Below are 55735 nucleotides of genomic sequence, written 5' to 3' on the forward strand. Positions count from 1 at the left end.
CGGCGGCGTCGTCGCACAGGTGGCAGCCCACCCGGGTCAGCAGTCGTACCCGCATCTCACATCCTCGCCAGTGTCCTTCGGGCGATCTTGCCCGTCGGGGTGCGGGGCAGCTCGTCGGCGAAGGCGACGACCGCGGGCCGCTTGAACCGGGCGAGCCGGGCCGCGCAGTGCGCGGCGACCGTCTCCTCGGTGAGCTCGGCGCCCGCGACCGGCACGATCACCGCCTTGACCGCGGCGCCGGTCCGGTCGTCGGGCACCCCGACGACGGCGACCTCGGCCACCGCGTCCAGCTCGGCGACGACCTGCTCCACCTCGCGCGGGTAGACGTTGAAGCCGTTGACGATGACCAGGTCCGAGGACCGGTCGACGAGGTGCAGGTCGCCGTCGGTGTCGAGGTAGCCGACGTCGGCGGTGACGAACCAGCCGTCCTCGCCCGGGCCGCCGGAGCCGTCGGGCCAGTAGCCGGAGAACAGGTTCGGCCCGCGCACCGCGATCAGCCCGGTGTCGTCGGACGGGTCGGAGCCGTCGTCGTAGTCCAGGTCGTCCAGCGGGTCCTCACCGCGCGGCTCGGGCTCCGGCGCGGGTCTGCGCTCCATCGGCTGCCCGTCGGCATCGACCAGGCGCAGCTCGACGCCGGGCAGCACCTGTCCGACCGAGCCGGGCTTGGCCGGTCGGCCCAGGTCGTTGCTGGTGACGACGGGCCCGCCCTCGGTGAGGCCGTAGCCCTCGTGCAGGTCCAGCCCGCTCGCCGCGCGGAAGTCCGCGAGCCAGCCCGCGGGCAGCGGCGCCCCGCCGGAGGTGCACAGCCGCACCCCGGCCATCGCGGCGCGCAGCCGCTCGGGCCCGAGGTCGAGCAGCATCCGGAACATCGACGGCACCCCGGCGACGACGCTGACCCGCTCCTCGACGACCGTCTCGACCAGCCGGTCCGGGGAGAACCGGCCGGGCAGCACGACGGTCGCTCCGGTCCAGCAGACCTGCAGCAGCCCGGCGGCGAGGCCGTAGACGTGGAACAGGGGCAGCGCCAGCAGGACCCGGTCGACCCCGTTGACCGGTGCCGGGCGGAGCGCACCCGCCTGCTCGCGGTTGGCCAGCAGCGCGCGGTGCGACAGCTGCACCCCGCGCGGGCGCCCGGTGGTGCCGGAGGTGAACACGACCAGCGCGATGCGCTCGGGGTCGGCGGGAGCCCGGTCGACCGGGGCGTCCGGGACCGGGGCGGCCAGGTCCGGCGGGCCCAGCAGCGTCGCGCCGACGCCCTCGGCGCAGCCGGCCGCGACGGCGTCGTCGGGCCGGGCGACGACCGCGACCGGCCGGGCCTGGTCGAGCACGACCTCGAGCTCGCGGGTCACCGAGCCCGCGCCGAACGGTACGACGACCGCGTCGGCCCGCAGCGCGCCGAACAGCGCCACGCAGTAGTCGGCGCCGTCGGGCAGGCCGATCGCGACCCGGTCGCCGTGGCGGACGCCCGCCGCACGCAGCCGGGCGGCCTCGGCGGAGACCGCGGCGTCGAACGCCGACCAGGTCAGCGTGAGCGGCGCCGCGCCGGACAGGTCACGGACGGCGTCGTGGCCCGGACGCTCGGAGGCGTTGCGCGCCACCAGGTCGGCGAGGTGGGTGGGACGGTCGGGACGGTGGCCCGGCACGGGGTCGGAACTCGGCACGGCGGTCTCCATCCTCGGACCCGCCGGGGCGGGGTCGGCTCGTCGGCACGCGTCGCCGCCAGTGTTCCAAACCCGGCCACGACCGTCGTGTCCCGAGGGACCGCTCACCGCTGTGTACGCCACGTGTCGATTCGGACACGCTTCGCGCACGGTTCGTCCACCGCGCGTATCGGGCCGCTCGCCGGAACGGCACGCGACGAGAGGCGGCGAGTGCGTTGCGCCACTCGACAGACGTCTATGCTCCGCCGCTACATGAAGTTCAACGCGTGAACCGCCGGTTCGTCGCGCGACTCACCCGAGGGAGTGGCATGCAGCTCGACGCCAGCGCGCCACGGCGCACACCGCGCCGCGCCGCGCGGGACGCGCCGGCGGTCCCCGCCGGCCGGGTCGCCCGCCGAGCCGTACCCCGTCCGACCCCCCGGGATCCATGACCCGGCCGATGCGACCGCACCGCCTGCTCCGACAGCAGCGCTCCGAGACCATCCCCGAGACCGTCCGTCCGACCCGGGCCCCCGAACCCGGCCAGGACAGACCCGACACCGTCCGCCCCCAGCCGGACGGGGAGGTGTCCGTGACTTCAGCGACCTCTGCACCGTCCCAGCCGACGGGGCCGATCGCGTCCGCTCCCCTGGTCGACGCTCCCCCCACGTACCCCGCAGGCCCCGCCCTACACCGCCCGGACGGCCGGACCACCCGGTCGGGTCCGCCCGGCCGTACCGAGCAGGACATGCCGATGCCACGACAGGCACCGCAGATCTCGCAGGAGCTGCAGCGCCCGGAGGCCGACCCGGCCGACGAGGCCGCCCGCGCCGTCGAGGACGCGAACAGCTCCTGGGCCCTCGTCGAGGCCTGCCAGGCCGGCGACGCGGCCGCGTTCGGCGAGCTCTACGAGCGCTACCACGACGTGGTCTACCGGTACGTGCTGTTCCGGATGGGTGACCGGTCCTTCGCCGAGGACGTGACGCAGGAGACCTTCGTCCGGGCACTGCGCCGGATCTCCTCGGTCAGCTACCAGGGCCGCGACATCGGGGCCTGGTTCGTCACCATCGCCCGGAACCTGATCTTCGACTACGTCAAGTCCAGCCGGTTCCGGCTGGAGCAGACGACCTCGGAGATCGTCGAGCTGTCGCCCAGCACCGGTGGTCCCGAGCAGCAGGTGCTCGACATGGCGACCAACGACGAGCTGCTGGCCTCGATCGCCAAGCTCAACTCCGACCAGCGCGAATGCATCCAGTACCGGTTCCTCAAGGGCCTGTCGGTCGCCGAGACCGCCGAGCTGATGGACCGCAACGAGGGTGCGGTCAAGGCGCTGCAGCACCGCGCGGTGCGTCGTCTCGCGCAGCTCCTCCCGGACGGCCTGCGGTGAGCGGGTCTGCCGCCGGATCAGCCGGAACGCGAGAGGGTGTGTCGATCACTGCGCCGAACGCACTACTCGATGCGGTGAACGGTTCGAAGGCCGTAACCTCGTCCGCGGTCGGTCGTTGTACAGACCGGCGCGCACTGACGGCGCCACACGCGCCGACGAGCAGCGCGAGACTGCAGTGAGGACGGACGGCATGCCCAGGGCATGGGACGACGGGTACCCCGGCGACGACGGTTTCGACCGCGCGCCGGCGGGTGCCCCTGCATCGGAGGAGCTGGCGCACGAGATCGCGCTGGCCGCCGCGCTGGACCGTTCGCGGCGTGATCTCTCGCCCGATCCGCACGCCTCGGCCCGGATGCGGGCGCGGCTGTTCGAGGTGCTGGCCCAGGAGGGCGTCGGACAGCAGTCCGGCGGGTCCCCGTTCGGCGACCGGTTCGACCGCGTCGACCAGGCCGACCTCACCGCGCCGATCGGCCCTCCGATCGCCGACGACCTCGACTGGGACGCGGTGTCCAACCGCCGCGCCGCCGGCGAGCACGCCCCGGCCGCGGACGACCCGACCGGTCGCAGCAGCCGTCCCCGCCGCGGCCGCCACGTGCTGCCGTCGGACCACCCGGACCACCCGGAGCAGGTGGGCGCCCCGGCCGGACCGGCCCGCGACGCCGAGGCCGGCCCCGGCCGCGACGACTCCGCCCGCCCGGCGCAGTCCGGCGCCCGGATGCTGGACCGCCGCCGTCCGAGCGTGCGCAAGCGCTTCGGCGTCGTCGTCGGCGGGTTCGCCGCGCTCGCGGTGATCGCCGGCGTGACCTCGACCGCCAGCCGCGACGCCCTGCCCGGCGACGCGATGTACGGCATGAAGCGCGCCAGCGAGAGCGTCGGCGGGGTGTTCACCGTCGGCCAGCAGGCCGAGGCCGCCCGCCAGCTCGACCTGGCCCGCTCCCGGGTCGACGAGCTGGAGAGCCTGGTCGCGCGGTCCACACCGCCGTCGCCGGACGCGGTCGCGTCCGCGATGGGCGACTTCGACCGGGCCACCAGCACCGGCAGCAGGCTGATGCTGACCGGCGCCGGGACCGACGGCGCGGACACCTCCCGCCTGGCCGAGCTGCGGACCTGGGCAGCCGCCCAGTCCGGGCGCATCACCCGTCTGCAGTCCGACCTGCCCGCCGAGAGCCGCGGGGAGACCTCGGAGGCGATCCGTCTGCTGGACCGGGTGCTGTCCCGGGCCGAGGCGCTGCGGGCCGGCACCGGCTGCGCCGCGGACAGCGGCGGCACCGTCGACGACCTCGGCCCGGTGCCCGGCGAGTGCCGCACCGCGGGCGGGCCGTCCTCGGCGCAGGCCGTCGAGCAGTCCGCGCCGGTGACGCCGTCGGAGACCGCGACCGGCACGCCGTCGCCGTCGCCGACCTCCGGTCCGGCGACCTCGACCTCGCAGGCCCCGACCACCTCGGGGTCCTCGCAGCAGGGCGGCGGGCTGCCGCTGCTGAACGGTGGTGGGTCGACCACCTCCGACAGCGGGTCCGGCAGCTCGTCGGAGTCGTCGTCGGAGCAGGACCGCCTGCTGCCGCCGATCACGATCCCGCCGCTGCTGCCGGGCCTCGGCCCGGTCACCCTCGGCTGATCCGCTCCGGACACCACGGGTACGGGCCCGGTCCCCGGTGCGTCGACATGTGTCACGTACCGGAGGCCGGGCCCGCTCCCGCGTTCCGGCAGTAGGCTGGGGCCGCGCCCCGATCCCCTCGGGACGCGAGACGCCGTCGCACCAGGAAGGCCGCCGTGGTGAGTGATCCCGGGTCCGTCCCCCCTCTCGACCAGAGCGGGACCCGCGAGTCTCACCCGCCCACCCACACCGGGCTCTCCGAGGAGCCGGGGGTGCTGGAGCGGGCGACCGCCCTCGACTCCGCGCAGCGGGCCGGTCAGGCCTCCGCCGCCGCGGCCGTCGCCGCCGAGGCCGACGACCACCCCGACGGCCCGGAGGGCGGGGACGGCGCGCCGCCCGACCTCACCGCCGCCGCGTTCTTCGACTGCGACAACACGATGATGGTCGGCGCGTCGATCTTCCACTTCGCCCGCGGCCTGGCCGCGCGCAAGTTCTTCACCACCTCCGACATGGCCGGCTTCGCCTGGCAGCAGATCAAGTTCCGGGTCGGCGGCCGGGAGGACAAGGGCGGCATCGCGGGACACCGCGACACCGCGCTGTCGTTCGTCGCGGGCCGCCCGGTCGACGAGGTCGTCGCGCTCGGCGAGGAGATCTACGACGAGCTGATGTCGGACCGGATCTGGGCCGGAACCCGGGCGCTGGCCCAGATGCACCTCGACGCCGGCCAGCGGGTCTGGCTGGTCACCGCGACGCCGATCGAGCTGGCCCGCATCATCGCGCGGCGGCTCGGGCTGACCGGGGCGCTGGGCACCGTCGCGGAGTCCGTCGACGGGCTCTACACCGGACGGCTGGTCGGCGAGATCCTGCACGGCCCGGCCAAGGCGCACGCTGTCCGCGCACTGGCCGCGTCGGAGGGGTTGGACCTGCGTCGCTGCACCGCGTACTCGGACTCGGTGAACGACGTCCCGATGCTCTCGGCGGTCGGCACCGCGGTCGCGGTGAACCCGGACTCCGAGCTGCGTGACGTCGCGAAGGCCCGCAACTGGCAGATCCGCGACTTCCGGACCGGGCGCAAGGCCGCCCGGATCGGGGTGCCCTCGGTGCTCGGCGCGGGCGCCGTCGCCGGGGCGGTGGCGGCCGGCATGGCCTACCGCAAGCGCTGACCCGCCCGGCCGCTCAGGGCGGCGGGGCCCCGCGGTAGCGCTCGGCGTAGCGGCGGGCGGCCTCGGCCCGCTCGTCGGCGATGGCCTCCCGTCGCGTCGCGCGGGCGGTGCCCGCGGGGTAGCCGGCCTTCGTCACGCGGTGCTCGACGGACTCCTCCATCACGAACAGCGCGTACTGCAGCGACACCAGCCAGCCCAGCAGCAGGGCGGTGAGCCGCAGCCACAGCGGGCCGGGGACGGCGAGCGCCAGCGGCACCGACAGCAGCGTCAGCACCGCCGCCGTGCGCGCGAAGTGGCGCAGGTGCCAGGTGCGGCAGGTCGTGTCGTGCAGCACCCACCCGCGGTACCGCGCGGGCAGCCGTCCGCCGGCGGCGTACCAGAGCCACCGCAGCGGGTCCGGCCGCCGGATCATCCCAGGAACACGTTGCGCCGCTGGGACAGCAGCCGGTACAGCGTGTGCTGGATGGTCTCCCGGACCTGGTCGGTCAGGTTGAACACGAGCATCGGGTCGTCGGCGTCGGCCGGGGTGTGGTCGTCGGTGCGGATCGGCTCGCCGAACTCGATGTACCACTTCGACGGCAGCGGGATCAGCCCCGCCGGACCGAGCAGCGGGAAGGTCGGCGTGACCGGGAAGTACGGCGCCCCGAACAGCCGGGCCAGCGGCGCGAGGTCGCCGATCTTCGGGTAGATCTCCTCGGCGCCGACGATCGAGCACGGGATGATCGGGACACCGGTGCGCAGCGCGGCGGAGACGAACCCGCCGCGGCCGAACCGCTGCAGCTTGTAGCGGTCCCGGAACGGCTTGCCGATGCCCTTGAACCCCTCGGGGAACACCCCGACGAGCTCGCCGGAGGTCATGAGCCGCTCGGCGTCGGGGTTGCAGGCCAGCGTCGCGCCGGCCTTGCGGGCCAGCGAGCCGGAGACCGGCATGGTGAACATGAGGTCGGCGCCGAGCAGCCGCAGGTGCCGGTGCGACGGGTGGTCGTCGTGCACCGCGACGGTCGTCATCACCGCGTCGAGCGGCAGCGTCCCGGAGTGGTTGGCGACGATCAGCGCGCCACCGGTCTCGGGGATGTGGTGGGTGCCGATGGTCTCGACGCGGAACCAGCGCTTGTAGAGCGGGCGCAGGGCGGGCAGCACCATCGCGTCGGTGAGCTCGCGGTCGAACCCGAACTCGTCGATCGGGTAGTCGCCCGCGAGCCGGCGGCGCAGGAACTCCAGGACCTGCTCCAGCGCGGCCTCCCAGGCCGGGCCCTCGTCGTCCTCGGGCTCGGGTGCGGAGGCGACCGGCGCGGGCCGCGACGGCTCCTCCGCCCGCGCGGGCCGGGCAGGCCCCCGGTTGCCCCGGATCGGGATCACCCGCGCCTCGGCCATGCCGTCGCCCTTCGTCGTACCACCGCGGCCGTCCGGCCGTCCCTGCTCGCGTGCCCGCATGCCGCCGTCCCGACCCGTCACCGCAGCGACCGGGCCAGGCCGAGCACGCCCCGTTCGAGCGAGGCGATCCGCTCCGGGCCGAGCACCGGCGCCAGCGCCTTGCCGCGCACGAAGTCGTCGAACGCCTGGGTGGTCGTCCACCGCGGCTCGAAGCCGAAGTCGTCGATCAGCCGGGTGAGGTCCACGACCCGGCCAAAGTTGAGGAAGCGCATCTGCTCCGGGGAGAAGTCGACGACGCGCGCGCCGCGCAGCACCCGGCTGACCGGGCCGACCGCGCCGCTCGGCACCGGGACGGCGATCTTGCCCGCGCGCCGGATGGCCTGGGACAGCATCAGCACCCCGTGCGCGGCGACGTTGAACACGCCCGGCAGCTCGTGGGTGGCGGCACGCTCGAGCACGGCGAGGCCGTCCTCCTCGTGCAGCAGCTGGATGCGGGCGTCGTAGCCCAGCACGGTGGGGACGACCGGAAGCGCGAAGTAGCGCGACAGCACGGTGTCCATCCGCGGGCCGATGAAGTTGGCGAACCGCAGGACCGTCGTGGTGACGTCCGGGCGGCGACGGCTGAACCCGCGCAGGTAGCCCTCGATCTCCGCGGCGTCCTTGGCGTACCCGCCCGAGGGCAGGTCCTTGGCCCCGATGGCCTCGTCGAACACGGCGGGGTCGCGGGAGCTGGAGCCGTAGACCGCGGTCGTCGACTTGAGCACGACCCGGCGCACGCTGGTCGCCTTCTGGCACGCGGCGAGGAGCTGCATCGTGCCGATGACGTTCATCTCCTTCATCGTCGCGCGGCCGCCCGCCGAGGCGGGGCTGGCCGAGAGCGACGCGTGCACGACGGTGTCGACGTTCGCCGAGGAGATGACCTTCGCGATGAGCGGGTTGCGGATGTCGGCGCGCACGAACTCGGCGCGGCCCATCCGCTTCAGCAGGTCCCGGGGCGGGGGGACGGTGTCCACGCCCAGCACCCGGTCGATGGCCGGGTCGGCCGCCAGCCGGGCCGCGAGGTGCCCGCCGAGGAAGCCGCTGACCCCGGTGACCAGCACGACGTTCGGGGTCGGCCGGTCCATGGGAGCTCCGTTCACCGGGTGCTGACGCGAGATCGTGCCGATCGTAGTCCCGCCCCGTCACACCGGGCAGGTACGCGGACACGTGAGGTGCGCGACGCGTCCGTCCGGGGGACGGACCGCCACAACGACACCGGCCGCGCACCCGCGGGGAGGCGGGGGCGCGGCCGGTGCGCGAGTCACTTGCCGAGCTTGCGGCGCTGCACCCGGGTCTTGCGCAGCAGCTTGCGGTGCTTCTTCTTCGACATCCGCTTGCGGCGCTTCTTGATGACCGAGCCCATGTGGGTGCTCCTCCTGTGTCGACGCAGATCGTCAGCGACCGCTCCACCGGGTGACCTCGGAGTGGGCCGCCCGCACGATCCGTGCACGTGGACACGAGGCGCGGGCCGGGCGACGCCCGCCGGAGCGGGGCGACGACGCGATGCGACCGGTGGGGGTCGGCAGCCGGTTCACCAGTCTACCCGGGCGTACCGGCCTTCACCCCACCGGGGATCAGCCCGCGTCGAAGTAGGCGTTGCGCAGGTAGTCCTCGACCGCGCGCTGCGGCACGCGGAACGAACGACCGACCCGCGCGGCGGGCAGCTCGCCGGAGTGGACGAGCCGGTACACGGTCATCTTCGAGACGCGCATCATCGACGCGACCTCGGCCACCGTCAGGAACTGGACCTGGGACGGCCGTAGGGGCTCGGGACGTTCCGCCGCCATGGGGCACCGCCTTCCTCCCCCGAGACGGGTTCCCCGGTTCGCCCGGTGGTGGGGGATGCAGGTGCAGTCTACCGGGGCGGATGTGACGATCGGTCCGCCAGAGGGGGGCCCGATCGTGCTACAGCACGGCGCGTCCGTGTGACTTTGCGTCATACGATGAGCTGAACGAGGTACCGGCGGCCCGGGTCAGCCGCGACCGAGCGCCACCGAGCGGTCGTGCGCCGCGGCGACCGCGTCGGCCAGGGCCGCACGCAGCCCGTGCCGCTCCAGCTCGCGCAGGGCGGCCGCCGTCGTCCCGGCCGGCGAGGTGACGTTCTCCCGCAGCACCGCGGGGTGCTCGCCGGTCTCGCGCAGCATCCGCGCGGCACCGAGCGCGGTCTGCACGGTCAGCTCGGTCGCGTCGGGGCGGGTCAGGCCCAGCCCGACGCCCGCCTCGATCATCGCCTCGGCGACGAGGAAGAAGTACGCGGGCCCGGATCCGGACAGCGCGGTCGCGGCGTCCTGCTTCGCCTCGTCCAGGCGCAGCACCGCGCCGACGGTGGACAGCAGTGCCTCGGTCTCGTCGAGGTGCGCGGGGGTCGCGTGCGTGCCCGGGGAGATCGCGCACATCGCCGCGCCGAGCAGCATCGGGGTGTTCGGCATGACCCGCACGACCGGCGTGCCGTCGGGCAGGGCGCCCTCGAACAGCGAGGTCGGCAGGCCCGCGCACAGCGACACGACGAGCGCGCCCGGCTCCAGCGCCCCGGCGACCTCGCCGAGCAGCGTGACGACGTCCTGCGGCTTGACGGCGACGACGACCGTCCCGGCCCCGCGCACCGCCTCGTCGACCGGGGCCGCGGTGACCCCCAGCGACGCGGTCAGCTCCTGCGCCCGCGCCGGGTACCGCTCGGCGACCACCAGGTCACCGGCGTCCCGTCCGGCCGCCAGCAGCCCGCCGAGCAGCGCCTCGCCGATCCGTCCCCCGCCCAGTACCGCGATCCTCGTCATGGGGGCAGCGTAGGAACCCCTCAGCGGGCCAGCGGGGCCAGGGCGAGCTGGCGGGCCTGGCAGACGGTGCGGCCGCGCGCGTCGACGACGGTGACGTCCTCGTCGAACTGCGCGCTCGACACCCCGCCGCCGGCGGGCGGGCTCGACACCGCACGCGAGCGGGACCCGACCCGCAGCCAGCCCGGGGCGGGTCGGGCCCGCAGCAGCGCGGTGAGCTGCACCGTCGGCGCCCAGCCGAACGTCCCGCCGAGGTTGAACACGGTCGGGGGCAGGATGTCGCCGGCCATCAGCGCGAACAACACGTCCGGCTCCTCGCCGCGCGGGCGGACCCAGCCGGTCATCTCCGGCGGCCCGGTCTCGCCGCGCAGGAACGGCAGCGCGCCGCGCGGGTAGCGCAGCTCGCAGGCGGCGGCCAGGCCGCGCGCACCGCCCTCGGCCGACGCCGGGTCGAGCGCGTCCGGGTCCGGTTCGACGGCGAGCGCGGAGCCGTCGTCCAGGCGTGGGGCCTCGGTCGGCAGCACGCCGGCGGTGACGGTGGAGTGCAGCATGAGCCTGCCCTCCTGGTGCAGCCGCACGGCGACCGTGGACACCGTCCGTCCGACCTTGAGCGGGTCGGTCGTGATCTCGACCGGGCCCAGGTCGGGCGCGCGCAGGAAGTCCACGGCGACGGCCAGCGGGTCGGGCGCGGGGGCGTCGTCGGCCGCGAGGCGGGCCAGCCCGGACTTGGCCATGAGGACCATCAGCAGGCCGCCGAAGGCCTTGTCCCCGATCGCCCAGGTCCCGTCGAGCCGGGCGCGGAACCGGCCGTCCCCGAGGTGCTCGATCACGTGCGAGTCGGCGAAGGGCCGGACCGTCGTACTGCTCATGCGGGCATGTTACCCACGGGTAGGGGCGACGGCGGACATCGTCGGGGTGAGGTGCAGCCGGGCGAACAGCAGCGACTCGGCGAGCAGCGCCGTGCGCTCCTGCCGGGTCCGGCAACGCCGGGTCGACACCTCCAGGACGACGGTGCCGCCGTCCGCGGCGAACCGGGAGTCGGCCAGGCGCTGGCACACCTCGGCGCACGGCTGCGCCCCGCGGCCGGGGACCAGGTGCTCGTCGCGCGGGGCACCGGAGCCGTCGGTGAGGTGCAGGTGGGTGAGCCGGTCCCCCATCCGCCCGGCGAGGTCGAGGGCGTCGACGCCGGCCGCGGCGGTGTGCGACAGGTCCAGGGTGTAGGCGCCGAACCCGACCTCGGTCGGGTCGTGGCCGAGCGCGTAGGGCACGGTGCTGATCGCGCCGCGGGTCACCGGGAACATGTTCTCGACCGGGAGCGTGACGTCGTGGAACTCGCGGGCGCGGGCGACCTCGTCGGCGAAGACCCCGGCGTAGCGGCGCTGCCAGCGGAACGGCGGGTGCACCACCACGGTGCGTGCGCCGAGCCGGGCCGCGACCTCGACGGTCCGGCGCAGCCGGTGCACCGGGTCGGCCCCCCAGACGCGCTGGGTGACGGCCAGGCAGGGGGCGTGCACGGCGAGGATCGGCACCCCGTGGCGGTGCGCGAGGCGCTCGACCGCGCGCGGGTCCTGGCTGACCGGGTCGGTCCAGATCATGAGCTCGACGCCGTCGTAGCCCAGCTCACCGGCGATCTCGAACCCGGCGGCGACGCCCTCCGGGTAGACCGAGGCCGTGGACAACGCGACGGGCGCCGACCCGGGCAGGTCGGCGGTGGGCAGGCGCGACGGTGTCACGAATCGTGGAGTCGTCACACCGTCGCTCATCGTTACCGGTCCAACAACACCAGGATCGCCGGGGACACGGTCAGCAGCAGTCCGACGAGCACCGCGAACAGCGTGGTCCTCAGGTCGTCGTTGCGCAGCAGGGCCCGTACGCCGAGCACCAGCCCGACGGTCAGCACGACCGCGAGCGACAGCGCCACGATCGGCAGCGAGGTCCACAGGTAGCGGAACAGCACCCAGATCGCCGCACCGGCGACGGCGCCGCCGATCCACTGGGCGATGACGACCGCCCAGGCCTGGCCGGTCCCGGCCGCACCGGACGGGGTGTCGCCGTCGAGGCCCGCGGGCGGCTGCGCACCGCTGTCGGTGACGGCGCCGCGGCGTCCGAAGCGGCGACGCGGGGGCTCGTCCTCCTCGACGGCGCCGGCGGCGAGCTCGCCGTGGTCCTCGTAGTCGTCGTAGTCGTCGTCCTGCGGGCGCTCGGGGGCGAGCACGCCGGTGCGGCCACCGTCGGCGGAGCCGGGTCCGTCGTCGTACCCGGCGGGGCCGTGGCGGTCGTCGTAGCGGGGGTCGGCGTCGTAGCCCCGGTCGTCGTAGCCCCGGTCCTCGTAGCCCCGGTCGTCGTAACCCTGCCGGTCGTCGTAGTCGTCGGTGTACGGGTCGTAGGCGCCGGTCGGCGGGCCCGCGTCGGCCGGATGCGGACGGGGGCCGTCGTGCTCGTCGTCCAGCGGCGGGGCGCCGAACTGGGTGGGCGGGCCGCCGTCGTCGTCGGCGGTGGGGGCCGGGCGGCGGGCGCCGAGCCGGCTGGTGGGGATCTCGTCGGGGACGTCGTCGGCCGCGCCGGGCGGGGGGCCGTACGGACCGGCCGGGCGCGGGGCGTCGCGGGGGCCCCAGGCCTGGGTGGCGGGGCCGTCGTCGTGACCGTGGGGGCGGCCGTTCGGCGGGCCCTGCGGCTCGGGCGGGAGCGGACGGGCCTGCGGGGCCGGGCCGGGACCCGCGGACCACTGACCGGGGGGCGGGCCCTGCGGCCTGCGGGGCGGGGCACCGTTCGGGGCACCGCCGAAGGCCGTGGCCCCGTGGGGCGCAGCACCGTTCGGGCTGCCGCCGTTCGGGGCGCCGCCGTAGGGAGCACCACCGTTCGGGGCGTTGCCGTTCGGCACGAACGGCTCCGGTGCGCGCCCGGCCGGCCCCTCGGAGGGGTCGGGGCGGCGCGCGGGCGGGAACGAGGGGTGCTCGACGGGGGGCGGGCCGTCGCCGCCGCGCGGGGCGAACCCGCCCGCGCCCTCGGGCGGGCGGACACGGTCGGCGGCCGCGGGGCGTCGCGGCGGGGCCGCCACGTCGGTCCGCGCGGGTGCCGCGGGCGACGGGGTGCCGGGCCCCTCGTCGTCCTCCGCGGCGCGACGACGGCGGCGTCGTCCGGGCTGCTGGCCGCCGTTGGCGGCCAGGAGCTCCGCGACCGTCCGCTGGCGAGGCTCTCCGCTGTCCACACTCATCACGACCACCGTGCCCTGTGTGTTGTCAAGGGTCCAAGCCCGCCCGGGGATGTCTGCGCCGAGCGGTCGTCCCCGTTCGTCCCATCGAGCATGTCGAAGCGCCGGAGGATCACTCCCTCGCGCAACGCCCACGGACAGATCTCGAGTTCGGTCACGCCGAGGGCGTCCATCGCGGCCTGCGCGACGACCGCCCCGGCGACGAGCTGGTGCGCCCGGCTGGCGCTCACACCGTCGAGCTCGGCGAGGTCGGGACCCGACATCCGGGTGATGAACGCCGACAGCTGGCGCAGTCCCTGCGCGGTCAGCGTGCGGCGGGCGCCCGGCCCGGCGCTGGACGGCGCGGCACCGGCGAGCCGGGCCAGCGTCCGGAAGGTCTTGGAGGTGCCGACGGCCCGGTCCGGGCGCCCCGCGGCACGCAGCCGTCCGGCGACGGGGGCGATCTCGTCGCGGACGCGCTCGGTCAGCGCGGCGACCTCCGCCCGCGACGGCGGGTCGGAGGTGAACGCCTCGCGGGTCAGCCGGCCCGCACCCAGCGGCACCGACGCGGCGACGTCGGGGGTCTCGTCGCGCCCGACGGCCAGCTCCAGCGAGCCGCCGCCGATGTCGAGCACGAGCAGCCGCCCGGCCGACCAGCCGCACCAGCGGCGGACGGCGAGGAAGGTCCAGCGGGCCTCGTCCTCGCCGGGCAGGACCTCCAGCGCCACCCCGGTCTCGCGCTGCACCCGGGCGAGGACCTCGGCGGAGTTCGTCGCGTCGCGCAGCGCGGACGTGGCGAACGCCAGGAGGTCGTCGCAGCCGGCGGCCCGGGCGGTGTCCCGGGCCCGGTGCACGCTCTCCAGCAGCGCCTTCACGCCGTCGCGGCCCAGCGCGCCCTTGCGGTCGAGGTGCTCGGCCAGGCGCAGCTGGTCCTTCTCCGAGGACATGGGCCGCGGGTGAGCACCCCGGTGGGCGTCCACCACCAGCAGGTGAACGGTGTTGGACCCCACGTCGAGAACGGCCAGGCGCACCCGATCAGGTTACCGAGCCGTTATCGACGGTCGGGCAACCCCTGGCTCACACGTCGAACTTGTAGCCGAGCCCGCGCACCGTGACCAGGTGCTTGGGCGTCGAGGGGTCGCCCTCGACCTTGGACCGCAGCCGCTTGACGTGCACGTCGAGGGTCTTGGTGTCGCCGACGTAGTCCGCGCCCCACACCCGGTCGATCAGCTGGGCGCGGGTGAGCACCCGCCCGACGTTGCGCAGCAGGTACTCCAGCAGGTCGAACTCCTTGAGCGGGAGCGCGACCTCGTCGCCGTTGACCGACACGACGTGCCGCTCGACGTCCATCCGCACCGGCCCGGCCTCCAGCACACCGGTGCCGCCCTCGGTCTCGCCGCCGGTCTCGCCCCCGCGGCGCAGCACCGCGCGGACGCGGGCGATGAGCTCGCGCGCCGAGTAGGGCTTGGTGACGTAGTCGTCGGCGCCGAGCTCCAGCCCGACGACCTTGTCGATCTCGCTGTCGCGGGCGGTCACCATGATCACCGGCACGGCGGAGCGGGAACGCAGCGCCTTGCAGACGTCGGTACCGCTCATGCCGGGCAGCATCAGGTCCAGCAGCACGATGTCGGCGCCGTTGCGGTCGAACTCGCTCAGCGCGTCGTTGCCGTTGGCCGCGACGGCGGTGGTGAACCCCTCCTTGCGCAGCATGAACGCGAGCGGGTCGGCGAAGGACTCCTCGTCCTCGACGATCAGCACCCTGGTCATCTCATCCTCCGGTTCGGGCGGTCTGGGGGGAGCTGCCGGCGGCAGCCTCACCGTGGGGGGCGCCGCCGATGCCCATCCGGGCGGGCAGGCGCATGGTGAAGGTCGATCCGGTGCCGGGACGGCTCCACAGCCGCACCTCGCCACCGTGGTTGGCGCAGACGTGCTTGACGATCGCCAGGCCGAGACCGGTGCCGCCGGTGGCCCGCGAGCGGGCCGGGTCGACCCGGAAGAAGCGCTCGAAGACCCGCTGCTGGTGCTCGGGGGCGATGCCGATGCCGCGGTCGGTCACCGCGATCTCGATCGAGCCGTCGACCGAGCGCCGGCTCACCGACACCGACGAGTCCGCCGCGGAGTAGGCGATCGCGTTCTCCAGCAGGTTCGTCAGCGCGGTGACGAGCAGCGTGCGGTCGCCGTCGACGACCAGCCCAGAGGTCTCGTCGGCGGTGATCTCGACGGCGTGCGACTCGGCCGAGGTGCGGCTGCGGGCCAGCGCCTCGGAGACGATCTCGTCGACGTCGACGGCGGCCAGCGCGGGCAGCCGTTCGGCGCCGGTCAGCCGGGACAGCGCGATCAGCTCCGACACCAGGTTCCCCATCCGGGTCGCCTCGCGCAGCAGCTTGTCGCCGAACCGGCGGACCTCGCAGACGGCGTCGGGGTCGGGCTCGCCGCCGTCGGCGGGCTCCAGGCCGTCGAGGCTGTCGAGCAGGGCCTCGGCCAGCAGTGCGACCGCGCCGACCGGGGTCTTGAGCTCGTGCGAGACGTTGGCGACGAAGTCGCGCCGGGTCGCCTCCAGCCGGGCCACCTCGGAGGTGTCGACGGCCTCGACCAGCGCGAAGCCGTCGCCGAGGGAGCGGACCCTGGCCTGCACCGCGACCGGGCCGCGGGGCGTCCGGTCCAGCGGCGAGAGGTCGACGGTGTAGTCACCGGAGACGAGCAGCCGGTCCCTGCCCTGCACCCGCCGGCAGGCGGCGAGCGCGCGCGGGTCGAGCCGCTCACCGGTGACGGCGCCGAGCGCGGCGGCCCGCGGGTTGTGCAGGAGCACCTCACCGCCGGCCCCGACCACGGCGAGCCCGGAGCTCGACTGGCGGAACGTGCGGTGCAGCAGCTCGCCGAGGGTGGGTCCGTCGGCGGCCACGGGGTCCGCCGGGGGGCGGCCGGTGCCGGGGCTGGGTCGGCCGTGCGACGGCCGTCGCGCCAGTGCGGCCCCGGCGGTGAGACCGAGGAGCAGGGCGAGGGCCGTGATCAGCCACGCGAGCGTGGTCACGGGTGCATGGTAGGCAGCCGGGGGTACCCCCTGACCAGCGCAGGACACCGGATGGTGACGCCCGCGACCCCTTCGCGCGACACTGTTCGGTCCCCGTTCACCGCGGGTTCAGCGAACCCCTCCACCCGACCCGGGGTGCTCCCAGGGTCACTCTCGTAGCGCTCTAAGCCACGAAAGTGACCCTGGGGACATCCCCGGGGGGCAGCGGGCGGGGGCGGTGGGGTCAGCGACCCTGGTTCGCCACCCCGGCGATGGCCTCCTGCGCCGCGGCCGGGTCGAGGTAGCGCCCGCCCGGGTTCGTCGGCGTCAGGTCGTCGTCGAGGTCGTAGACCAGCGGGATGCCGGTGGGGATGTTCAGGCCGGCGATGTCGGCGTCGGAGATGCCGTCGAGGTACTTCACCAGCGCGCGCAGCGAGTTGCCGTGCGCGGCGAGCAGCACGACCTTCCCCTCGCGCAGGTCCGGCACCACGGCCTCGGTCCAGTAGGGCAGGAACCGGTCGACGACGTCGGCCAGGCACTCGGTCAGCGGGGCGTCGACGCCGGCGTAGCGCGGGTCGGCGTCCTGGGAGAACTCCGAGCCCTTCTCGATCGCGGGCGGCGGGGTGTCGTAGGAGCGGCGCCAGAGCATGAACTGCTCCTCGCCGTACTGCTCCAGGGTCTGCTTCTTGTCCTTGCCCTGCAGCGCGCCGTAGTGGCGCTCGTTGAGGCGCCAGTCGCGCTTGACCGGGATCCAGTGCCGGTCGGCGGCGTCGAGGGCGATGTTCGCGGTGGAGATGGCCCGGCGCAGCAGCGAGGTGTGCACGACGTCGGGCGCGACGCCCGCCTCGGCCAGCAGCTCGCCGCCCCGGCGGGCCTCCGCCTCGCCCTGGGAGGAGAGCGGCACGTCCACCCAGCCGGTGAACAGGTTCTTCGCGTTCCAGTCGCTCTGACCGTGACGCAGCAGTACGAGGGTCGGCATGGCGGACAGCCTGCCACCTACCCGCGGGAAAGGTCGGCGAGCACCGCCCCGAACGTGTCCACCAGCACGTCCACCTCGTCGTGGGTGACCACCAGCGGCGGGGACAGCCGCACGGTCACGCCGTGGGTCTCCTTGGCCAGCACCCCCCGCCGGGCGAGTGCGACGCACACGTCGCGGCCGGTGCCGACCCGCGGGTCGACGTCGACGCCGGACCACAGCCCCACCCCGCGCACGGCGGTGAGCCCGGGCAGCGCGCGCAGCCGCGCGTCCAGGTGCGCGCCGAGCTCACGGGCCCGCGCCTGGTACTCCCCCGTCGCCAGCAGCGCGCACACCGCGGATCCGACGGCGGCGGCGAGCGGGTTGCCGCCGAAGGTGGAGCCGTGCTCGCCGGGGCGCAGCACGCCGAGCACGTCGCGCCGCCCGACGACGGCGCTGACCGGCACGATCCCACCGCCGAGCGCCTTGCCGAGGGTGTAGAGGTCGGCGCGCACCCCCGACAGGTCGGTGCACAGCGTGGCCCCGGCCCGGCCGAGCCCGGACTGGATCTCGTCGCAGACCAGCAGCACGCCCCGCCGCTCGGTGAGCTCGCGGACCGCGCGCAGGTAGCCGGGTGGCGGCACGAGCACCCCGGCCTCGCCCTGGACCGGTTCGAGCAGCACCGCGACGGTGTCGTCGGTGAGCGCGGCGGCCAGCGCGTCGGCGTCGCCGTAGGGGACGCGGTCGAAGCCGGGGGTGAACGGGCCGAAGTCGTCGCGGGCGACCGGGTCGTCGGAGAAGGAGACCACCGTCGTCGTACGGCCGTGGAAGTTCCCCCCGGCGACGACGATCCGCGCCGCCCCCGGCCGCACGCCCTTCACCCGGTACCCCCAGGCGCGGGCGACCTTCACCGCGGACTCGACGGCCTCCGCGCCGGTGTTCATCGGCAGGACGGCCTCGGTGCCGGTCAGCGCGGCGAGGTCGCGCTGGAACGCCGGCAGCCGGTCGTTGTGGAACGCCCGCGCGGTCAGGGTGAGCGTGTCGAGCTGGGCGTGCGCGGCCGCGGTGAGCGCGGGGTGGCGGTGCCCGAAGTTGAGCGCGGAGTAGCCCGCCAGCGCGTCGAGGTAGCGGACGCCGTCGACGTCGGTGACCCAGGCGCCGTCGCCGTGGGACAGCACGACCGGCAACGGCGCGTAGTTCCGTACGCCGAACTCCTCGGCGAGGGCGATCTGCGGGTCGGTGCCCGGGACCACGGCGGTCACGACCGCAGCTCCAGCGTGGCGCACTTGATCCCGCCGCCGCCCCGGCGCAGCTCCGAGGTGTCGACGCCGACGGTGCCGAACCCGCGCTCGGCCAGGTCGGCGGCGAACTTCTCGGCCTGGGGCGCGTGGACGACGGTGCGCCCGTCGGAGAAGCAGTTCAGGCCCAGCACCGCCGCGTCGTCGTCGGAGACGACCACCGCGTCGGGGAAGCGGAACCGCAGCACCTCCTGGGAGGCGTCGTCGAACGCGCCGGGCAGGTAGGCGACCGCGCCCGGCCCGCCGGCCGGGTCGAGCACCGCGAACGCGGTGTCGAGGTGGTAGTAGCGCGGGTCGACCAGCTGCAGGGACACGACCTCGCGGCCGAACACCTCCGCGGCCTCGGCGTGCGCGCGCGGGTCGGTGCGGAACCCGGTGCCCGCGTAGACGGTGTCGCCGACGAGCAGCAGGTCGCCCTCGCCCTCGTTGACGTGGCGGGCCTCGTGCACGGCGAACCCGGCGGCCCGGAACCACGCGCCGTACGCGGGCCCCTCGGCGGCGCGCTCGGTGTGCCGGAACCGGGCGGTGAGCGCGGTCCCGTCGATCACGGTGCCGCCGTTGGCGGCGTAGACCATGTCCGGGTACCCGGGCAGCGGGTCGACGAGCCGGACGTCGAACCCGAGGTCGCGGTAGACCGCGTGCAGGGTCTCCCACTGCGCCAGTGCGAGCCGGGTGTCGGTCGCCTGCTCCGGACGCATCCAGGGGTTGATCCGGTAGCTCACCGTGAAGTGCTCGGGGCGGCACATCAGCACAGAGGTCATGGGCACAGCATGGCGCGCCCACCCCGTGCGTTTCCCGGCTTCGGGCGCACGATCTGCGCGTGCCGTCCCGGTTCGGCGCTGGTTCCGCGCGCTCCGGTCTAGCATCCGGCGTCGTGGACGGGATCGACGCGATCGACCGCAGGCTGCTGGACCTCCTCCGGGTCGACGGGCGGGCCGGCTGGGCCGAGCTGGGCGAGCGGGTGGGCCTGTCGGCGTCGGCGGTGCGACGCCGGGTGGACCGGCTGACCGCCCGCGGCGTGGTGCGGGGCTTCACCGTGCAGGTGGACCCCGACGTCGAGCAGGGGCCGGGCGTGGAGGCCTACGTCGAGCTGTTCTGCCGCGGCACGGTGGCCCCGGCCGAGCTGCAGCGGATGCTGTCGGCGGTGCCCGAGGTCGTCACGGCGGGGACGGTCACCGGGGAGGCCGACGCACTGGTCCTGCTGCGCTCGCGCGACGTGCGGTCCCTGGAGGACGCTCTGGAGCGGCTGCGGCTCGCGGCCAACGTTGACCACACCCGCTCGGCCGTGGTCCTGACCTGGCTGGTGACTCGTTGAACTCTCACGGGACACCGCGTACCGTAGTCGGTTGAGAGTTCAACCAAAGGAGCAGCCGTGCCCGTCCAGCGTCTCAACCACGCCGTCCTCTACGTCCGCGACGTCCCGCGCAGCGTCGGCTTCTACCGCGACACCCTCGGCTTCCGCCCGGTCGTCGAGCTCCCGGGCGGGCGCGGCGCGTTCCTGCAGGCCGAGGGCTCGACCAACGACCACGACCTCGCCCTGTTCGGGATCGGCGCGCAGGCCGGGGCCTCGCAGGCGGGCCGCGGGACCGTCGGGCTCTACCACCTGGCGTGGGAGGTCGACACGCTCGGCGAGCTCGCCCGGATCGGCGAGCGGCTGCAGGCGGCCGGGGCGCTGGTCGGCGCCTCCGACCACGGCACGACCAAGGCGCTCTACGCGAAGGACCCCGACGGTCTGGAGTTCGAGGTGTGCTGGCTGGTCCCGGCGGCCCTGATCGACGGCGACGACCACGACATGCGCATCGAGCCGCTCGACATCGCGGCCGAGATCGCCCGCTACGGCGCGGACACCCGCGGCGGGATCGGCGTCTCGGTCCCGGCCTGAGCCCGTCTCAGCCGGGCTCGTTGAGGTCCACCCGGTAACCCGAGCGGGACGAGAACTGGGCGGTGACCGAGAACCGGTCGCCGCGGACCAGGGTGTGCCGCCACTCCACGGGGCGCCCGGCGGACAGGCCGAGCCGCTCGATCGACAGGGCGGCGACGCCCTCGTCGATGCCGAGCAGCTCCCGCTCGCCGCGCCCGGGCAGCACGGCCCGGATGTTCTCCATGCCGCCGTCGACGCGGATCCCGCAGCGGCGCCGGTACTCGGGGTAGATGCCGGTGTGGGTGAAGTCGACGTCGAGCAGCGGCGCCGCCAGCTCCTCGGGCAGCCACACCCGGTCGACGGCGAGCGGCTCGGCGTCGGCGAGACGCAGCCGCTCCAGGTGCACCAGCGGCGTGGACTCCTCCAGCCCCATCCGGGCCGCGACCACGCCGTCGGCGCGGACCTCGAAGGTCCGCACCACGCTGCGCTGGGTGCGCCCGGCGGACTCGACCGCCACGTAGAGCGAGTACGGCTCGTCGAGCGGCTGCTCGATCTCCGAGCGCACGGTCGGGCGGGCGACCCGCCCCCGCCCGGCGACGACGGCGCCGTCCTCCCGCAGCCGGCGCAGCGCCTCGCGCACGGTGTGCCTGCTGACCCCGTAGTCGGCGGCCAGCGCGAACTCGCCGGGCAGGGCCTCGTCGAACTCGCCGTCGGACAGCCGGCGGCGCAGGTCCGCCAGCAGCTGCTGCCACAGCGGCATGGTCCCGTTGCGGACCAGTGCTCGCGCCGTCATCGCCCCACCCCCTCGCGCGTGATCACCGTAGGCGAGCGCCGTGGGGTCACCGCACGGCGGCCCGCGCGCGACGCCGGGTGAGCAGCACGCCGACACCCACGACGCCGGCCGCGATGAGCGCGGTCATGCCCAGCTCGAAGCGCGAGCCCTCGCGGGTGGCCATGTAGACGAGCACCACCGGGATCACGACGATCACCGCCCAGGTGAGCACCGGGTAGCCCCACATCCGCACCGGCATCGCGACGCCGTCGCGCTCCAGCACCCGGCGCATCCGCAGCTGGGACACCGCGATGACCAGGTAGACCAGCAGTGCGATCGCGCCGGAGGTCGCGAGCAGCGCGGCGAAGACCTCCTCCGGGAAGGCGTAGTTCGCGATCACCGCGACGAACCCGACCAGCGTCGACCCGAGCACCGCGAACCGCGGCACGCCCTGCCCGGTGGTCCGGTTGACCAGGTCCGGGGCCTGCCCGCGGCGACCGAGGGAGAACAGCATCCGCGACGCCGTGTACAGCGCCGAGTTCAGGCAGCTGGCGACGGCGACGAGCACCACGACGTCGACGATCAGCTTGGCCGACGGGACGCCCAGCGCCTCCAGGGCCGCCTGGTAGGAGCCGACCTCGGGCAGCCGCGGGTCGTTCCACGGCACGATCGCGACGACGAGCAGGATCGAGGCCAGGTAGAACACCGCGATCCGCCAGATCACCGAGCGGGTGGCCCGGCCGATCCCGCGGGCCGGGTCGCCGGACTCCGCGGCCGCGATCGTGACGATCTCGGTGCCCATGAAGCTGAACATCGTCACCAGCACCGCGGCGACCACCGCGCCCGGCCCGTTCGGCAGGAACCCGCCCTCGGACACCAGCCGGGACAGCCCCGACACCGACGAGTCGTCGCCGACGAAGCCGGGCAGCAGGCCCAGCACCGCGAGCACCCCGACGACGATGAACGCGATGATCGCGACCACCTTGAGGAGGGCGAACCAGAACTCGAACTCGCCGTAGTTGGCGACGGAGAACAGGTTGGTCACCGTCAGCAGCACGGTGACGGCCAGCGCCCAGCCCCACTGCGGCACCCCCGGCAGCCACGAGTTGAGGATGACCGCGGCCGCCGTCGCCTCCACCGGGATCACGAGGACCCAGAACCACCAGTACAGCCAGCCGACGGTGAACCCGGCCCACGGCCCGATCGCCCGGTCGGCGTAGGTGGAGAACGAGCCGGAGTCCGGCTGCGCGGCCGCCATCTCGCCGAGCATCCGCATCACCAGCACGACCAGCGTCCCGGCGAAGAGGTAGGCCAGCAGCACCGCGGGGCCCGCGGTGGCGATCGCGCTGCCGGAGCCGATGAACAACCCGGCGCCGATCACCCCGGCGATGCTGATCATCGTGACGTGCCGGTCGCGCAGCCCCGCCTTCAGCTCGCCACCGGCCTCCGGCCGGTTCACGGTCTCCGTCATGGCGCCTCCCCTCCTCGGTGCCACAGCCGGCGGTGGCCGGTGCGTTGCGCAATGGTCACCCGGGTGTCGCCCGTTGTCACACCCCGGGTCCCGTCCGGGGGCTGCGCCTAGCCTGGGCGGCATGGGATTCAGCGTGCAGCTGCGCGAGTCGACGGCCGCGACCTGGGACGCGGCGGTCGGGCACCGGTTCGTCGACGAGCTGTGGTCCGGCACCCTGGACCGCGGCGTGCTGCGGCACTACCTGGAGCAGGACCTGCAGTTCGTCGACTCGTTCCTCGCGCTGCTCGGCGCCGCCGTCGCGACGGCCGACCGGCCCGGCCCGCGGGTCCGGCTGGCCCGTCAGCTGGGGCTGGTCGCGGGCCCGGAGAACGACTACTTCGAGCGCTCGCTCGGTGAGCTGGACGGGAACCCCGAGCCGGAGCGGACCGCCCCGACCGTCGGGTTCGTCGACCTGATGGGCGAGGCCCGCGACGCCGGGTACGCCGAGGCGCTGGCCGTGCTGGTCGTCGCCGAGTGGCTGTACCTGGACTGGGCGACCCGGCCGGGCGCCACCACCCCCGGCGACCGGATCTCCCGTGAGTGGATCGAGCTGCACCGCGGCGTCGAGTTCGAGGAGTGGGTCGCGTTCCTGCGCGACGAGCTCGACCGCGCCGCCGACCGGCTCGACACCGCCCAGCGGGAGCGTGTCGCGGCGCTGTTCGTGCGCGCGGTGGATCTGGAGCTGGCGTTCTTCGACGCCGCCTACCCCGGCTGAAGGCCGACGACGGCCTTCACGACCTGGGCCCGGGCGACCACGACGCCGTCGGAGACGGCCGTCACCGCGGTGAACGCGGAGCGGCCGGTGCGCCGGTCGAGCGTTCCGCGGAACGCGACCTCCCGGCCCCGCGGGGCCTGCGCGGGCAGCGTGACCGCGGTGGACACCGACACCGCGTGCTCGGCCTCGGTGAGGTGCGGCAGGACCGCGAGCAGCGCGGCCACCTCCAGCCCGACGGCCAGCGCACCGGCGTGCGCACCGCCCGCGCCGCCGTCGGCGAGCTCGTCGACGGTGAACGCGACCCCGGCGGCCGGGTCGGCGTCGTCGAGCAGCCGGGCGCCCAGCGCGGCCTGCAGCGGGACGGCGAGGACGAGCGCGGCCCGGCGGGCCAGCGCCGGGCCGGTCAGCAGCGGTGCGGTCACGGGCCGAGTGTGCGCCCCGCGGGTGGCCGGGCGTCGACGTCCGGATGACGATCCGGGGCCGGTGGCTGCGAGGATCACCGGCATGGGAGGCAACCGGCGGGCGGTGGTGGTCGGCGCCGGGATCGCGGGCCTGAGCTGCGCGGTCCGGCTGCGGGAGCGGGGCTGGTCGGTGCGGGTGCTGGCCGACGCACCGGTGGAGGCGTCGACGTCGCACCTGGCCGCGGCCGTGTGGTTCCCGACCCGCGCCGGGCCGCGGGACAAGGTCCTCGACTGGGGCCGGCGCACCTTCACCGAGCTGGCCCGACAGGCCGCCGACGGCGTCCCCGGCGTCGTGATGCGGGAGTCGCTGACCCTCTACCGGACCGAGCCGGAGCCGCAGTGGTGGGCCGACGCCGTCGGCGAGGTCCGCCCGGCCCGGCCCGGCGAGCTGCCGCCCGGCTACGCCCACGGCCTGCGTTTCGCGGTGCCGCTGGTCGAGATGCCGGTGCACCTGCCCTGGCTGGCCGCCGAGGCCGGGCGCCTCGGGATCGTCCTGGAACGCCGCCGCGTCACCTCGCTCGACGAGGCCGGGCGGGACGCCGACCTCGTCGTGCACTGCTCCGGGATGGGCGCGCGGACCCTGGTCGGTGACACCACGGTGACCCCGGTGCGGGGACGGATCGTGCGTGTCACCAACCCCGGCCTGACGATGTCGGTCCGCGACGAGGCGCACCCCGGCGGACGCGCGTACGTGCACCCCCGCGCGCACGACTGCGTCCTCGGCGGCACCCTCGACGACGGCGTCTGGGACGCGACGCCGGACCCGGCCGCCGGCGAGGCGATCCTGCGACGCTGCCGCGACATCGTCCCCGCCCTGCGCGACGCCGAGGTCCTGGAGCACCTCGCGGGCCTGCGCCCGGCCCGCCCGGAGGTGCGGCTGGAGGCCGAGCCCGCCACCGCGACCCGGCCGCGGGTGATCCACGACTACGGGCACGGCGGTTCCGGCATCACCCTGTCCTGGGGCTGCGCCGACGACGTCGCGGACCTCGCCGACGCCCCCTGACCCGGTCAGGACATCCGCGGCTGCCCGTTCGACGCGGACAGCCCGCCGTCGACGGGCAGGTTGACCCCGGTGACGAACCGCGCGTCGGGCCCGGCGAGGAAGGCGATCACGTCGGCGACCTCGGCGGGGTCGCCGCCGCGGCCCATCGGGATGCGGTCGGCGAAGCGGGCCATCAGGTCCTCGTCGCCGGTCATGCCCTCGGTCATCTCCGTGTGGGTCAGCGACGGGCTGACCGCGTTGACCCGGATCCCCTCGCCGCCGTGGTCGAGCGCCATCGCCCGGGTGAGGTTGACGACGGCGCCCTTCGCCGAGTTGTAGGCGACGTTCGCCCAGTCCCCGCCCAGCCCGGACACCGAGGTCACGTTCACGATCGAGCCCCGGGTCGCGCGCAGGTGCGGCACCGCGGCGCGGGAGGCGAAGAAGACCCCGTCGACGTCGACGGCGTGCACGAACCGCCACTGCTCGGTCGAGGTCTGCTCCGCGGTGCCCGGCCGGGCCACCGCCGCGTTGTTGACCAGCGTGTCCAGCCGCCCGAAGCCGGACGCGACCTCGTCGACGAGGTGGGTGATCGCCTCCTCGTCGGACGAGTCGGCGACCAGCACGTGCATCCGGTCGGCGACCGCCGGGTCGGCGCCGGCCACCACGTCGTCGAGCTTCTCCTTCGTCCGCCCGGTCAGCACGACCGTGGCCCCGTCCGCCGCGAACCGCCGCGCGGTGGCGGCGCCGATGCCCGAGCCCGCTCCGGTGACGATCGCGACCGTGCCGTCCTTCGTTCCCATGATCGGCGGATACCCGCGGTGGGCTCACACGATGCAGAAGTCGTTGCCCTCCGGGTCGGCCATCCACAGGTGGTCCACATGTGGAGAACCCGGGGACAGGTGCTCCTCGACGACCCGGGCGCCGAGCGCGCACAGCCGTCGTGCCTCCGCCGCCAGGCGCTCGCCGCGCAGCTCGGCGGGCAGGTGCCGGCCGCCGGAGACCTGCAGGTCCAGGTGCAACCGGTTCTTCACCGTGCGCGGCTCGTCGACCCGCAGGAACGAGATCCGCGGGCCCGCGCCGTCCGGGTCGCTGATCGCGGCGACGTCGCCCCACTCGTCGGCGGGCACCTCGTGGTGGACCATCCACGCCTCCCAGGTCTCGAACCCGGTCGGCGGAGGGGCGGGGGCGTAGCCGAGCGCGGCACTCCAGAACTCCGCGAGCAGGCGTGCGTCGGCACAGTCGACGGTGATCGTCCAGGGGGTCGCCATGGGTGGAGGCTACGGCCGGGCCCCGACCGTTCCGCGGTGGCGCGGGTCGCGCCACCGCCCGGTCACGGGGTAACTTTCCGCATCCGATCACCCGGCGCACCGGTGGAGGGCGAGTGAACGGACAACCGCCCGGCAACGGAGTGCGACGGCTGAGCCTCCGCATGAGGTCGGCGGCCGACGTCGAACGGTTCGCCGCGGAGTTCTACGCGGGCGCGGTCATACGGCCGATGGGCGACGGCCGCGACTTCGAGGTGGGGAACGAGACCGTCGCCGCCCCGGGGTTCTCGCTGAGCGACCTGTGGGTCACCGCCGAGATGGACGCCACGGTCGACCCGGTCGAGAACGACTTCATGATCGACCTCGTGCAGGGCGGACGCATGCGCCTGGACACCGAGGCGTACGGCACCGTGCTGCTGCAGTCCGGCGACGTCGGCGTGCTCCCGCCCGAGGGCCGCTTCCGGGACCTCGCCGAGGACATCGACCTCGACGTCGTCGCCCTCGACACGGCGGCCCTGACCCGCTGGGCCGGACAGGTGCACGGTGTCGCGGTCGACCGCGTGCGGCTGTCCGCGATCACCCCGCGCAGCGGCGCGCACGCGCAGCGCTGGGCCGCGACCGTGGTGCACGTGCGCGACCGGGTGCTCGGCAACCCGATGCTGCTGGACGGGTCCGTCGCCGTCGACGAGGCGTTCGGGCTGCTGGCCTCGCGGTTCCTGGAGACGTTCCCGAACACCGTGCTCGACGAGGCGGGCCGGCGCGGGGGCGCACGCACCCCGGCCCTGCCCTCCCGTCTGGTCCGCAGCGTGACCGAGCACCTGCGCACCCACGCGCACCGGCCGTTCGACCCGGCGGAGCTGGCCCGGCTGACCGGGGGCCCGGCCCGGGCCGCCGTCGCCGGGCTGCGGCGGGCCGGGACCGACCCGGCCGCCGTGCTGTGGCGGGCCCGGCTCGACGGCGTGCGTGCCGCGCTGCGCGACGCGGGTCCGGCGGTGCCGGTGGACCTGGTCGCCGGCCGGTGGGGATTCGTCCGGCCGGCCCTGTTCCGGACGGCCTACGCCCGGGCCTTCGGCGAGACCCCGGAGGACACCGCGGCCGGCTGAGGGCACCACGCACACCGGCGGCAGCACCCTCGGCGGGGCCTACGGCTCCGCCGCCCCCTCGGACGCGGGCTCCGGTACCCCGTCCGCGGTGGCGGGATCCCGTACCCCGGACCGGGCCGAGGGGTCGGGCTCGCGTCGGGCGCCGGCCCCCCGGCCACCGGCCCACACCCCGGCCCGCCCGACGAGTCGGCCGACCGGCCCCTCCAGCGGACCGCGCCGGAACCGGCTCCGCCAGACCGTGGCGAACACGGCGTAGCAGGCGATCTCGGCGACGAAGGCCGGCACCGAGTCCGTCCGCGCGTACGGGGAGATCAGGTACAGCACGTGGGCGCAGTACAGGGTCAGCGTCATCGACCCCATGGCGGCCGGCGGCGCCGTCACCACCGCCACCACGTGCCCGGCGCGGCCCGGCAGCCCCGCCGCGAGGCACAGCACACCGACGACGGCGACGGCGATCCCGGACGACTGCACGACCTGCGGGGTGGTGCCGGTGTGCGGGCCGAGCACGGCCAGCCACCACCAGCTGTCGGTGGGAACGACCCCTCCCGCCCCCACGGACAGCAGCTCCGACACCGGGTCCTCGGTGCCCAGCGGCAGTGCGAGCAGCCGGGACAGACCCCCGAGCGGGTGCAGCAGCAGCCACGACGCCCACCAGGCGGCGGCCGCGACGGCGGTGCCAGCGGCGACGAGACGCAACGCCACCCGTCGCGACGACAGGTCCAGCCGCCCGACGACGAGTCCGACGCAGACGTAGGCGAACCACGTCGCGACCGGGTAGTTGCCGGTCAGGAACACCTCGCGCAGCGCTGTGAGCGGCTCGGTGGCGACCGACACGAACGACGGATCGGTCCCCAGCGGGGCGGGCAGGTGCGCGCGGGCCAGGTGGCTCACCACCGGCATCACGCAGGCAGAGGCGACCCCGACGGCGAGCACCACGCGGGTCGGCAGCAGTACGAGCGGCACGGCCAGGACGAACAGCACGCCGTAGAACACCAGGATGACGCCGGGGCTGCGGTCGGTGTCGAACGAGCCCAGTGCCAGGCCGATCAGGCAGACCAGCACGGCGCGGGTGCCGAGCCGGGCCGCCGCGACCCGGGCGGCGCGGGCCCCGGTGACGCGGGCGCGGCCGGTCGTGAAGGCGACGGCGGCCCCGGCGAGGACCGCGAACAGCGGCGCGGCTCGCCCGGCGAGCACGCTCTGGACCGGTGAGGCGGCGCCGTCCGGGCCGGACTCGGAGAACAGGTGCACCGCGATCATCCCGATCAGCGCGAGGCCGCGGGCGGCGTCCACCGCCACGACCCGCCCCGGCGGCGGCGCCGGGTCCGGGCCACGCCGCCGGGAGGTGGTCGTCGTCCCCATGGGCCGGGGCTCGCGCGTCACCGCGACGGCGTTAGCCGCGCCGGGGCCGGTCCCGGACACGGCGGGACGAAGGTCCCGCCGGGACCGGGCCGGAAGTCCCGGGGCCACCGGCCGGTGGCGCGCGATGGTGATCCCGCCCCGTGCGACGTCCGGCGTCCCGGGCACCGGTCCCCTCCCGGAAGGCACACGATGCCCCGACCGCTGAGTGCCCTGCTCGCCCTCGCCCTGGCCCTGCTCGCCGCCGCCGGGTGCTCCACCACCGTCGACCGCTCCGAGGTCGCCGCCCGCGCCGCCGCGGAGGCCGACGCCGCGGACGCCGACGGCCCCGCGGGGCCTGCCGGGCACGCCCCGGTGGCCGGCGGCTTCGGACGGCCGCACACCTTCCCCGGCGGCAGCGTCGTCGACGTGTCCCCGCCGCGCGGCGGGGGCCCCGGGCGCGCGGGCGTGCGCACGGCGACGGTCACCGTGACCCTGACCAACCCGACCGGGTCGCCCGCCGACCTCACCGGGCTGGACGTCGGCGCGACCGCCGACGGCGCCGAGCTGACCGCGCACGCCGAGGAGAGCACACCGGACGTGCGGCTGCCGCCGGGCGGCACCGCCCGCTTCGACCTGGTCTTCCCCCTGACCCCCGCGCCCGTGCGGGAGTTCGTCGTGACCGTCACACTCACCGCCGTCGACGCCGAGGGCGAGGACGTCGAGGGGTCGGACCACGCGGCGGGCGCGAGCGTGACCTTCGAGGCGGCGGTCTGACCGGCGGGCCCGGCCCGCACCCACAGACGACGGAACGGCGCCGCCCCCGCATCGCTGCAGGTCACGGCGCCGTCCCGGCCGGTCGTGCGGGTCAGGCCCTCTCGTTCTCCCGGGCCCGCAGGTCCTTGCGCAGGATCTTGCCCGAGGCCGACTTCGGGATCTGGTCGATGAACTCGACCACGCGCACCTTCTTGTGCGGCGCGACCTTCTCGGCGACGAAGCCCATGACGTCGTCCTCGGTCAGGTCCTCACCCGAGGCCTGCTTCACCACGAACGCCTTGGGGACCTCCTCGCCGTCGGCGTCCTTGACCCCGATGACCGCGGTGTCGGCGATCTTGTCGTGGGTCAGCAGCAGCGCCTCCAGCTCGGCGGGCGGCACCTGGTAGCCCTTGTACTTGATGAGCTCCTTGACCCGGTCGACGATCGAGTAGACGCCCTCGTCGTCGACGACGGCGATGTCACCGGTGTGCAGGAAGCCGTCGGCGTCCTTGGTGGCGTCGGTCGCCTCGGAGTTGTTGAGGTACCCGACCATCACGTTCGGGCCCTTCACCCACAGCTCGCCGCGCTCGCCGACGCCGACCTCCTTGCCGGACTCCGGGTCGACCAGCTTGCACTCGATGTTCGGCAGCGCGAAGCCCGACGAGTTCAGGTCGAGGTCGCCGCGGTCGTCGGGCATGCAGTGGCTGACCGGGGACAGCTCGGTCATGCCGTAGCCCTGCAGCACAGTGCAGTCCAGCCGCTTGGCGACGGCGCGGCCGAGCTCGCCGTCCAGCGGGGCGGCACCGGAGAAGATCGTCTTCACGCAGGACAGGTCGAACTTGTCGATGATCGGGTGCTTGGCCAGCGCGACGGCGACCGGCGGGGCGATGTAGAGCCGGTCGACCTGCAGGTCCTGGGTGATGGTCAGGAACTGCTCGAGGTCGAACTTCGGCATGGTGACGACGGTGGCGCGCGCGTGCAGACCCTGGTTCATCATCACGGTCATGCCGTAGATGTGGAAGAACGGCAGGAACGCCATGATCTTGGTCTCGCTGGTCACGTCACCCATGACCCGGATCTGGAGCAGGTTCGCCACCAGGTTGCGGTGGGTCAGCACCACTCCCTTGGCCAGGCCGGTGGTGCCGGAGGAGTAGGGCAGCACCGCGGTGTCGTCCGCGGAGGTGGTGAGCTCCGGGGCAGGCGCACCCGAGGAGACGAGGTCGCGCAGCGAGTCGTGGCCCTCGGTGGCGTCGATGGTGAGCACGACGTCCTCCGACAGCCCGGCCTCCTTCGCCCCGGCCACGGCGCGGTCGAGGAACGGCGAGACGGTGATGACCATCTTCGCGCCGGAGTCCTTGAGCTGGTGGGCCAGCTCGCCGCCGGTGTACATCGAGTTCGCGCTGGTCACGATGCCGTTGGCGCGCAGGATGCCGTGGAACAGCGCCGCCCACTGCGGCAGGTTCGGCGCGAACAGCGCGACGACGTCGCCGGTGCCGATGCCGCGGGCGGCGAGCCCGCCGGCGATCTTCTCGACCAGGCCGTGGAACTCGGTGTAGGTCAGCTGGTCACCGGTGGTGCCGTCGACGATCGCCGGCGCGTCCGCCCGGTCGCCGAACCCGTCGGCGAACAGGAACTCGGTGAGCGAGACGTCGGGGATCTCGACGTCCGGGTACGGGCTGCGCAACGACAAGGTTCGCTCCTTCGCGATGACCTGCGGGACGGGCGGCGCGGAGATCCGGCCGGGTTCGGCGCCATGCTAAGCGCACCGCACACGTGCCGTCGTCGTGGCGCCGCGAAAAGTTACCCGTGGGTCACTGGAACAGGTGCTCGAACGCCGCCAGGTTCGCGGTCGACTCGCCGTTCTCGCTGCGCCAGGCGTACTCGCGGCGGATGGAGGAGGCGAAGCCCAGCTCCAGGAAGGTGTTGAAGTCGCCGTCGGCGGCCTCCAGCACCGAGCCGAGGACACGGTCGAGCTCGTCCGCGGTGACGGCGTGGCGCGCCAGCCGCCCGACGAGGTGGATGTCCCCGACCCGGTCCAGGCAGTAGTGCACGCCGTAGAGCCTGGCGTTGCGCAGCAGCATGAACCGGTAGACGCCCTCGTGGTTCTCGTCGGGCCTGCGGCACACGAACGCCTGCACCGCGAGGGTCTGCTCGCGCAGGATCAGCCAGGTCTGGGTCTGGAGCCGGGCCTCACCGGGGAGGGTGACCAGCCACTGCCCGGGCCCGCGGTGGACGTACTCGGCGCCGGAGTCGGCCAGCGCGGCCCCGATCCGCTGCTCCAGGTCGCTCATACGTCCCTCCGTCGCCGCGCCGCGAACTCGGTGCGGGCCTCGTCGTAGGCGCCCAGCAGGGCGTCGGTCGTGCGGTCCCAGGAGAAGCGGTGCGCGTGCGTCGCCGCGGTCCGCCCCATCTGCTCGCGACGGCCCGGGTCGAGCGCGAGCTCGCCCAGCGCGTCGGCCCAGTCGGAGATGTCGTGCCCGGTGACGAGCAGCCCGGACCGGCCCTCGGCGACGGCGACCGGCAGCCCGCCCACCCGGGTCGCCACCACCGGCGTCCCGCACGCCTGGGCCTCCAGCGCGACCAGCCCGAAGGACTCGTTGTGGCTCGGGACGGCGACGACGTCGGCCGCCCGGTAGACCGTCACCAGCTCGTCACCGGCCCGGGGCGGCAGGAACCGGACGAGGTCGGTGATCCCCAGCTCGGCCGCCAGCTCGTGCAGCGACGTCGGCTCGGCCAGCCCCGACCCGGACGGCCCGCCCGCGACGAGCACGACGAGGCGCTCCCGCAGCCCCGGTGCGCGCGCGGCCAGCTCGGCCGCGGCGCGCAGCAGCACGTCGGGGGCCTTGAGCCGCTGGATGCGTCCGACGAACGCCAGCACCACCGCCCCGGCGGGCAGGCCCAGCTCGGCGCGGGCCGCGGCGCGGTCCCCGGGCCGGAAGCGGTCGGTGTCCACCCCGGGCGGGATGGTGACGGTGCGGCGCGGGTCGGCGTCGTAGAGGTCCAGCAGCTGCTTGGACTCGATCTCGGTGTTCGCCACCAGCCGGTCGGCCTCGGCGACGACCTGGTCCTCGCCGATCACCCGCACCCGCGGCTCGGGGGTGTCCCCGGCGGCGAGCGCGGCGTTCTTGACCTTGGCCAGGGTGTGCGCGGAGTGCACCAGCGGCACCCCCCAGCGGTCCCGGGCCAGCCAGCCGACCTGGCCGGACAGCCAGTAGTGGGAGTGCACGACGTCGTACCAGCCCGGGTCGTGGCGGGCCTCGGCCCGCAGCACCCCGGCGGTGAAGGCGCACAGCTGGCTCGGCAGGTCGTCCTTGCCGAGACCCTCGAAGGGGCCCGCGGCGACGAACCGGACCGTCGCGCCGGGCTCCAGCTCGACCGTCGGTGGCTGCTCCGACGACGTGGCGCGGGTGAAGATCTCCGCCTCGACGCCGCGGCGGGCCATCCGGATCGCCGTCTGCGCGACGTAGACGTTCATCCCACCGGCGTCGCCGGTGCCGGGCTGCTCGGTCGGGGAGGTGTGCACCGACAGCACCGCGACCCGTCGGGGCAGTCGCTCACTCACCCGAGCATCCTGACACGGCGCCGGAGCGCCAGCGCAGCCACCAGCGCCCGCAGCGGGTCCGCGGCGTGCCAGTCGTCGCCGCGGCCGGGCCAGGCCGGGACGGTCACCGTCGCGCCGTCGTCGAGGTCGACGACCAGCTCGTCATGCCGGTGCAGCCGCCCCGGGGGCGCGGTCTCCCCCAGCGCGGCCAGTGCCAGGACGACCTCGGGGTCGGCCGTCCACGGGCCGGGGGTACCGGTGCCGCGGGCGGTCCCGGCGACCCGGTCCGAGGCCAGCGGCACGTCGAGCAACTCCGCGAGGGTGGCGGGGTCGGGCCCGCCGGGGACGGCGGGCAGCGCGTCCAGCGCGGGCAGCACCCACGGCGCGTCGAGCACGACGGCGCGGTCGGTCGGCGCGACCGACCCGGTCACCGTGCGGACCCGGTCCGGCGGGTCGACGTCGTCGAGGTCCACCCGGCCGTCCGCGACGGCCGCGGCGAGCGCGGAGTAGGCGGCCGCGGCCACCTCCCCGGTCACCGCGCGCGCCGGGTCGGCCAGCCGGTCGAGCAGCTCGGTGACCTCGTCCGGCCCGTCGACGACGACCCGGTCCCGGACGCCGACGGCGGCGAGCACCGCGTCGTCGACACCGGGCAGGGCCCCGACCTCGTCGTAGAGCCCGGCCAGCCCGGTCGCCGAGCGCAGCCGCCACGTGCCGGCCAGCCGGCCGCCGAGGCGGACGTGGCGCGACAGCCACCAGGCGGTGTAGCCGGTGAGCAGCGCGGCCCGGGTGTCGCGGTCGCCGGCGAGCAGGGCCAGCGCCGCGGGCCAGCGGTCGTCGGCGACGAGGTCGAGGTCGCGTACGGCGGGCGGGGGGTCGCCGTCGCCGGGGTAGTGCTCGGCGTCGTGCAGCACGTCGGGGTCGAACGCGACGACCGTGAACCGGTCCAGCACGCCGGCGGCGACCAGGGCGTCGCGGGGCACGTCGGCCCACTCCGGCCCCAGCACGCCGACCGGGGCGTCCGGGTCGAGCAGGTCCCGGACGGCGGCGTCGGGCAGGACGAGCTCGTCGGCGCGGGCGGGGCGGCCGTCCTCGTCGGTGAGGGCGAGGGCCCCGAACCGCGGGTCCGGCGCGGCGCCGGGGGTGTCCAGCAGGGCGAGGACGGCGCGGGCCGCCGCGGTGGTGTCCAGGCCCGCCTCGGCGTCGTCGACGGACCGCTCCACGGCGGCGTGCAGCGCGGGCGCGTCGAGCAGGGTGTCGCGGTCGGCGTCGGCGGCCCCGAGGCGGCGCAGCAGCGGGTGGACGGCGTCGGGGTGGGCGATCCGCAGCTCGGGGAGCGCCGCCGCCCCGGCCGGGTCGCCCCCGACGGGGAGCAGCACCGAGGCGGGCCCGGGCACCAGGCGGCCGTCGGCGAGCGGGACGGGCAGCGCGCCCAGCTCGGCGGCCAGCCCCGGGACGGTGTCGGCGGCCGGGGCGAGCGCCGCGTACAGCTCCCGCCACCGGCCCGGATCCGCCTCGAGGCCGGTGAGCCGCTCCGCCAGCGCGGCGGGGCCGAGCCGGTCCACGCCGAGCCCGGCGGGCGGGACGACCCCGGACGCGACGAGCCGGGCGAACGCCGGACCGGTCGCGGCGAGCAGCTCGGGCAGCCCGTCGGCGGGCACGTCGAGCCACTCGGCCCGCTCCGGTGCGAGCACGTCCGCGTCGCCCGTGGCGGCGGGGAGCCACGGGGTGCGGGTCAGCGCGGCGGTGACCGCCGCGCGCAGCCGGCCGTCGAGCGGTGAGCGCGGGAACCCCGGCTCCGGCACCAGGGCGGTGCGGTCGGCGGGGCCGACGCGCCGGACGAGGTCGGCGTAGGCGGCCGCCGCGGCGTCGACCAGCGCGTCGACGCCCGGGTCGTCGGCACGGATCCGGCGGCGGTCCGGGTCGAGCGGGAACGGTGCGACCAGCCGGGCGGGCAGCGACAGCTGCTCGGCGCTGCGGGTGGGGGCGTGCAGGACCTCGCCGGCGTCGGGTCCGTACGGGGCGGGCCGGTCGCCGGGCAGCGGCAGCGCCCAGCGGACGCCCGCGTCCCCGGTGACCAGCAGGTACCCGGCGTCGCCGACGCGCACCCGGCCGTCGCCGAGGTCGGTGCGGGCGACGGTCACCGGGCCCGCCGTGACCGACTCCAGCCCCGGCAGGGCCAGCAGCAGGTCCCCGGCGGTGCGGGCGAGCTCGTCGAGCAGGTCGTGCGGGTCGGTGCCGGGCGCCGGGCGCAGCCGGACCTCGGTGGCGAACCCGGGCGGCGGCGGTTCCTCCTCCGGCGCGGGCCAGGCCAGCCGCAGCACCGGCACCCGGGCGTCGCGGGCCAGCTCGGCGGCCGCGGCACCGCCCAGCCCGGCCACCTCGACCGCGGTCCGCGCGGCCGAGAACGCGACGGCCCCGGCCGCCGTCACCAGCCGGGGGTCGGTACAGACGGCGAGCACCGCGGCGAACCCGACGCCGAACCGGCCGGTCGTGCCGGCCGCGTCCCGCTTGGCCGAGGCCCGCAGCGCGGCGAGCGCGGCGACCCCGGCGGCGTCGAGCGGGGCACCGGTGTTGGCGACGCGCAGCTCACCGTCCACCACGACGGCCCGGACCCGGCCGGGCAGGTCCGCGGCGAGCGCGGCGTCGGCGGCGTTCTGGAGCAGCTCGGCGACCCAGGTGTCGGCGTACCCGCCGCGGCGCAGGTCGTCCTCGGCGTTGACGTCCTCACGGAACCGGGTCGGCGACGACGACCAGGCCGCCAGGACCCCGTCCCGCAGCGCCGCCGTGCCGAACGGGTCGGTGCCGTCCGCGACGCCGGGAGGGCTCAGGACCCGACCGGCTCGAGGTCGACGCCGTCGTCGTAGACCAGGGCCGAGACGTGGACCGGGGAGCCGGAGGGCTCGGCGACCGAGGAGTGCGCGCCGCAGCCGAAGCCGACGGCGACGACCTGGGCGTCGGCCGGGGAGGAGCCGTTCGCGCAGACCCCGAACACGCCTTGCAGCGACCCGGCGAGCGGCACCAGGAACCCGCAGGTCCCGCAGGACGCGGGGGCGGACCGGGCGAGGTCGGCGGCCGGGCCGCGCTCCCCGTCCTGCCAGCGCTCGGCGGCGGCGATGCGGCCCTCGAACGACAGCACCCGCTCGCGGCCGAGGCCGACCTCGCGGGCCAGCGCGTCGACGGCCGGGTCCCCGGAGTCGACGTAGCCCGGTACCAGCCGGGGGTCGTCGGCCGGGGTGGGCAGCAGGTCGCCGGGCTTGAGGTCACCGGGGCGCACGCGCTGGTCCCACGGCACCCAGTCGGGCGCGACGAGCGCGGTCGAGCCGGGCAGCAGCACCGACTCCGAGACCGTCACCGGCCCGTCTTCGGCCGCGGCGGCGACGGTGACCGCCCACCGCCAGCCGCGGTAGCCGGGCAGGTGCGCGGCGAAGGAATGGGTGACCGAGCCGTCGTCCTCGGCGGTCGTGCCCAGGTGCGCGCCGACGGCGGCCACGGCCGCCTCGTCGCCCAGCTCGTCGGCCGCCTCCTCGACGGCCGCGGCCCGCGCCTCGTCCACCGCGTCGAACAGGTGCGACGGCGCGGGTGTCACCCGGGGCTGCGGCGTCTCCGCCCGCTCGTCACCGGAGTCGCCGACCTCGACACCCACCTCACCAGTGCTCACCTCACCAGTGTGCCACCCGTGCCCGGGCATCCTGGGCGGGTGCCCGCCCGAGCGCTGCTCCGCCGCCCCTCCGTGACGGGGCTGCTCCCCCTCCTGCTGGCCCTGGCGGCCTGCGGGGCCGCGGCCCCGGCGCCGGGGCTGCCTGCCCCGGGCCCCGTTCCGGTGGTCCGTCCGCAGGTCCTCGCCGAGATCCCGCACGACCCGCAGGCGTTCACCCAGGGCCTGGAGCTGCGCGACGGGACCCTCTACGAGGGGACCGGCCGGGTGGGGCGCTCGCAGCTGCGCGCGCTGGACCCGGCGACGGGCGCGGTGCGGGCGGCGAGCCCGCTGCCGCCGGCGTACTTCGGGGAGGGCATCACCGTCGTCGGGGACCGGATCTGGCAGCTGACCTGGCAGGACGGGGTGGCGGTCGAGTGGGACCGGGCGACGCTGCGGCCGCTGCGCGAGGTGCCCGTCGACGGCGAGGGCTGGGGGCTGTGCCTGCTGGGCGACCGCGTGGTGCGCTCGGACGGCACCGACCGGCTGTTCTTCCACGACCCGGCCGACCTGGCGGGGACCGGCTCGGTGGCCGTCACCCTGGACGGCGCCCCGGTGACCCGGCTCAACGAGCTGGAGTGCGTCGGCGACCGGGTGTGGGCCAACGTCTGGCAGACCGACGACCTGGTGCGGATCGACCCGTCGACCGGGGCGGTCGACGCCGTCGTCGACGCGACCGGGCTGCTGCCGGCCGGGCAGCGGGCCGGGGCCGACGTGCTCAACGGCATCGCCCACGTCGACGGCGACGAGTACCTGCTCACCGGGAAGCTGTGGCCGACGACGTTCCGGGTGCGGCTCCCGGTGCCCCCGGCCTGACCCGCGCTGCGCCGGGCGGGTGACACCACCCGGCGGGATCGCCGGAACCGTCGGTGCCCGCCTGCACAATGACCGCGTGGCACCGAACCCGTTCCGCAGCCGCCGCCGGGCGGCCGGGTCGAGACGTGGCCCGGCCCCGCGCACCTCCCCGACCACCGGCCCGACCACCACCCCGATCGCCTCGGACCCGGCGCTGCGCCGTGCGCGCTCCGCCGGTGCCGCCACCGACGAGCTGCCCCGCCCCGGCCCGGCCACGGTCCCCCGCACGGTGACGGTCACCCGGGTCGCCGTGCACCGCACCCGCGAGCTGGGCGGGCGCGCGGTCGCGCTGTTCCGGCGCGCCGCGACCGCCGACGGTGCCGACCGGTCCGGGCTGACGGCGCTCACCTACGCCACGATGCTGACCTACGCGCTCGACGCGGCGGTCGCCGTCGCGCTGGCGAACACGCTGTTCTTCGCGGCGGCGACGGCGGAGTCCACCGCGAACGTGGCGCTCTACCTGGCGATCACCGTCGCGCCGTTCGCGCTGGTGGCGCCGGTGATCGGTCCCGCGCTGGACCGGTTGCAGCGGGGCAGGCGGATCGCGATGGCGGTGTCCTGTGCCGGCCGCGCGGTGCTCGCCGTGGTGCTCGTGTTCCACCTCGACGACTGGCTGCTCTACCCGGCCGCGCTGGGGATCATGGTGCTGTCCAAGTCGTTCCTGGTGCTCAAGGCGGCCGTGACCCCGCGGGTGCTGCCGTCGACGATCACCCTGGCGACGACGAACTCCCGGCTCACCACGTTCGGGATGGCCGCGGGCGGGATCGCCGGGGCCGTCGCGGGCGGGGCGGCGCTGGCCGTCGGCGGGGCCGGGCCGCTGTGGTGGACGGCGGTGCTCGGCGTCGCCGGTGCCGTGCTCTGCCTGCGGATCCCCCGCCGGGTCGAGTCCACCGCGGGCGAGGTGACCGCGGCGGTGCCCGCCACCCGGCCGGGCAAGCGCCGGTCCCGCGCCCCCGCGACGCGGGCGGTGCTCGTCGCGCTGTGGGGCACGAGCACGGTGCGGGTGCTGACCGGGTTCCTCACGCTGTTCGTCGCGTTCGTGGTGAAGGCCGGGGCCGAGCAGTCCCCCGACGGCGATCCCGCGGGCCAGCTGGTGGTGATCGGGATGGTCGGCGCGGCCGCCGGCGTCGGGCTGTTCGCCGGCAACGCGGTGGGGGCGCGCAGCCGCTTCTCCCGGGTCGAGCCGGTGGTGCTCGCGGCGGCCGCGGCGGCGGTGCTGGCCGCGGCGGCGGTGGCGCTGCTGCCGGGGGTCCCGACGGCGGTGGTCGCGGCCCTGGTCGCGTCGACGGCGAGCGCGCTGGCGAAGGTCTGCCTCGACGCGGTGGTGCAGCGCGACCTGCCCGAGGACGCACGGGCGTCGGCGTTCGGGCGGTCGGAGACGGTCCTGCAGCTGGCCTGGGTGCTGGGCGGGGCGATCGGGGTGCTCGCCCCGCACGACACGTTCCGGACCGGGTTCGTGATCGTGACCGGGGTGGTGGCGGTGTTCGCGCTGCAGGCCGCGCTGGTGCGCCGCGGCACCTCGCTGGTGCCCGGTCTGGGGCCGCGCCCGGCCGTCGCCCGCTGAGGGCCCACCCGCGCGCCGGGCCCGGATCCGTACGCTGGTCGGCGTGATCACCCGCCCCCGACCGCGCCCCCGCCGGTCCGCCGGCGTGCTGGCCGGGACCCTGGCCGCGGCCGCCCTCGTCCTCGCCGGGTGCGGCGGCGAGGCCCCGACGGTGACGTTCGACGTCGGTGGCACCTCGCTGACCGCCGCGCCCACCCAGTTCTGCGACACCAGCCTGCAGAACTGCCAGGACGCCCCGAACGCCCGGGTGACCGCACAGGTCCCGCCCGGGACGGAGGTCCGCATCACGGTGCCCGAGGAGGTCTCCTCCGCGCCCTGGCAGGTCGCCTACGCGTTCACCCGCGGCACCGACCCGACCCCGGTCCAGCAGCGCAGCGCGATCGCCGCGCCGGACACCCGCACCGACTTCACGCTGTCCCTGCCCGAGCCGGGCGACCGGCTCGTCACCGCACAGGTGCAGGTGTTCGGGGCGCCGCCGTCGATCGACCCGGAGAGCACCGACATCCAGTTCCCGGTCCGGGCGACCTGGGTGCTGGTCGGCGAGCAGGGCTGAGCGGGCGCGACCCGGGGCTCAGCGGCCCACGCCGAGCAGCCGGGCCAGCGCGGCGTCGGAGTCGGCCTGCGCGTCGCGGTCGTGGGTCGAGGAGAACACCAGCAGCTCGTCGGCGCCGGTGCGGGCCACGAGGTCGTCGAGCCGCTCGGCGACGGTGTCGGGGTCGCCGACGATCGCGTTCGCCAGCGCCCGGTCCACGGTCTCGCGCTGGCGCCGGGTCGTCGCGCGGTGCGGGTCCGGCGGCTCCAGCGGCGGGAACTCCCCGGTGGTGCGGGCCGCGGCGTGCGCCCACGCCTCGGACAGCGCCAGCTGCGGGTCCCCGACGAGCACGTCGGCGGACACCACCAGGTGCGCCGCGTCCCCGGCCCGCTCGCGGTAGTCCGCCAGCGCCGCCGGATCGTCGAGCACCGGTCCGCCGACGACGGCAGGCAGCCCCAGGTCCCCGGCCAGCGGCAGTCCCGCGCCGGTGGCGAGCAGGAACAGCGGTACGGCGTGCTCCAGCCGCGGGCGGGCCGTCACCGGGCCGCTGCCGTCGAGGAAGGAGCGGAGCTCGTCGAGGGCGGCGCGGAACTCCGCGTCGTCGGCCCCGCCGGCGCGCAGGGCGCGGCGGACCGGCTCGGTGAACCCGGGCGAGCGGCCGATGCCCAGGTCGATCCGCCCGGGATGCAGCGCCTCCAGCAACGCCACCTGCTCCGCGACGACGAGCGGCTGGTGGTTGGGCAGCATGATCCCGCCCGAGCCGACCCGGATCCGCGAGGTCGCCGCGCCCACCGCGGCCATCAGGACCGGCGGGCTGCCCGACGCGATCCCGGGCACGGCGTGGTGCTCGGCCACCCAGAACCGGTGGTAGCCGAGCTGCTCGGCGCGGACGGCCCGCGCCACCGTGCCGCGGACCGCGGCGGCGTCGGGCTCCCCGGCCCGCGTCCGCGAGCGGTCCAACATCGACAGGCGCACAGTCGCCCCAACGCCGCCCGCACCCGCCGCCATTCCGCCGCGCCCGGCAGCGGCCGGTCAGCCGTCCAGGTCGCGGGCGACGGCCCGCACGACCTCGGCGGCCAGCTTGCAGGTCTTGCGGTCCGGGTAGCGCCCGTGCCGCAACGCCGGCTGGATCTTGTTCTCCAGCAGACCCATCATGTCCTCGATCAGACCGTGCAGCTCCTCGGCGGGGCGGCGCGCGTTCTCCACCGCGGACGCCTGCTTCTCGACGATGCGCACGGAGAGCGCCTGCGGCCCGCGGCGGCCCTCGGCCATCCCGAACTCGACCCGCTGGCCGGACTTGAGCGCCTCCACGCCGGACGGCAGCGCCGCCTTGCGCACGTAGACGTCCTCACCGCCGTCCTGGGAGAGGAAGCCGAAGCCCTTCTCCGCGTCGTACCACTTCACCCTGCCGGTGGGCACCGTCGTCCTCGATTCCTGCTTGCTGTGTTGCTGCGTGCACGACAAACGCGCCCGGGCTCGCCGGACGCGCCGTCACCGATGGTACGCCTGGGACCCGTCCGGGGTCAGGCGTTCCGGACGCTCGCCGCACTCTCCAGTTCCAGCAGCCCGACCGACTTCTCCCGCATCTCGACCTTGCGGACCTTGCCGGTGACCGTCATCGGGAACTCGTCGACGACGAGCACGTAGCGCGGGATCTTGTAGTGCGCCAGCTTCCCGGTGGCGAACTCGCGCAGCGTGTCGGCGGTCATGGGCGCGGCGGCCTCGCGCAGCACCACCCAGGCGCAGAGCTCCTCGCCGTAGCGCTCGTCGGGGACCCCGATGACCTGGGCGTCGACGACGTCGGGGTGGGTGTAGAGGAACTCCTCGATCTCGCGCGGGTACACGTTCTCGCCGCCGCGGATGACCATGTCCTTGATCCGGCCGGTGATGTTGAGGTAGCCCTCGTCGTCCATCACGGCGAGGTCGCCGGTGTGCATCCAGCGGGCGCGGTCGATGACCTCGGCGGTCTTCTCCGGCTGCTCCCAGTAGCCCAGCATCACCGAGTAGCCACGGGTGCACAGCTCGCCCGGCTCGCCGCGCGGCAGCGTCCGGCCGGTCTCCGGGTCGACGACCTTGACCTCCAGGTGCGGGTGCACCCGCCCGACCGTGGACACCCGGCGCTCGAGGGAGTCGTCGGCGCGGGTCTGGGTGGACACCGGGCTGGTCTCGGTCATGCCGTAGGCGATGGTCACCTCGGTCATGCCCATCCGGTCGACGACCTGCTTCATCACCTCGACCGGGCACGGCGAGCCGGCCATGATCCCGGTACGCAGGCTGGACAGGTCGTAGTCGCCGAAGCCGGGGTCGTTGAGCTCGGCGATGAACATCGTCGGCACCCCGTAGAGCGAGGTGCAGCGCTCCTGCTGCACGGCGTGCAGGGTCGCCTTCGGGTCGAAGCCCGGCGCCGGGATGACCATCGTCGCGCCGCTGCTGGAGCAGGCGAGGTTGCCCATGACCATGCCGAAGCAGTGGTAGAAGGGCACCGGGATGCAGACCCGGTCGGCCTCGGTGTACCCGCAGGTCCGGCCGACGTAGTAGCCGTTGTTGAGGATGTTGTGGTGCGACAGCGTCGCGCCCTTCGGGAACCCGGTCGTCCCGGACGTGTACTGGATGTTGATCGGGTCGTCGGCCGTCAGCGACGCCTGCACCTGCGCCAGCTCGTCGCGGCGGGAGGCGTCGCCCGCGGCCAGCGCGTCCCACTCGGGGGAGCCGGTGATCACGACGCGCTGCAGGTCGGGACAGTCCGCCCGGACCTCGGCGATCATCTTCTCGTAGTCGGAGGTCTTGAACGACGACGCCGACACCAGCGTCGAGATCCCGGCCTGCTTGAGCACGAACTCCAGCTCGTGGGTCCGGTAGGACGGGTTGATGTTGACCAGGACGACGCCGATCTTGGCCGTCGCGAACTGGGTCAGCGTCCACTCCGCGGTGTTCGGCGACCAGATCCCGACCCGGTCCCCCACGGTGAGACCGGCCGCGAGCAGCCCGGTGGCCAGGTCGTCGACGGCGGTCCGCAGCTCGCGGTAGGTCCAGCGGCGCCCGGTCTGCACCTCGACGAGCGCGTCGTTGTCGGGGACGCGGGCGACGGTGCGGTCGAGGTCGTCACCGATGGTGTCGCCGAGCAACGGCGTGTCCGAGGTCCCGGACGCGTAGGACGGGACGGCGGGGGTTGCGGCGGCTGAGGTCACGACGTCGTACTCCTCGGGCGGTTCGGTGCGGGTCGTCACATCCTCGCCCCGGACGACGCGGTTGCCAACACCCGTCGGTCAGGACGAGGACAGGCGCCGCCTCCCCGACTCGGCGACCTTCGCCGCCCCGCGCCGCGCCCCGTGGGCCGCGCGGCGCAGCGGCCGCGGCGACGGCTCCGGCCACGGACCGACCGGCACCAGTACCCGTTCGGCCGGGGCGAACCCGGCGGGGTAGCCGGGCACCCGCCAGGTCCCGGCCGGCGCGTCCGGCGGCAGCCACTCCGGGCGCCACATGCCCAGCGCGAGGTCCAGGTCGGCCAGCCGGGGCGCGAGCTCGTCGGTCAGCTCGGTGCGCAGGTGCTCGGCCCACAGCCGTACCCGCAGGTCGCGCACCTGGTCGCCGGTGGTGACGAACGCCGTCGAGAGCTCGGTGTCGGTGCCGCGCATCGAGCGGGAGAAGAAGTTGGCCGACCCGACGGAGGCGAAGACGTCGTCGACCAGCGCCAGCTTGGTGTGGACGGTGAGGTCCTCGATCCGGTGCATGATCACGTTGCCGCGGTCGCCCGGGTCGAGCTGGTCGATCACGCCACGCTGGACGTCGCCGGTGACGCGGCGGCGGAACTTGTTCACCCCGGCGTCGACCGGGTCCTTGCGCCCGGAGCACACGAGCACGACCTTCACCCCGCGGGCGGCGGCGTCGCGCAGCAGACCGTAGAGCCGGAACGCCCGGCGCCCGCCCGGGACCTCGAAGAAGTACTGGTCCTCCAGGTAGACGTAGCGGCGCGCACCGCGGATCGCGGTGGACAGGGTGTGGAAGACCTCCTGGGCGCCGTTGCGGGGCAGCACCGTCCAGTGCCGCCGGTAGAGCATCCCGAAGTGGTCGATCTTCCACGGCCGCAGCGAGCGCAGCACCTGCACCGCGGTGCCGGGCGCGGAGCGCGGCGGGGCGGGCGGCGACGGCGGCAGGTCGTGCCGGAACGGCTCGGGGTTCATCGGCTCCCAGCCGGTGGGGGTGACCATGAACCGGCGCGGGGGCAGCGTCGCCGCCTCGGTCCACCGGCCCCGGTACACCTCCCACACCCGGGCCGCGCCGGGCCCGTGCAGCGCGGCGGCGCCGTCGTGCCAGCCCCAGCGTTCCTCGCCGATCGAGAGCCGGTCGTGCGGCTCGGCGTCGAACCGGTTGGCCGACAGGTCCAGCCCGCCGACGAACGCGGTCAGCTCCCCGCCGACGTGGGCGAGCACCACCTTCTGGTGGTGGCAGCCGATCCCGGAGCCGGACCAGTCCAGCAGCACCCGCCCGGCGAGCTGCGGGCGGCGGCGCAGCTCCAGCGCGGCGAACGCGTTCGCCCGGAACGGGCCGATCGCCACGCCGGGCACCGATCCGGAGAACAGCGCCGCGGTGAGCAGCACCCGTACGTCCACGCCGGCGTCGACCAGACGGGCGAAGCGGTCGGCGAGGGCCTCGTAGCCGTCCTCGTCCGGGTCGAGACCGTTCAGGTCCATGTCCGGTTCCAGGTTCAGACCGGTGACCAGCACCGTGTCCCCCGGTCCGGCCCGGTCGAACAGCGCCCGCAGCCGGGCGAAGTAGTCGACGCCGTCGACGATCGGCTCCCACTCGGTGTCCTCGACGAAGGTGGGGCAGTCCGGGGTGGCGGGGGCCAGGTAGCGACGGGTCAGCGACGCCAGGTCGGCGGGCGGGGAGCCGGGCATGCCCGGACGCTATCCGGCGCGCCGGGGGTCGCGCCTACTCTGCGGGCATGGCACGTCCGGGAACGGTGGACCGGGTCTCCGCGGCCGTCGCGGCGACGGGCGCGGTGGTGGTCGGCGGCTGGTTCGTCGTGACCGGGGTACAGATCGAGATGGTGGGGGCGCCGGGCCGGGGACCGCTCGACCGTGCGTTCCCGTTCCTGCTGGCCGCGGCCGCGGTCGCGGTGTTCGGGCTGATGGCGTGGCGCTCGTGGCGGGCGGCGGACCGCGCGGACGCGGCCGCACCCCCGGTCCCGGCGCCGGTGGTGCTGCCGACGCCGCTGCCCGGGGCGCCGACGACCCCGGCGCCACCCGTCGCGGTACGGGTCGTCCCGGACCTGTCGGCCGAGGGCCGGGACCGGCTGGCGCACACGGTCGCGGTACTCGAGCGCGCGGGGGTGCTGCCGTCCGGCGTCGTCGAGCCCGATGCGCTGGCCGGCGGGGTCGCCGACCACGGCGAGCCGGTCACGACCGGGGCCGTGCTGGGCGCGCTGGGCGAGGCCGGACCGGACGGCTGGGACGCGTTGCTGGCCCTCCTCCCGACCTGGGCCGAGCAGGACCCCGCCGAGCACACCGCCGCGCTCGACCGGCTCGCCGGTCCGGACCACCGGGTCGCCGTCGCCGGAGCGTCGGTCGAGGTGGACGGCACGGCCGTCGCGGTCGTGACCGCCGGCCACCCGAAGGCCCTCGACCCCGGCCCGCTCGTCGCCGCCGCCCGTGCCCTGCGCGACCGCGGCGCGCCTCGGATCGCCTGGCTGTGGACCGACCAGCTGCTGTGGCTCGCGACGCCGTCGGTGTCGCCCGCCGAGCTGAACGACCTGCTCGACCAGCCCGTGTACGAGCTGTGGGAGTGGGCCGACGAGGCCCGGGCCTAGAGCCCGCCGGTCTGCAGCAGCCGGTTCGGGGTACCGCCGGTGCCGCCGCCGTCGATCTTCCCCGGCACCGCGTTGTCGACGATCCACTTCTTGACGGTGGTGGCCGGCGCGTCGCCGCGGGCCTGCTTGTACAGCGCCGCCACCCCGGCCGCGAAGGGCGCGGCCATCGAGGTCCCGCTGTAGGAGGCGGTGCCGCCCCCGGGGACCGGCGCGACGATCCGGGTGCCCGGTGCGTAGAGCGAGACGCAACGGCCGGTCGAGGAGTTCGACGAGCGCTTGTCGTCGATCGTCGAGTTCGCGACGACCAGCACGTCACCGATCGCACGGGGCAGCGCGGTGCAGTCGTCGCCGCCGGTGTTGCCGGCCGACGAGGCCGCGAACACCCCGGAGTCGATCATGCGCTGCACGGCCTGCTGGAGCATCGGCGAGCCGCCGTAGCTCCACGACATCACCGCGACCGCGGGGCCGCGCTTGTTCTTCGACACCCAGTCCAGACCGGAGATCAGCGACGACAGCGTCCCGGTGCCGTTGCAGTCGAGCACCTTCACGGCGCGCACGGTCGCGCCCGGGGCCACGCCGTAGTCCGTCGACGCGGCGATCCCGGCGACGACGGTGCCGTGCCCGTCGCAGTCGGTGTCGGTCCGGTCGATCGTGTTGAGCTCGAACCTCGCCCGTCCGCCGAACTGCGGGTGGCTCGCGTCGACGCCGGTGTCGAGGACGAACACGTCCACGCCGGCGCCGGTCGCGGTGTGCCGGTACTGCCCGTCCAGCGGCAGGTCCGGCTGGTCGATGCGGTCGAGCCCCCAGTTGCCCGGCGCCTGCTCGGCACCCGCGGGCGGGCCGACCGGCGCGTCCTGGTGGACGGCCTGCGGGTCGAGCGGGGAGATCGTGCGGTCCTCCTCCACCCCGACGACGCCGGGCCGGTCGCGCAGCTCGGTCGCCTGGGCGGGGGTGAGGTCCGCGGCGAAGCCGTGCACCACGCTGTCGAAGGTGACCTTCGGCTCGACGCCGACGGACTCCGCGGCGGCCCGCGTCTGCCCGTCGGTCGCCGTCTGCACCAGGTACCCGGCGGGTGCCGACGGCGCCGTCCCGGCGGCGGACGCCGTCGGTGCGAGAGGAACACCGAGCGCGACCGCCAGGACACCGGCAGTGACCAGACGGGCGGCGCGGAGACGCATGGGGCTCACGGACAGCGACGCTATGCGCCTGTGACGCCTGGTGCGAGAGACACGATGGTGGCCCGGGTGACACCTGGGACCACCCGGGTGACGGAGCGTTTCGGTACCGGCAGTGCCGGGGAGGCCTGCCGACCGGGGCCCGGCAGGGCTCCGAGCTGCACGATCAGCGGATCGGCCGCGGCCCTCAGGCGTGCCGGCCGTGCACGGCGACCTCGGTCGCCTTCACCGCGAACCACACCTGGTGACCGGGTTCGACACCCAGTTCGGCGACGGCGGCCGGGGTGACGTCGGCGGCCAGCCCGGACACCCAGTCCGGCCCCCCGGCGACGGGTGCGGCCCGCAGCCGCACGGTGTCCCCGCGCGGCTCCAGCGCGGCGATCCGGACCGGGACGACGTTGCGCGGGCTGCCCTCGGGCCTGCTCGCGTGCACCGCGACCGCGGACGGCGGGAACACCGCGACGGCGGGCTCCCCCTCGGCCACCTCGACGACCCGGCCCCGGATCTCGGTCCCGTCCGCGGTACGCACCCCGGAGCCCTCGGCCACGCCCGGCACCAGGTCCAGGCCGGCGATGCGGGCGGAGAACGCGCTCCGCGGCCGGGCCAGGACGTCCCGGGCGGGGCCGGACTCGACGATCCGGCCCCGGTCCAGCACGACGACGCGGTCGGCGAGCACGAGCGCGTCGAGCGCGTCGTGGGTGACCAGCAGGGCGGTCTGCTTGCCGTCGGCGATGACCCGGCGCAGCAGGGTGCGCATCGCGGGGGTGGCGTCGACATCGAGGGCGGCGAGCGGCTCGTCGAGCAGCAGCAGCCCCGGCCCGGGGGCCAGCGCGCGGGCCAGCGCGACCCGCTGCTGCTGTCCGCCGGACAGCTGCGCGGGGCGGCGGGCGGCGAGCCCGCCGACGCCGACGGCGTCGAGCAGCTCGCGGGCCCGGGAGTCGGCCGCGGCGCGGGGCGTGCCCTGCGCACGCGGCCCGAACGCGACGTTCGCCAGCGCCGACAGGTGCGGGAACAGCAGCGGCTCCTGGGCGAGCAGGCCGACACCGCGCCGGTGCGGCGGCACGAAGGTCCCGTCGGCGGTGTCGAGCAGGGTCCGGCCGCCGACGCGCAGGTGCCCGGAGTCCGGGCGCAGCAGCCCGGACAGGATGCCGAGCATCGTGGACTTGCCCGCCCCGTTCGGGCCGAGCACCGCGAGCACCTCGCCCGCGGCGACCGACAGCTCCATGTCCAGGGCGAACCCGTCCCGGTCCAGCCGCGCCCTCATGTCCACACCGGGCTCCACCGTGTCGCCGCCGCTGCTCATCCGCGGCCGTCCAGCCCGCGCGGACGCCCGACGACGATCACGACCAGCGACACGACGACCAGCAGCAGCGACAGCGCGACCGCTCCCGCGACGTCGGTCTCGCCCTGCAGGTAGACCAGCAGCGGCAGGGTCCGGGTGGTGCCCTCCAGGCTGCCGGCGAACGCGATCGTCGCCCCGAACTCGCCCATGCAGCGGGCGAAGGCCAGCACCAGCCCGGACGCCAGTCCGGGCAGCACCAGCGGCACGGTGACCCGGCGGAAGGCCAGCCCCGGCGACGCGCCGAGGGTGGCCGCGGTCGCCTCGTAGCGCTCTCCCGCGGTCCGCAGGGCGCCCTCCAGCGACACGATGAGGAACGGCATGGCGACGAAGGTCTGCGCCAGGACCACCGCGGCCGTCGAGAACGGGATGAAGATCCCGAACACGGTGTCCAGGCCCCGCCCGACCAGGCCGTTCGCACCGAGCAGGAACAGCAGCGAGAGCCCACCGACGACCGGCGGCAGCACCAGCGGGAGCAGGACGACCGAGCGGACCGCGCGCATCAGGCGGGGCAGCCGGTTGATCCGGCCGCGGGCCAGGACCACCGCGAGCGGCCCGCCGAGCAGCAGGCACAGCGTCGTGGAGATCGCCGCGGTGAGCAACGACAGGCGCAGCGCCGACAGCGCGGCATCGCTGGTGAGCAGGCGGGGGGTCTCCGCCCAGTCGGCCTCCCACAGCAGCCCGAGCACGGGCAGCGCGATCACCAGGAAGCCGATGCCGGCCGGGACCCACATCCAGACGGGCAGTCCGACGCCCGTGCCGTGGCGGTCGGCGGCGCCCTCGCGGCGCCGGGTCGGGGCCGGCGCGGGGGCGGTGCCGGCCCCGGGGGTCACAGGTGCCCGCCCGGGGTCTCCACCACCACGTTCGTCGACTTGATCACCGCCACCGCGAGCGCCCCGGGCTCGAGACCGAGGTCGCGCACGGCCTCGCTGCTCATCAGCGACACCACGCGGTGCGGACCGCACTGCATCTCGACCTGGGCCATCACCGTGTCGGCCAGCACCGAGGTGACCAGGCCGACCATGCGGTTGCGGGCCGAGCGCTGCACCACCGAGGGGTCCGGCGGGGCGGACGCGTGATCGCGGGCGAACGCGGCGAGCGCGGCTCCGTCGATGACCTTGCGGTTCGAGGCGTCCGCCTGCACCGGTAGCGTCCCCGCGTCCACCCAGCGGCGGACGGTGTCGTCGCTGACGCCGAGCAGTCGGGCGGCCTCGGAGATCCTGAAGTGCGGCACGACCCGGATACTATGGTCGCGCCTGCGGGGGTGCCACGGTGGATACCCCGCACGATGTCGGGATCGCGCACTGCCGGGGTCTGCGGACCTGTGGTCTGATCGGTGCCGTGGACTTCGCACCCAGCGCCGTGGCGGCCGACTACACCGCGCGCATGCGCGCCTTCCTCGACGAGGAGGTCCTCCCGGCCGAGGCCTCCTACGACGCGTTCCGGGCCGAGCGGCGCGGCACCCCGGAGGAGTGGGCCCTGCCCCCGGTGGTCGAGGAGCTGAAGGCGAAGGCCCGCGGGCGCGGTCTGTGGAACCTGTTCCTGCCGGACCTCTCGGGGCTGTCGAACCTGGAGTACGCGCCGGTCGCGGAGGTCTCCGGCTGGTCCCCGGTCATCGCACCGGAGGCGATCAACTGCCAGGCCCCGGACACCGGGAACATGGAGACGCTCCACCTGTTCGGCACCGACGAGCAGAAGCAGCAGTGGCTGGAGCCGCTGCTCGACGGCGAGATCCGCTCGGCGTTCGCGATGACCGAGCCGGACGTCGCGTCGTCGGACGCCACGAACATCGAGACCCGGATCCGGCGCGACGGCGACGACTACGTCATCGACGGCCGCAAGTGGTGGATCTCCGGTGCCGCGGACGAGCGCTGCCGGATCTTCATCGTCATGGGCAAGACCGCCGACGACAGCGACGACACCGTGTCGACGCACCGCCGGCAGTCGATGATCCTCGTCCCGCGCGACACCCCCGGCCTGACGATCGAGCGGCACCTGCCGACGTTCGGCTTCCAGGACCAGCACGGGCACTCCGAGCTGCGCCTCGAGGGCGTGCGGGTGCCGGCGTCGAACCTGCTCGGCGAGGAGGGCGGCGGGTTCGCCATCGCCCAGGCCCGGCTCGGCCCCGGCCGCATCCACCACTGCATGCGGCTGATCGGCATGGCCGAGCGCGCGCTGCACCTGATGACCGAGCGCGCCCAGGCGCGGGTCGCGTTCGGCAAGCCGCTGGCCGAGCAGGGCGTGGTGCGCGAGCAGATCGCGCTGTGCCGGATGGAGATCGAGCAGGCCCGGCTGCTGACGCTCAAGACGGCGTGGCTGATCGACAACCACGGCGCGAAGGGCGCGGCCACCGAGATCGCCGCGATCAAGGTCGTCGTGCCACGGATGGCGTGCACCGTGATCGACCGGGCGATGCAGGTGCACGGCGGGGCCGCGATGAGCGACGACACCCCGCTGGCCTACTTCTACGCCTGGGCGCGCGCCCTGCGCTTCGCCGACGGACCGGACGAGGTGCACATCCGCTCGGTGGCCCGGCAGGAGCTGAAGGCCCACCGGTCCTGATTTCGGTCCGACGGCGACGCGGCGGGCTCAGACGTTGCGGGAGCGCAGGATCCAGTACTCGCCGATGCAGCCGTCGGCCGCGGTGGGCGGGCACCCGGCGGTTCCCGCTCCCACCGAGTAGGTCTTCTCGCAGGTGAAGGTGAAACCGCTGAACGGCCCCCCGGCGGCGATCTGCTGGCGCGAGCCCTCGGCCTGGCAGGCGTCGTAGGACGTGAACACCGGCGCGGGTGCCGCCGACGCGGCCGGGGCCACGACGACGGCGGCCGCGGCTGCGGCCAGGGCGGCGGGGACGAGCTTCGACAACATGGCGGTTCCCTCCTGTACGGCGACCGGCCACCGGGGCGGCCGGTCCGTGTCGTCCTGGAGCCCGGGACGCTAGGCGGGACCGCCCGGGAGCCCTCCCGGGGCGGCGGGCGGGACGTCTCGATGTCCCTGTCCTGTCGACTAGGTACAGGATGACTAGTTCCGCACCTGCGACGGCGTGGCCCCGGCCACGTCCGCGGGTGCGGATCACGGTTCTGAGCTGCGGAAACCCGCCCTGGGCGGGCCCGCACGGCGGGGGTTAGCCTCGGGCCCATGACCACCGAGCTCGGCCTGCCGTCGCTGCGGGGCGGCACGTCCCGGGACCCGGCCCGGCCGGCCGATCCCCGCCTCGTCGACGGGTTCGGACGGGTCGCGACCGACCTGCGGATCTCGCTCACCGACCGCTGCAACCTGCGCTGCACCTACTGCATGCCCGCCGAGGGCCTGGACTGGATGCCCCGCGAGGAGCAGCTGACCGACGCGGAGCTCAACCGGCTGATCGCGCTGGCGGTACGCGACCTCGGGATCGAGGAGCTGCGCTTCACCGGCGGGGAGCCGCTGCTGCGCAAGGGCCTGGAGGAGATCTTCTCCGCGGCGTCGGCGCTGGAGCCCCGCCCGGACATCTCGCTGACCACCAACGGCATCGGGCTCGCCCGCCGCGCCGAGGCCCTCGCGGCCTCCGGGGTGAACCGGCTCAACGTCTCGATGGACACCCTGCGTCCGGAGCGGTTCGCGCAGATCACCCGGCGCGACCGGCTGTCGGACGTCATCGACGGGATGGCCGCCGCGCACGCCGCGGGCCTGTCCCCGGTGAAGATCAACGCGGTGCTGCTGCGCGGCGTGAACGACGACGAGGCCGCGGACCTGCTGGAGTTCGCGCTGACCCACGGCTACCAGCTGCGTTTCATCGAGCAGATGCCGCTCGACGCCCAGCACGGCTGGCGCCGCACCGAGATGATCACCGCCGAGGAGATCCTCGCGCGGCTCGAGGAGCGCTTCGTGCTCACCCCGTCCGACGAGGACCGCGGCGGTGCGCCCGCCGAGCGGTTCGTGGTGAACGGGGGCCCCGCCACCGTCGGGGTGATCGCCTCGGTGACCCGTCCGTTCTGCGGGGCCTGCGACCGGACCCGCCTCACCGCCGACGGCCAGGTCCGCACCTGCCTGTTCGCCACCGGCGAGACCGACCTGCGCGCCATGCTCCGCGGCGGCGCGACCGACGCCGAGATCGCCGACGTCTGGCGCGACGCGATGTGGGGCAAGAAGGCGGGCCACGGCATCGACGACCCCGGATTCCTGCAGCCCGCGCGCCCCATGAGCGCGATCGGAGGATGAGCATGACCCCCTCGCTCACCACGCCCCTGGTGACCCGCACGCTGACCGTCCGCTACTTCGCCGCCGCCAAGGCGGCCGCCGGCACCGGTGAGGAGACCGTCGCGCTCCCCGGCGACGCGACGGTGGCCGACGCCGTCGCCGCACTCGGCACCGCGCACGGCCCGGAGCTGGAGCAGGTGCTGCTGCGCTGCAGCTTCCTGCTCGACGAGGTGGCGGTGCGCGACCGCTCCACCGCGGTCGGCGGGGCGGCCACGCTCGACGTGCTCCCGCCGTTCGCCGGCGGCTGAGACCCGGCGCCTCCGGCGGGGAGCCCGGTCCGTCCGGGCGGCTCGGTCCTCGGGGACGGTCGCTCGGTCCTCGGGGACGGTCGGTCAGTCCTCGGGGACGGTCGCGACCCGGCCGGTCGGCACCCCACCGGCGCAGCTCAGCGTGACCCGGACGTCCGGGACGTCGTCGCCGTCGAAGACGACCTCGGCCGGGCCGATGTCCTTGTCGTCCTCGCGCTCCCAGCCCTGCGCGGGGTTGACCGACACGATCCGCGGGGTCGCGCCGTCGCACCGGACCAGGACGTTGCCCGCCGTCCCGGCCTGCACCACCGCGGGCGGGGCGGAGGCGGGTGCCGTCGTCGCGACGGGCGCGGGTGCCGGTGGCGCGGCGGTGGCGGCCTGCTGGGCCAGGCGGGCGTCCACCTGCTCGGCACTGAGCGGCTGCGTCTGTGTGCCCGCGAGGTCGCTGCCGATGCTCCCGACGGCCGTCAGGCCCAGGAGCAGGGCACCCGCGGCCGCGGCGGTCCAGAGCGCGATCTGCAGGACGGGGCGCGTCGGTCGTTCCACGCGCACAGCATGCCCCGGACCCCGGTTAACGGATCCCTAAACGGGACACAAGCGACGGCTGTGCCCGCCGCGGGCGGGGTCGCGGCGGATAGGTTCTCCCTCCGTGGCCCAGATCCTGATCGTCGAGGACGACCCCGGCATCCGCGGAGCGCTCATCCGCGGGCTGACCGAGCGGGGGCACGCCGTCGACTCCGCACCGACCGCGATGGCCGGGCTGGAGCACGCCGTCGGGAAGCGGCCCGACCTCGTGGTGCTCGACCTCGGCCTGCCCGACATGGACGGCGCCACCATGCTGCGGATGCTGCGGGGCGCCAGCACGGTGCCGGTGATCGTCGCGACCGCCCGCGACGACGAGACCGAGATCGTCTCCGTGCTCGACGCGGGCGCCGACGACTACCTGGTCAAGCCGTTCGCCGCCGCTCAGCTCGACGCCCGGATCCGGGCGGTGCTGCGCCGGCTCGGCGACGGGGCGGGCGACCCCTCCGTCGTCGTCGGCGGGCTGTCGGTGGACCCCCGTTCGCGGCGCGCGGTGCTCGACGGCACCGAGCTGGAGCTGACCCCGCGCGAGTTCGACCTGCTGCACCACCTCGCCGCCCGCCCCGACCAGGTCGTCAGCAAGCGGGAGCTGGTGACCGAGGTCTGGCAGCAGCCCTACGGCGGCGCCGACAAGACCGTCGACGTGCACCTGTCGTGGCTGCGCCGCAAGCTCGGCGAGACCGCGCAGGCCCCGCGCTACCTGCACTCGGTGCGCGGCGTCGGGGTCCGGCTGTCCGCGCCGCCGGCGCCGCCGGGGACCGGGGAGGGCACCGCCTGATGCGACGGCGCATCCTCGTCCTCGTCGGGGCGACCGTGCTGCTGGTGCTGGTCGCGTTCGCGGTCCCGCTCGCGACGCTGATCCGCACAGTGGCGGAGAGCTCGGCGGTGTCCGCGGCGACCGTCCAGGCCCAGGTGCTGACCCCGGCCGTCGCGGGCGGGGACCGGTCGGTGCTGGTCCCCGCCGTCCAGAACGCCGACGGCCGCGACGCCTCCGACGTCTCGGTGTTCCTGCCCGACGGCACCGTGCTCGGCGCGCCCGCACCGCGGAGCCCGGTCGTCCGGCTGGGTCTGCTCGGGACGAGCGCGTCGACCGAGGCGGCCGGCGGACGCGAGCTGGTGTTCGCGGTGACCGGCGCCGCGGGCGGTAACGCCGCGATCCGCGTGTTCGTCCCCGACGCCGAGCTCACCCGCGGGGTGACCCGCTCCTGGCTGCTGCTGGGCGGGCTGTCGCTGGTGCTGCTCGCCGGAGGGCTGCTGCTCGCGGACCGGCTGGCCCGCACCCTCGTCGACGCCACCACCGACCTGTCCGGGGTGTCCGAGCGGCTCGCGGCCGGCGACCTGTCCGCGCGCGCCGACCCCGGCGCCCCGGCCGAGCTCGGTGTCGTCGCGAGCGCGCTGAACGGGCTGGCCGGGCGGATCTCGGAGCTGCTGCGCGAGGAGCGGGAGAACGTCGCGGACCTGGCACACCGGGTCCGCACCCCGCTGACCGCCCTGCAGCTCGACGCCGAGGCCCTGCGCGACCCGGACGAGTCCGCACGGCTGTCGGCCGGGGTCGACGGTGTCCGCCGCGCGGTCACGGGCGCGATCGAGCAGGCCCGGCGACGCGGCGGCACGACCCGCAGCGCGGACGCGGCGGCCGTCGTCCGGGAGCGGGTGGAGTTCTGGCGGGTGCTGGCCGAGGACACCGACCGCTCGGTGACCCTGCACCTGGCCGACGGCCCGCTGCCCGTGGCCTGCGCACCCGGCGACCTGGAGGCGTGTGTGGACGCGCTGCTGGGCAACGTCTTCGCGCACACCCCGGACGGCACGGCCTTCGACGTCGAGCTGTCGGCCCGGACCGGCGGCGGCGCCCGGATCGTCGTGCACGACGACGGTCCGGGGCTGCCGCCCGGGACCGACCCGACCTCCCGCGGGGTCAGCGGCGGCGGCTCGACGGGGCTGGGCCTCGACATCGCCCGGCGCACCGCCGACCAGGGCGGCGGTGCGCTGACGGTGCACTCCCCGGCCGGGGGCGGGCTGCGGGTGGAGCTGGAGCTGGGGCCGCCCGCGGGTTGAGCGGGCACCGATCTTGGGGTGCCGTTAGGAGTCGTGCAACGCGCCGTTGATCGACTGCGCGGCATCGTCACCGGTGTCAGCACGACCCCTCCCGGAAGGACATCCCGATGCCCTCGACGCTCTCCATCGCCGCCCTCGCCGCCACCGGCCTCCTGCTCGTCGGCGGCGGCGCCGCGTGCGCCTCGCCGGCCGAGGTCGCCGTGACCCCCGCCGCGCAGAGCGCCGCCGACACCGCCCCCGCACCGGGCGCCGGTGCCGCCGTGGACCGTGCCGCGGCCGAGCGGATCGCCGTCGAGCGGGCCGGGGGCGGGCAGGTCGTGACGGTCGAGTTCGACCGCGCCGACGACGGCCGCGACGACGACCGCGACGACGACTCCCGCTCCGACAGCCGCGACCACTGGGAGGTGGAGGTCCGCACCGCCGACGCCGAGCACGACGTCGACGTCGACGCCGCGACCGGCGAGGTCCTCGACCACGACGTCGACCGGAACGACCGCACCGACGACGACCGCGACGACAGCTGATCCGGACCGGGTGAGCCCTCAGGCCGGGGCGAGCCCGTCGCGCCAGTCCGGGTCGCCGGCCAGGACCGTGACCCCGACGGCCTCCTGCGCCAGGCGCGCCCCGGCCGCGAAGAGGTCGCGGACGGGGCCACGCAGTCCGGCGTCGAGCCACTCGACGTCGCTGTGGTCCACCGTCCGCGCCGAGGCCGGGCGCCCGTGCCGCAGCAGCGCCCGGTACAGCCCGGTCGCGGGCCGCACCGGCGGCAGGCCGTGCGCCTCGGCGAGGTCGGAGGCGGCCCGCGGGATCCGCAGCCCGGCGGCGTCGACGTCGCCGAAGTAGCGGACCGCCGCGGGCGGGTCGTCACGCAGGGCGAGCACCGACGCGGTGAACGCGTTCCCCGCGCCCCAGGCGAGGCCACCG

General features: G+C 75.5%; 58 protein-coding genes (2 of these 58 only partly in view). 19 read left to right on the forward strand and 39 right to left on the reverse strand.

The window, feature by feature from the left end:
- A protein-coding gene (locus tag ND486_RS24390) for a glutaredoxin family protein (protein ID WP_073576570.1) crosses the window boundary here: on the reverse strand, positions 1-55 show its start. Its footprint begins 182 nt before the window's first position; only the first 55 of its 237 coding nucleotides appear in the window; the start codon lies at positions 53-55; its stop codon lies beyond the left edge, outside the window.
- A gap of 1 nt (position 56) precedes the next feature.
- Complete coding sequence (locus tag ND486_RS24395) at positions 57-1661, reverse strand: AMP-binding protein (protein ID WP_251786744.1); 1605 nt, start codon at positions 1659-1661, stop codon at positions 57-59.
- A 727-nt stretch (positions 1662-2388) separates the two neighbouring features.
- Between ND486_RS24395 and ND486_RS24400 the strand changes: the two genes are divergently transcribed.
- The 3 genes from ND486_RS24400 (at position 2389) to ND486_RS24410 (ending at position 5784) form a co-directional block, all read left to right on the forward strand.
- Positions 2389-3027, forward strand: a complete 639-nt coding sequence (locus ND486_RS24400; protein ID WP_062398051.1) for a sigma-70 family RNA polymerase sigma factor — start codon at positions 2389-2391, stop codon at positions 3025-3027.
- Between the two features lie 190 nt (positions 3028-3217).
- Positions 3218-4642: a DUF5667 domain-containing protein gene (locus ND486_RS24405; protein WP_208818936.1), complete on the forward strand. Its 1425-nt coding sequence runs from the start codon at positions 3218-3220 to the stop codon at positions 4640-4642.
- 251 nt (positions 4643-4893) lie between these two features.
- Positions 4894-5784, forward strand: coding sequence for an HAD family phosphatase (locus tag ND486_RS24410; protein ID WP_062398055.1), 891 nt, complete (start codon positions 4894-4896; stop codon positions 5782-5784).
- A 13-nt stretch (positions 5785-5797) separates the two neighbouring features.
- On the opposite strand, the gene ND486_RS24415 is transcribed toward ND486_RS24410, so the two are convergent.
- The 15 genes from ND486_RS24415 to ddaH all read right to left on the reverse strand — a co-directional run bounded on the left by ND486_RS24415 (position 5798) and on the right by ddaH (position 19287).
- Complete coding sequence (locus ND486_RS24415) at positions 5798-6196, reverse strand: DUF5313 family protein (RefSeq protein ID WP_251786745.1); 399 nt, start codon at positions 6194-6196, stop codon at positions 5798-5800.
- A complete protein-coding gene (locus tag ND486_RS24420) occupies positions 6193-7158 on the reverse strand; it encodes a lysophospholipid acyltransferase family protein (RefSeq protein WP_062403815.1) in 966 nt (321 codons plus the stop codon). The genes ND486_RS24415 and ND486_RS24420 overlap by 4 nt, the downstream gene beginning before the upstream one ends.
- 77 nt (positions 7159-7235) lie before the next feature.
- A complete protein-coding gene (locus ND486_RS24425; protein WP_062398059.1) occupies positions 7236-8282 on the reverse strand; it encodes an NAD-dependent epimerase/dehydratase family protein in 1047 nt (348 codons plus the stop codon).
- A gap of 176 nt (positions 8283-8458) precedes the next feature.
- Complete coding sequence (locus ND486_RS24430; RefSeq protein ID WP_010241351.1) at positions 8459-8560, reverse strand: 30S ribosomal protein bS22; 102 nt, start codon at positions 8558-8560, stop codon at positions 8459-8461.
- Positions 8561-8771: 211 nt separating this feature from the next.
- Positions 8772-8984 (reverse strand): helix-turn-helix domain-containing protein, encoded by a 213-nt coding sequence (locus tag ND486_RS24435; protein ID WP_062398062.1) that lies wholly within the window; start codon positions 8982-8984, stop codon positions 8772-8774.
- 186 nt (positions 8985-9170) lie between these two features.
- Entirely contained in the window at positions 9171-9971 is an 801-nt protein-coding gene (gene proC, locus ND486_RS24440; RefSeq protein WP_251786747.1) for a pyrroline-5-carboxylate reductase, read from the reverse strand.
- Between the two features lie 20 nt (positions 9972-9991).
- Entirely contained in the window at positions 9992-10837 is an 846-nt protein-coding gene (locus ND486_RS24445) for a thioesterase family protein (protein ID WP_251786748.1), read from the reverse strand.
- Between the two features lie 9 nt (positions 10838-10846).
- A complete protein-coding gene (locus ND486_RS24450; protein ID WP_224402379.1) occupies positions 10847-11671 on the reverse strand; it encodes a sugar phosphate isomerase/epimerase in 825 nt (274 codons plus the stop codon).
- Positions 11672-11733: 62 nt separating this feature from the next.
- Positions 11734-13182: a hypothetical protein gene (locus ND486_RS24455; RefSeq protein ID WP_251786749.1), complete on the reverse strand. Its 1449-nt coding sequence runs from the start codon at positions 13180-13182 to the stop codon at positions 11734-11736.
- Positions 13182-14189 (reverse strand): Ppx/GppA phosphatase family protein, encoded by a 1008-nt coding sequence (locus ND486_RS24460; RefSeq protein WP_062398070.1) that lies wholly within the window; start codon positions 14187-14189, stop codon positions 13182-13184. Before ND486_RS24460 ends, ND486_RS24455 begins: the two co-directional genes overlap by 1 nt.
- A gap of 46 nt (positions 14190-14235) precedes the next feature.
- Positions 14236-14925, reverse strand: coding sequence for a response regulator transcription factor (locus tag ND486_RS24465; protein ID WP_062398072.1), 690 nt, complete (start codon positions 14923-14925; stop codon positions 14236-14238).
- 1 nt (position 14926) lies between these two features.
- Positions 14927-16189, reverse strand: coding sequence for an ATP-binding protein (locus tag ND486_RS24470; protein WP_251786750.1), 1263 nt, complete (start codon positions 16187-16189; stop codon positions 14927-14929).
- 223 nt (positions 16190-16412) lie between these two features.
- Entirely contained in the window at positions 16413-17147 is a 735-nt protein-coding gene (locus ND486_RS24475; RefSeq protein ID WP_167409998.1) for a phosphoglyceromutase, read from the reverse strand.
- 17 nt (positions 17148-17164) lie between these two features.
- Complete coding sequence (rocD, locus tag ND486_RS24480; RefSeq protein ID WP_374231733.1) at positions 17165-18385, reverse strand: ornithine--oxo-acid transaminase; 1221 nt, start codon at positions 18383-18385, stop codon at positions 17165-17167.
- The gene (gene ddaH / locus ND486_RS24485; RefSeq protein ID WP_374231735.1) at positions 18382-19287 is read right to left on the reverse strand and encodes a dimethylargininase; all 906 of its coding nucleotides are present in this window, start codon (positions 19285-19287) and stop codon (positions 18382-18384) included. Before ddaH ends, rocD begins: the two co-directional genes overlap by 4 nt.
- A 17-nt stretch (positions 19288-19304) precedes the next feature.
- Here ddaH and ND486_RS24490 point away from each other — a divergent pair, with 17 nt between their 5' ends.
- Together ND486_RS24490 and ND486_RS24495 are read left to right on the forward strand one after the other, a co-directional pair.
- A complete protein-coding gene (locus tag ND486_RS24490) occupies positions 19305-19736 on the forward strand; it encodes an Lrp/AsnC family transcriptional regulator (protein ID WP_226368258.1) in 432 nt (143 codons plus the stop codon).
- A gap of 57 nt (positions 19737-19793) precedes the next feature.
- On the forward strand, positions 19794-20303 hold the full coding sequence (locus ND486_RS24495) for a VOC family protein (protein ID WP_100878790.1): 510 nt from the start codon (positions 19794-19796) through the stop codon (positions 20301-20303).
- A gap of 7 nt (positions 20304-20310) precedes the next feature.
- On the opposite strand, the gene ND486_RS24500 is transcribed toward ND486_RS24495, so the two are convergent.
- Positions 20311-21075, reverse strand: a complete 765-nt coding sequence (locus tag ND486_RS24500; RefSeq protein WP_218622827.1) for a GntR family transcriptional regulator — start codon at positions 21073-21075, stop codon at positions 20311-20313.
- Between the two features lie 46 nt (positions 21076-21121).
- A complete protein-coding gene (gene gabP / locus ND486_RS24505) occupies positions 21122-22525 on the reverse strand; it encodes a GABA permease (protein ID WP_062398084.1) in 1404 nt (467 codons plus the stop codon).
- 121 nt (positions 22526-22646) lie between these two features.
- Between gabP and ND486_RS24510 the strand changes: the two genes are divergently transcribed.
- The gene (locus tag ND486_RS24510) at positions 22647-23279 is read left to right on the forward strand and encodes a TenA family protein (RefSeq protein ID WP_251786751.1); all 633 of its coding nucleotides are present in this window, start codon (positions 22647-22649) and stop codon (positions 23277-23279) included.
- On the opposite strand, the gene ND486_RS24515 is transcribed toward ND486_RS24510, so the two are convergent.
- A complete protein-coding gene (locus tag ND486_RS24515; protein WP_251786752.1) occupies positions 23267-23701 on the reverse strand; it encodes a hypothetical protein in 435 nt (144 codons plus the stop codon). The genes ND486_RS24510 and ND486_RS24515 overlap by 13 nt on opposite strands.
- An 82-nt stretch (positions 23702-23783) precedes the next feature.
- Here ND486_RS24515 and ND486_RS24520 point away from each other — a divergent pair, with 82 nt between their 5' ends.
- Positions 23784-24743, forward strand: a complete 960-nt coding sequence (locus ND486_RS24520; protein WP_062398091.1) for an FAD-dependent oxidoreductase — start codon at positions 23784-23786, stop codon at positions 24741-24743.
- A gap of 5 nt (positions 24744-24748) precedes the next feature.
- Here the strand turns inward: ND486_RS24520 and ND486_RS24525 are convergent, their stop codons facing one another.
- The gene (locus tag ND486_RS24525) at positions 24749-25522 is read right to left on the reverse strand and encodes an SDR family NAD(P)-dependent oxidoreductase (RefSeq protein ID WP_226367706.1); all 774 of its coding nucleotides are present in this window, start codon (positions 25520-25522) and stop codon (positions 24749-24751) included.
- A 24-nt stretch (positions 25523-25546) separates the two neighbouring features.
- Complete coding sequence (locus tag ND486_RS24530; protein WP_208818912.1) at positions 25547-25990, reverse strand: VOC family protein; 444 nt, start codon at positions 25988-25990, stop codon at positions 25547-25549.
- A 161-nt stretch (positions 25991-26151) separates the two neighbouring features.
- On the opposite strand from ND486_RS24530, the gene ND486_RS24535 reads away from it, so the two are divergent.
- The gene (locus tag ND486_RS24535; protein WP_251786753.1) at positions 26152-27090 is read left to right on the forward strand and encodes an AraC family transcriptional regulator; all 939 of its coding nucleotides are present in this window, start codon (positions 26152-26154) and stop codon (positions 27088-27090) included.
- 39 nt (positions 27091-27129) lie between these two features.
- Here ND486_RS24535 and ND486_RS24540 read toward each other — a convergent pair whose 3' ends face one another.
- Positions 27130-28449, reverse strand: a complete 1320-nt coding sequence (locus ND486_RS24540) for a heparan-alpha-glucosaminide N-acetyltransferase domain-containing protein (protein WP_251786754.1) — start codon at positions 28447-28449, stop codon at positions 27130-27132.
- A 189-nt stretch (positions 28450-28638) separates the two neighbouring features.
- Here ND486_RS24540 and ND486_RS24545 point away from each other — a divergent pair, with 189 nt between their 5' ends.
- On the forward strand, positions 28639-29202 hold the full coding sequence (locus tag ND486_RS24545) for a hypothetical protein (RefSeq protein WP_251786755.1): 564 nt from the start codon (positions 28639-28641) through the stop codon (positions 29200-29202).
- Between the two features lie 91 nt (positions 29203-29293).
- On the opposite strand, the gene ND486_RS24550 is transcribed toward ND486_RS24545, so the two are convergent.
- From ND486_RS24550 to ND486_RS24570, 5 genes are all read right to left on the reverse strand, one after another.
- Positions 29294-30871, reverse strand: coding sequence for an AMP-binding protein (locus ND486_RS24550; RefSeq protein ID WP_251786756.1), 1578 nt, complete (start codon positions 30869-30871; stop codon positions 29294-29296).
- Between the two features lie 121 nt (positions 30872-30992).
- Positions 30993-31472 carry a YbjN domain-containing protein gene (locus tag ND486_RS24555; RefSeq protein WP_251786757.1) on the reverse strand — a complete coding sequence of 160 codons (480 nt, stop codon included), beginning with the start codon at positions 31470-31472 and terminating at the stop codon, positions 30993-30995.
- Positions 31469-32743: a D-inositol-3-phosphate glycosyltransferase gene (mshA, locus tag ND486_RS24560; protein WP_208818906.1), complete on the reverse strand. Its 1275-nt coding sequence runs from the start codon at positions 32741-32743 to the stop codon at positions 31469-31471. The genes ND486_RS24555 and mshA overlap by 4 nt, the downstream gene beginning before the upstream one ends.
- Positions 32740-35550 (reverse strand): sacsin N-terminal ATP-binding-like domain-containing protein, encoded by a 2811-nt coding sequence (locus ND486_RS24565; RefSeq protein ID WP_285899244.1) that lies wholly within the window; start codon positions 35548-35550, stop codon positions 32740-32742. Before ND486_RS24565 ends, mshA begins: the two co-directional genes overlap by 4 nt.
- The gene (locus tag ND486_RS24570; RefSeq protein WP_308215878.1) at positions 35547-36380 is read right to left on the reverse strand and encodes a DUF3027 domain-containing protein; all 834 of its coding nucleotides are present in this window, start codon (positions 36378-36380) and stop codon (positions 35547-35549) included. Before ND486_RS24570 ends, ND486_RS24565 begins: the two co-directional genes overlap by 4 nt.
- Positions 36381-36419: 39 nt before the next feature.
- Between ND486_RS24570 and ND486_RS24575 the strand changes: the two genes are divergently transcribed.
- The 3 genes from ND486_RS24575 to ND486_RS24585 all read left to right on the forward strand — a co-directional run bounded on the left by ND486_RS24575 (position 36420) and on the right by ND486_RS24585 (position 39388).
- A complete protein-coding gene (locus ND486_RS24575; protein WP_251786759.1) occupies positions 36420-37232 on the forward strand; it encodes a glutaminyl-peptide cyclotransferase in 813 nt (270 codons plus the stop codon).
- A gap of 76 nt (positions 37233-37308) precedes the next feature.
- A complete protein-coding gene (locus ND486_RS24580; RefSeq protein WP_251786760.1) occupies positions 37309-38835 on the forward strand; it encodes an MFS transporter in 1527 nt (508 codons plus the stop codon).
- A gap of 43 nt (positions 38836-38878) precedes the next feature.
- Positions 38879-39388, forward strand: coding sequence for a DUF2771 family protein (locus tag ND486_RS24585; RefSeq protein WP_178375886.1), 510 nt, complete (start codon positions 38879-38881; stop codon positions 39386-39388).
- Positions 39389-39406: 18 nt separating this feature from the next.
- On the opposite strand, the gene ND486_RS24590 is transcribed toward ND486_RS24585, so the two are convergent.
- From ND486_RS24590 to ND486_RS24605, 4 genes are all read right to left on the reverse strand, one after another.
- Entirely contained in the window at positions 39407-40330 is a 924-nt protein-coding gene (locus ND486_RS24590; protein ID WP_251786761.1) for an MsnO8 family LLM class oxidoreductase, read from the reverse strand.
- A 69-nt stretch (positions 40331-40399) separates the two neighbouring features.
- A complete protein-coding gene (locus tag ND486_RS24595; protein WP_062398128.1) occupies positions 40400-40786 on the reverse strand; it encodes a cold-shock protein in 387 nt (128 codons plus the stop codon).
- A 104-nt stretch (positions 40787-40890) separates the two neighbouring features.
- Entirely contained in the window at positions 40891-42555 is a 1665-nt protein-coding gene (locus ND486_RS24600; protein WP_251786762.1) for an AMP-binding protein, read from the reverse strand.
- A 78-nt stretch (positions 42556-42633) separates the two neighbouring features.
- Positions 42634-44265, reverse strand: coding sequence for a phosphatidylserine/phosphatidylglycerophosphate/cardiolipin synthase family protein (locus ND486_RS24605; protein WP_251786763.1), 1632 nt, complete (start codon positions 44263-44265; stop codon positions 42634-42636).
- Between the two features lie 47 nt (positions 44266-44312).
- Here ND486_RS24605 and ND486_RS24610 point away from each other — a divergent pair, with 47 nt between their 5' ends.
- Positions 44313-45176: a hypothetical protein gene (locus ND486_RS24610; protein ID WP_251786764.1), complete on the forward strand. Its 864-nt coding sequence runs from the start codon at positions 44313-44315 to the stop codon at positions 45174-45176.
- Here the strand turns inward: ND486_RS24610 and ND486_RS24615 are convergent.
- The 4 genes from ND486_RS24615 to ND486_RS24630 form a co-directional block, all read right to left on the reverse strand.
- Positions 45173-46354 carry a S8 family peptidase gene (locus tag ND486_RS24615; protein WP_251786799.1) on the reverse strand — a complete coding sequence of 394 codons (1182 nt, stop codon included), beginning with the start codon at positions 46352-46354 and terminating at the stop codon, positions 45173-45175. The genes ND486_RS24610 and ND486_RS24615 overlap by 4 nt on opposite strands.
- Positions 46355-46538: 184 nt before the next feature.
- Complete coding sequence (locus ND486_RS24620; RefSeq protein ID WP_374231744.1) at positions 46539-47654, reverse strand: sulfate/molybdate ABC transporter ATP-binding protein; 1116 nt, start codon at positions 47652-47654, stop codon at positions 46539-46541.
- Positions 47651-48424, reverse strand: coding sequence for an ABC transporter permease (locus ND486_RS24625; protein WP_251786801.1), 774 nt, complete (start codon positions 48422-48424; stop codon positions 47651-47653). The genes ND486_RS24620 and ND486_RS24625 overlap by 4 nt, the downstream gene beginning before the upstream one ends.
- Before the next feature lie 95 nt (positions 48425-48519).
- Positions 48520-48924 (reverse strand): molybdopterin-binding protein, encoded by a 405-nt coding sequence (locus ND486_RS24630; protein ID WP_062398137.1) that lies wholly within the window; start codon positions 48922-48924, stop codon positions 48520-48522.
- Positions 48925-49031: 107 nt separating this feature from the next.
- Between ND486_RS24630 and ND486_RS24635 the strand changes: the two genes are divergently transcribed.
- Complete coding sequence (locus ND486_RS24635) at positions 49032-50252, forward strand: acyl-CoA dehydrogenase family protein (RefSeq protein ID WP_062398139.1); 1221 nt, start codon at positions 49032-49034, stop codon at positions 50250-50252.
- A 27-nt stretch (positions 50253-50279) separates the two neighbouring features.
- Here the strand turns inward: ND486_RS24635 and ND486_RS24640 are convergent, their stop codons facing one another.
- Positions 50280-50558: a hypothetical protein gene (locus ND486_RS24640; protein WP_251786765.1), complete on the reverse strand. Its 279-nt coding sequence runs from the start codon at positions 50556-50558 to the stop codon at positions 50280-50282.
- A 270-nt stretch (positions 50559-50828) separates the two neighbouring features.
- On the opposite strand from ND486_RS24640, the gene moaA reads away from it, so the two are divergent.
- Together moaA and ND486_RS24650 are read left to right on the forward strand one after the other, a co-directional pair.
- Complete coding sequence (gene moaA, locus ND486_RS24645) at positions 50829-51887, forward strand: GTP 3',8-cyclase MoaA (protein ID WP_251786766.1); 1059 nt, start codon at positions 50829-50831, stop codon at positions 51885-51887.
- 2 nt (positions 51888-51889) lie between these two features.
- On the forward strand, positions 51890-52174 hold the full coding sequence (locus ND486_RS24650) for a MoaD/ThiS family protein (RefSeq protein WP_251786767.1): 285 nt from the start codon (positions 51890-51892) through the stop codon (positions 52172-52174).
- A gap of 84 nt (positions 52175-52258) precedes the next feature.
- On the opposite strand, the gene ND486_RS24655 is transcribed toward ND486_RS24650, so the two are convergent.
- On the reverse strand, positions 52259-52720 hold the full coding sequence (locus ND486_RS24655) for a hypothetical protein (protein WP_251786768.1): 462 nt from the start codon (positions 52718-52720) through the stop codon (positions 52259-52261).
- Positions 52721-52823: 103 nt separating this feature from the next.
- Between ND486_RS24655 and ND486_RS24660 the strand changes: the two genes are divergently transcribed.
- The 3 genes from ND486_RS24660 to ND486_RS24670 all read left to right on the forward strand — a co-directional run bounded on the left by ND486_RS24660 (position 52824) and on the right by ND486_RS24670 (position 55335).
- The gene (locus ND486_RS24660) at positions 52824-53534 is read left to right on the forward strand and encodes a response regulator transcription factor (protein ID WP_251786769.1); all 711 of its coding nucleotides are present in this window, start codon (positions 52824-52826) and stop codon (positions 53532-53534) included.
- Entirely contained in the window at positions 53534-54811 is a 1278-nt protein-coding gene (locus ND486_RS24665) for a HAMP domain-containing sensor histidine kinase (protein WP_251786770.1), read from the forward strand. Before ND486_RS24660 ends, ND486_RS24665 begins: the two co-directional genes overlap by 1 nt.
- A 107-nt stretch (positions 54812-54918) precedes the next feature.
- On the forward strand, positions 54919-55335 hold the full coding sequence (locus ND486_RS24670) for a PepSY domain-containing protein (protein ID WP_251786771.1): 417 nt from the start codon (positions 54919-54921) through the stop codon (positions 55333-55335).
- 18 nt (positions 55336-55353) lie between these two features.
- Here the strand turns inward: ND486_RS24670 and ND486_RS24675 are convergent, their stop codons facing one another.
- On the reverse strand, positions 55354-55735 hold the 3' portion of the coding sequence (locus ND486_RS24675; protein ID WP_251786772.1) for a hypothetical protein. It continues 611 nt past the right edge of the window; the window shows 382 of its 993 coding nt (coding positions 612-993); its start codon lies beyond the right edge, outside the window; it ends in the stop codon at positions 55354-55356.

The sequence above is a fragment of the Pseudonocardia sp. DR1-2 genome (assembly GCF_023717215.1).
GTDB classification, from domain to species: Bacteria; Actinomycetota; Actinomycetes; order Mycobacteriales; family Pseudonocardiaceae; genus Pseudonocardia; species Pseudonocardia alni.

Excerpts from the sequence above, each read along its gene's own strand:
- ND486_RS24400 (WP_062398051.1), top strand. The coding sequence starts at position 2,389 with ATGCCGATGCCACGACAGGCACCGCAGATCTCGCAGGAGCTGCAGCGC.
- ND486_RS24405 (WP_208818936.1), top strand. The coding sequence starts at position 3,218 with ATGCCCAGGGCATGGGACGACGGGTACCCCGGCGACGACGGTTTCGAC.
- ND486_RS24415 (WP_251786745.1), bottom strand. The coding sequence starts at position 6,196 with ATGATCCGGCGGCCGGACCCGCTGCGGTGGCTCTGGTACGCCGCCGGC.
- ND486_RS24420 (WP_062403815.1), bottom strand. The coding sequence starts at position 7,158 with ATGGCCGAGGCGCGGGTGATCCCGATCCGGGGCAACCGGGGGCCTGCC.
- ND486_RS24425 (WP_062398059.1), bottom strand. The coding sequence starts at position 8,282 with ATGGACCGGCCGACCCCGAACGTCGTGCTGGTCACCGGGGTCAGCGGC.
- ND486_RS24430 (WP_010241351.1), bottom strand. The coding sequence starts at position 8,560 with ATGGGCTCGGTCATCAAGAAGCGCCGCAAGCGGATGTCGAAGAAGAAG.
- ND486_RS24435 (WP_062398062.1), bottom strand. The coding sequence starts at position 8,984 with ATGGCGGCGGAACGTCCCGAGCCCCTACGGCCGTCCCAGGTCCAGTTC.
- proC (WP_251786747.1), bottom strand. The coding sequence starts at position 9,971 with ATGACGAGGATCGCGGTACTGGGCGGGGGACGGATCGGCGAGGCGCTG.
- ND486_RS24445 (WP_251786748.1), bottom strand. The coding sequence starts at position 10,837 with ATGAGCAGTACGACGGTCCGGCCCTTCGCCGACTCGCACGTGATCGAG.
- ND486_RS24455 (WP_251786749.1), bottom strand. The coding sequence starts at position 13,182 with ATGAGTGTGGACAGCGGAGAGCCTCGCCAGCGGACGGTCGCGGAGCTC.
- ND486_RS24465 (WP_062398072.1), bottom strand. The coding sequence starts at position 14,925 with ATGACCAGGGTGCTGATCGTCGAGGACGAGGAGTCCTTCGCCGACCCG.
- ND486_RS24475 (WP_167409998.1), bottom strand. The coding sequence starts at position 17,147 with ATGCCGACCCTCGTACTGCTGCGTCACGGTCAGAGCGACTGGAACGCG.
- ddaH (WP_374231735.1), bottom strand. The coding sequence starts at position 19,287 with ATGCTAGACCGGAGCGCGCGGAACCAGCGCCGAACCGGGACGGCACGC.
- ND486_RS24500 (WP_218622827.1), bottom strand. The coding sequence starts at position 21,075 with ATGACGGCGCGAGCACTGGTCCGCAACGGGACCATGCCGCTGTGGCAG.
- gabP (WP_062398084.1), bottom strand. The coding sequence starts at position 22,525 with ATGACGGAGACCGTGAACCGGCCGGAGGCCGGTGGCGAGCTGAAGGCG.
- ND486_RS24510 (WP_251786751.1), top strand. The coding sequence starts at position 22,647 with ATGGGATTCAGCGTGCAGCTGCGCGAGTCGACGGCCGCGACCTGGGAC.
- ND486_RS24520 (WP_062398091.1), top strand. The coding sequence starts at position 23,784 with ATGGGAGGCAACCGGCGGGCGGTGGTGGTCGGCGCCGGGATCGCGGGC.
- ND486_RS24525 (WP_226367706.1), bottom strand. The coding sequence starts at position 25,522 with ATGGGAACGAAGGACGGCACGGTCGCGATCGTCACCGGAGCGGGCTCG.
- ND486_RS24530 (WP_208818912.1), bottom strand. The coding sequence starts at position 25,990 with ATGGCGACCCCCTGGACGATCACCGTCGACTGTGCCGACGCACGCCTG.
- ND486_RS24535 (WP_251786753.1), top strand. The coding sequence starts at position 26,152 with ATGAGGTCGGCGGCCGACGTCGAACGGTTCGCCGCGGAGTTCTACGCG.
- ND486_RS24540 (WP_251786754.1), bottom strand. The coding sequence starts at position 28,449 with ATGGGGACGACGACCACCTCCCGGCGGCGTGGCCCGGACCCGGCGCCG.
- ND486_RS24545 (WP_251786755.1), top strand. The coding sequence starts at position 28,639 with ATGCCCCGACCGCTGAGTGCCCTGCTCGCCCTCGCCCTGGCCCTGCTC.
- ND486_RS24555 (WP_251786757.1), bottom strand. The coding sequence starts at position 31,472 with ATGAGCGACCTGGAGCAGCGGATCGGGGCCGCGCTGGCCGACTCCGGC.
- ND486_RS24590 (WP_251786761.1), bottom strand. The coding sequence starts at position 40,330 with ATGTTGGACCGCTCGCGGACGCGGGCCGGGGAGCCCGACGCCGCCGCG.
- ND486_RS24605 (WP_251786763.1), bottom strand. The coding sequence starts at position 44,265 with ATGCCCGGCTCCCCGCCCGCCGACCTGGCGTCGCTGACCCGTCGCTAC.
- ND486_RS24610 (WP_251786764.1), top strand. The coding sequence starts at position 44,313 with ATGGCACGTCCGGGAACGGTGGACCGGGTCTCCGCGGCCGTCGCGGCG.
- ND486_RS24615 (WP_251786799.1), bottom strand. The coding sequence starts at position 46,354 with ATGCGTCTCCGCGCCGCCCGTCTGGTCACTGCCGGTGTCCTGGCGGTC.
- ND486_RS24620 (WP_374231744.1), bottom strand. The coding sequence starts at position 47,654 with ATGAGCAGCGGCGGCGACACGGTGGAGCCCGGTGTGGACATGAGGGCG.
- ND486_RS24625 (WP_251786801.1), bottom strand. The coding sequence starts at position 48,424 with ATGTGGGTCCCGGCCGGCATCGGCTTCCTGGTGATCGCGCTGCCCGTG.
- ND486_RS24640 (WP_251786765.1), bottom strand. The coding sequence starts at position 50,558 with ATGTTGTCGAAGCTCGTCCCCGCCGCCCTGGCCGCAGCCGCGGCCGCC.
- moaA (WP_251786766.1), top strand. The coding sequence starts at position 50,829 with ATGACCACCGAGCTCGGCCTGCCGTCGCTGCGGGGCGGCACGTCCCGG.
- ND486_RS24650 (WP_251786767.1), top strand. The coding sequence starts at position 51,890 with ATGACCCCCTCGCTCACCACGCCCCTGGTGACCCGCACGCTGACCGTC.
- ND486_RS24665 (WP_251786770.1), top strand. The coding sequence starts at position 53,534 with ATGCGACGGCGCATCCTCGTCCTCGTCGGGGCGACCGTGCTGCTGGTG.
- ND486_RS24670 (WP_251786771.1), top strand. The coding sequence starts at position 54,919 with ATGCCCTCGACGCTCTCCATCGCCGCCCTCGCCGCCACCGGCCTCCTG.